Here is a 56,906-nt window from a genome sequence, read left to right as displayed (position 1 = left end):
CCTGGGGTTCGCATAATCGCTTTTAGGCTGTTTCGGGATGGGGCGGTACGGCGCGTAAAGTGTCCCGGGTGACGGAGCAAGCCCTTCTGCTGGTGCATGCCCACCCCGACGACGAGTCGATCGGGACCGGCGCGACGATGGCCCACTACGCGGCGACCGGCACTCACGTGACGCTCGTGACCTGCACGCTCGGCGAGGAGGGCGAGATCCACCTGCCCGAGCTGATCGGGCTCGCGGCGGACGCGGCCGACCAGCTCGGCGGCTACCGCGTCGGCGAGCTCAACGGCGCGTGCGCGGCGCTCGGCGTGACCGACAGGCGGTTCCTCGGCGGCGCCGGGCGCTACCGCGACTCCGGGATGATGGGCCTGGCCACCAACGCGCACCCGCGCGCGTTCTGGCAGGCCGATCTGGACATCGCTGCCGGTTTCCTTGTCGAGATCATGCGCGAGGTGCGCCCGCAGGTGGTGGTGACCTACGACGACAACGGCTTCTACGGGCACCCGGACCACATCCAGGCGCACCGGGTGACCATGCGCGCCTGCGAGCTGGCGCGGGCCGAGGGCTTCGGGCCGGACAAGGTCTACTTCCAGGCCATGCCGCGCAGCGTGCTCGCGGCCGGGATCGCCGAGTTCGGCCAGAGCACCGGCAACCCGTTCTCCGGCATCGAGGCGCCGGACGAGTTGCCGTTCGGCTCGTCCGATTCCGAGATCGCGGCGCGGATCGACGCCACCGACTCCGCGGACGCGAAGGTCGCGGCGATGAAGGCGCACGCAAGCCAGATCCCGCTCGACTCGTGGCTCTACTCGATCGCGGGGAACTTCGGCGGCGAGTTCATGGGCGTGGAGTTCTACACGCTTGCCGTGGGCGAGCGCGGGCCCGGCGACGGACCGCATGGCTGGGAGAGCTGCCTCTTCGCCGGGGTGAACGCGGAGAAGGAAGCGCTGTCCCGGTGAGCGCCCCGCCCCCCTCGCCGTACCCGCACAAGGTCCCGGCGCTGGAGATCGACCCGGAGTGGCTCGAGCCGCTGCCGGACGCGAAGGGCCTGACCGTCACCGACCTGGCGCTGCGGGTGACCGGCGGCGTGCTCGTGGTGCTGGCCGCGGCGGTGACCGCGGTGCTTGAGGTCTTCTTCACGCCGCTGCGGGTGGGCGGCTTCCTGATCGGTCTGTCCGCGCTCGCCGCAGTCGTGGCGAACGTGGCACTGGCCTGGTTCGCCTACCGTACGGTCGGCGCGAAGTGGGCTGTGGCGCTGCCGGCGCTCACCTGGTTCGCCGTGCTGATGGTGGCGGCGGGCAGCACGCCGGAGGGCGACATCCTGCTTGTCGACACCAACTGGGTCGGGCTCGCCACCATCTTCACCGGCTCGATGGCGTTCGCGATCGTCGCGTACCGGATGATTCTTCCCCCGCACCGCAGCTGAGCTGGGAAAACGTTACCGGTTCGTCATAACGCGCGGGCAGCATTGCCCGGGCTGCTCCCCAAGCACCCGAGGTGACGACCGTGACCGAGTTCGACGACGACGCGCCCACAGTGCGGTTCGCCCGCATAGCCGGCCACGCTCCCGGCCGGGATGTCCTGCCCCTCTACGACGAGGAGTACGACCTTCCGGACGCGCGGCCGGTGCGCCGCTGGCCGATGCTGCTCGCGGGCCCGCTGGTCGCGGCCGTGCTGGTCGGCGGCGGTGGGGTCGCCTGGGCCGGCCGTGGTGACGTGCCGCGCGGTACCAGCGTGCTCGGCGTCGACCTGGGCGGCCTGACCGCGGCGGAGGCGCACGAACGGCTCGGTGCGTCGCACCGGCTGACCGCGCCGTTCCTGATCTCGCTTGCCGGCCGGGAGATCGTCCGGACCGACCCGGCCGCGATCGGCCTGACAGTTGACGTCCCCGCGTCTGTCGAGGCCGCGAGCCGGGGCGGCCGGCTGATCGGTACGGAGGCGGTCGCGCCTGTCGTCACGGTCGACGAGCGGAAGCTCTACGACGTGCTGCAGGCCGCGGCCGTGCACGCCGGGCTGGCCACGCCCGGCGTCGCGCCGTCGATCAGGTTCGACGGCACCACGCCGGCGCCGGTCTACCCGGAGCCGGGCCGTGCCGTCGACGCGCGGGGTGCCGCCGCCGAGGTCGCCGCCGCCTGGGCCCGCAAGGACGTGCCGCACGTGGCGATCGTCGAGACCACGCCGGTCACCACGCGCGACGAGATCGACCGGCTGGTGGCGGAGGTGGCCGTGCCCGCGGTCGCCGCGAAGGTCCGGGTCTCCACCGACCGGGGCGGCTTCGACGTCACGCCCGAGGTGATCGCGCGGAGCCTGGTGTTCGTCGGCGACCCGCTCACGCCGCGCATCGACGAGAAGCGGCTGCGCGACGCGCTGGGCACCACACTGACCCGGCTGGAGACCACGGTCCGCGAGGCCTCGGTGAGCGCGGCCGACGGCTGGCCGCGGATCACCGAGAGCCGGACCGGCCGGACCGTGGACACGGCCGCGCTCGCCCGCGACCTGCTGGAAGCGCTGCCGGGTGCCGGACCGCGCACGGTCTCCGCCGCGTTCACCGAGACCCGGCCGGCGACGAGCACCGAGGACGTGCGGAAGCTCGGCATCACCGAGCAGCTGGCCGGGTTCACCACTCAGGGCCCGTCGGACGGACCGGCCGTGGATCCGCTGAGCGTGCTGCTCCGGCCCGGCGACACGTTCTCGCTGCACCGGACCGTGGGCCGGGACGCGCCGCCGCAGCTGGCCGCCACGCTGTTCCACGCCGCGTTCCTTGCCGGGCTCGCGGACGAGCAGCACCTGCCGCACGAGACCTACCAGGCGAACCTGCCGGCCGTGGCCGAGGCGACCGTCACGCACGACCAGGACCTGCGGTTCCGCAACGACACGCCATCGGGCGTGCTCATCGACGTGCGCGCCTACGGCAGCTCGATCACCGTGACGCTCTGGGGCACGCGCGTCCACGACTCGGTGCGCATCGACTACGGGCGCCGGACCGCTATCGTCGAGCCGCCGGTCAGCTACGAGGCGCCCGGCCCGGACTGCGAATTCGACGCCGGATCCCAAGGCTTCTCCCAAGAGGCGTGGCGTATCTTCCGCAAGGACGGCAAGGAATCGAAGCGCGAGACGTTCAGCTGGACCTATGCCCCGCAGCCTCGGATCATCTGCGGGACCAGGCCCTGACCGTCCGCGGGGGATGGGAGTGGAGCGATGAGGAACCGCTGGCTGCCGGTCGGCGTGCTCGCCGGTGTGCTGTTTCTGATCAACGTGATCGCCCGGCTGGTCGGGGAGTTCGCGTTCGAGAACGACGCGAGCGCGCAGGACAGGGTCTCGGCCGTCATGTTCGTCGCGATCGGCCTGGTCACGGCCGTGCTGGCGTTCCGCTGGGGACGCGGCCGCCCGCTGGACTCGTGGAGCACCGACCTGGCCGCGATCATCACGGCCGCGATGCTGCTGACAGTGCTTGTCGGCCCGTTCATCAACGGCGACACGCCGTTCACCAACGGCGCCGGATCGTTCTTCGCCCAGATCTGGCTCTACCTGGGCTTCACGATCGGCGGCGCGGTCCTCGGCTACCTGGTGCTGATGGTGCTGGGCTGGGACTACCGCTCGCAGTCGCTCAAGCGCTACGAGGAGAGCCGGCTGGCGTCGGCGCGCCCGGTCAAGACCCGCCGCAGCACCATCCGGCACTAAGCGAAGATCACAATCACGACGCGGCGGTACGGGTGAGGTACGTGTGATGCGTGCCGAACCCGAGCCGCCCGTACATCGCGACCGCCGCCGTGTTCTGCTCCTCCACCTGGAGGAACGCGCGACGCGCCCCCACCTCCTGCCCCCATCGCGCGGCGGCCCGGACCAGGTGTGAGCCGAGTCCCCGCCGCCTGTGCTCCGGAAGCACGTCGACGAGCGACACCCCGAGCCACTCGCCGTTGCCGGTCACTGTGGCGCGGGTGATCGCGATCGGCGTGCCCTCGTCGCCGTAGACCTCAAGGAACGCGGTCTCCGGCACGGCCGTCAGCAGTTGGCGGGCGACCGGCGGCGGCGTGCCCTTACGCGCGGCCGTCACCGCCAGCCAGTCGTCGGTGATCCGGTCCCGGTGCCGTACACCCGGAAGATCCTGTCGCTCCGGCGCGGCCTCAAGGATCGCGGTGACAGGTGCGGTCTGGAACAGCACAAGCGGCGCCACGGCCCAGCCGCGCGCGTCAAGCTCCGCGTTGACCGGCGCGGCCAGCGGCAGCGGCACGTTCATCCGGGGCGGCAGGTCGTGCGCGCGGTACCAGGCGTCGACCGCGTCGACCGCGGCCGGCAGCGGCCGGTCCGGATCGCCGATCGGCAGCGCGGAGTTGGCCCGCCCGGTCCACCCGCCCGCGGCCCGCAGCAGCCAGCCGCCCTGCGACTCCTGCACCGGCGCCGGCCAGGCCTCGTTCGCCGCCAGCTCGGCGGCGATCACGTCCGCCGCGGTGGGGCGCCGGGTGGGCGGTACCCGCTTGGCCCGGTGGACCTCGTCGAGGGGGACGCGGACCGTGCCACCGGAGGTCGCTATCGTGAGTTCGGTCTCGCTCAGCGCCACGAGTTCGCCGAGCGAGTCCGAGAAGAGCGTCCGACCACCGCGAGAACCGACAATTCGCCGCACTACGACGCGGTGTCCCACATCCTGCCTACGGAGCACGATCGACCCCCTCCCCGGCGAGATACTAGGCTCTTATGCGCCGTGGGTTGTAAAGCAAGCGGCGTTGCATTCGGAGGAGAGACCCGTGACCTACATCATCGCCGAGCCCTGCGTCGATGTGCTGGACAAGGCATGCATCGAGGAATGCCCGGTCGACTGCATCTACGAGGGCAACCGCATGCTCTACATCCACCCGGATGAGTGCGTGGACTGCGGTGCGTGCGAGCCGGTCTGCCCGGTCGAGGCGATCTTCTACGAGGACGATGTGCCGGAGCAGTGGAAGGACTACACCACCGCGAACTACCGGTTCTTCGAGGACCAGGGTTCGCCCGGCGGCGCCTCCAAGGTCGGCAAGATCGACAAGGACGACCCGTTCGTCGTCGGCCTCGCGCCGCGCGGCGAGGGACACTGAGCGCCCCGGCTATCCGGCCGGGCGGGCTCGCGGCGCGGCTGCCGGACTTTCCCTGGGACCAGCTGGTCCCGGCGAAGACCACGGCGGCCGCACACGCCGGCGGGCTCGTCGACCTGTCGATCGGCACGCCGGTCGACCCGGTTCCCGCGGTCGTGCGCGACGCACTGGCCGCGGGCTCGAACGCGCCCGGATACCCCCTCACCGCCGGCAGCCCGCGCCTGCGCGCCGCCATCGCCGACTGGTTCGCCGCCACCTGCGGCGCTGACCTGCCCGGCCTCGGCGTGCTGCCCACGATCGGCTCCAAGGAGCTGGTCGCCTGGCTGCCCACGCTTCTCGGCCTCGGCCCCGGCGACACAGTCGTCATCCCGGAGGTCGGCTACCCGACCTACGAGGTCGGCGTCCAGCTCGCCGGCGCCCGCGCGGTCCGCTCCGACTCGCTCACCGCGCTCGGCCCGGAACGCGTCCGCCTGATCTGGATCAACTCCCCGTCCAACCCGACCGGCCGGGTCCTCCCGCCCGCCCACCTGCGCAAGGTCGTCGACTGGGCTCGCGAACGCGGCGCGATCGTCGCCAGCGACGAGTGCTACCTGCCACTCGGCTGGGACGCCGAGCCCGTCTCCGTGCTGTCCCCCGAGGTCCGGGGCGACAGCTACGCGAGCGTGCTCGCCGTGCACTCGCTCTCCAAGCGCTCAAACCTGGCCGGCTACCGCGGCGGCTTCCTCGGCGGCGACCCCGGAATCGTCGCCGAGCTGCTGGCCGTCCGCAAACACGCCGGCATGATCGTCCCCGCCCCCGTCCAGGACGCGATGACCGCCGCCCTCAGCGACGAGCACCACGTCCGCGAGCAGCGCGCCCGCTACGCCGCCCGCCGCGAGTTGCTTCACGCCGCCCTCACCAAGGCCGGCTTCGCCATCTCCCACTCCGAGGCCGGCCTCTACCTCTGGGCCACCCGCGACGAGGACTGCTGGGACACCGTCACCTGGTTCGCCACCCGCGGCATCCTGGTCGCCCCGGGCGCCTTCTACGGCCCCGCCGGCGCCACCCACGTCCGCGTAGCCCTCACCGCCTCCGACGAACGCATAGCCGAGGCAATCTCCCGCCTCACCTAAAGCCTGCGACGGATCCCGACGGCCCGCGGCGCACACCCGTCCAACACCTCGGCTCGCCGGGATCCGTCACACACGCCCCAGCCTTCCCGCCCTGGCCGCGACGACGCCGGTCCGTCGCCACCAGGCCGCCTGCGGTGGGAGTCGGCTGCTGCCTGGCGGCTGGGCGGCAGGAACGGTCGCCGTCAGGCCGCTTGCGGGAAGCCCTGGGCCAGCACGAACCTCGCTGTCAGGCCGCCTGTGGAGGGAGTCAGGCGGCTGCACGCGCGAATGGTCGCTGCCAGGTCGCCTGTGGAGGGAGTCAGGCGGCCGCCCACGCGAATGGTCGCTGCCAGGTCGCCTGTGGAGGGAGTCAGGCGGCCGCCCACGCGAATGGTCGCTGCCAGGTCGCTCGCGGAGAAAGATCAAACACCCGGCACGCCGCGCAGTCGTCCCGGGCTGGACGGATCTGAACGCCGGACACCCCACGCCCGAAATTTCAGCCTACCGGGGTATTTCTCGGGACCGCGCGACACGGGCCGTCATGCACCGGCGTCCAACGGCAGGCGCCATCGAGCGCGACCAGGTCTCCTGGAACCAGTAAATGGAGCGCGCGGGCAGTAATTCAACATATATACCGATTTAATCTCGCATCACCTGCCGAGGCCTCCCGGCGACACCGGTCGTCGCTGGCGCTCCTCCCTGCCATGGCCGTGGGCGCACGAACAAGAGCAACCCCGGCAGCTGGGCCGTCGTCTCCATCGGCATCTGCGTGGCTGTCCCGGCGAGTCGGTACAGCCACGCCGAGGGCGGTCGATGGGCCGCTGTCAGGGGCGCATCTCGGTCGGTGCTGGAGTATCGAGCGGGCGGCCGTGACAGGGCCAGCGGAGTTTCTCGCGGCCACCGCGCAAATGCCATTCAGTTTATTTTGATCTTGAAATGGAACCGGTCACGGCCGCGGGCCTCTGGCCAGTGCGGATGCTCTCCTGCCCGGTCTGACGGGTGGGGCGCAGGCATAGGTGGGCGTTACTGAGCCTTCGGGCTCAAGGTCCATGTACGGCGAGACCATCGAGCCCGTCTGCCAGAAATGGATCTTCCACTATGCGGGAATCAAGATCCTTGTTTTGCTCACGGTACTTTGTACCGCCGGGAAAGGACCGTGAGCGAAACAAGGATCTTAACCGCCCTCGGCCACTCCGCCGGCCAGGTGGTTATGAGACGACATTTCCGGTGTCGGGGTGGGTTTCGTCCTTGGGTACGGAGCCTGCCGCTCCTGGTCTGCCCCGCGGGATGTACTGACCTTCCGGTCTCACGGTGAGCATCGTCGAGCTAGGCGGGCCATTGCTGACCTTTGTGGTCGAGGTCCGGTCCCATGGACCGGCCGGGCGCGTCGCGCCCGAACGTTCCGTGATTTGGCGGGCTGCGGCGGCGCTCACCCTGCCCCCCGAAAGGTCAGCAGCAAAGGCCAGGTCGGAAACCAAGATCAAAATAAGCTAGTGGCATTGGCCGCCGGCTCTCCTGTGCCGCCGGTCCTTCTGTGCCGCCGGCTCTCCTGTGCCGCCGGTCCTCCTGTGCCGCCGGTCCTCCTGTGCCGCCGGTCCTCCTGTGCCGCCGGTCCTCCTGTGCCGCCGGTCCTCCTGTGCCGCCGGCTGCAAAATTTCCGGCCGGCCGATGTCCGGATCCGCGCCGTGGGCGCGACGCAGGGAGGAAAGCAGCTCAGGAGCCGAACATACGGGAGCCAGTTCATGCAGTTCATGACCATGCTGAAGATGCGCGAGGACGCCGGACCTCCTCCGCCGGACTTCTACGATGCAATGGGCGCCTACATCGCCGGAATCGCCGCGAGCGGCAAGCTCATCACCACCGGCGGCCTCCTGCCCAGCGCCGCCGGGGCCGAGGTACGCGCCACCACCACCGGCGGAATTGTGGTCACCCACGGCCCGTTCACCGAGGCCACCGAACTGATCGGCGGCTACGCGGTCTTCGAGGTCGGCTCCCGCGACGAGGCAATCGCGATGGCCACCGAGTTCGTGCAACTGCACGTGGATAACTGGCCCGGCTGGGAAGGCGCCGCCGAGATCCGGCAGATCGTAGGGCCACCTCCGCTCTGACCGTGCCATGCGGCACCGCCGGGGTCCTCGCGGCTGACTGCCTTCCGGCCCCACGGGCTGCCTTCCGAGCCCACGGGCTGCCTTCCGGTCCTACGGGCTGCCTTCCGGCCTCGCGGGCTGCTTCTGGCCTCGTCGCGGGGTGCCCTCCCGGCCTCGGGGGCGCCTCCAGGCCTCGCGGGGCCGGGAGGCGCCTCCAGGCCTCGCGGGGCGCCTTGCCGGGATCGCGGGGCGGCTGCTGTGATCATCGGATGGGCAGCGTGGATGAGGTCATCGTCGGCACCTGGCGGGAGCAGTCCGCACGGCTCGTCGGTGGGCTGCTCCGCGTGACCCACGACCTCGACCTGGCCCAGGATTTCGCGCACGACGCCATGGTGGCGGCGCTCGAACAGTGGCCGCACGACGGCGTCCCGGACAACCCGGCCGCCTGGCTGATGGCCGTCGCCAAGCGCCGCGCCGCCGACCACTTCCGCCGCGCCGAGCGGCACGCCCGGGCGGAGACCCGGATCGCCCACGAGCTGCTGACGACACGACGGGAGGAGGAACTGATGCCCGACCCGGCCGGCCAGGTCGACATGGTCGACGACGACACCTTGCGTCTGATGCTCCTGACCTGTCATCCGGCGTTGACCGCCGAGTCACAGGTCGCCCTGACGCTCCGCCTGGTCGGCGGCCTGACCTCGCGGGAGATCGCCAGGGCGTTCCTCGTGCCGGAGGACACGGTCGTCCGGCGCATCACCCGCGCGAAGACCACGCTGGCCCGCGCGAAGACCACGCTGGCCCGCGCGTCCGCCGCCGTTGACCACCTGCCGTTCGACCTGCCCGGCCCGGCCGAGCGCCGCCGGCGGCTGCCCGCCGTGATGAACGTCGTCTACCTGATCTTCACCGAGGGCTACGCCGCGACCGCGGGCGAGGACTGGATGCGCCCGGCGCTGTGTGACGAGGCCCTCCGCCTCGGCCGGCTGGTGACGACCGTCTTTCCGGACGAGCCGGAGGCGTTCGGGCTGCTGGCGCTGATGTGGTTGCAGGTGTCCCGGCTCGATGCGCGCACCGACTCGACCGGCGCCGCAGTGCTGCTGGAGCGGCAGGACCGGCGCCGCTTCGATAGTTTCGCCATTTACCGGGGGACGGAGGCGCTCGGGCGCGCGATGTCCGCCGGTTCGCCCGGCCCGTACACGCTGCAGGCTGCCATCGCGGCCTGTCACGCCCGTGCCGCGAGCGTGCGGGACACGGACTGGGCCACGATCGCCGGCCTGTACGACGCGCTCGCCCACCTCACGCGCTCACCGATCGTGCTGCTCAACCGTGCTGTCGCGCACGGCATGCACGACGGGCCGGACGCCGGGCTGCGGCTTGTGGACGAGCTGGCCGTGGCCTTGCGCGGCCATCATCTCCTGCACAGCGTGCGTGCCGGGTTCCTGTCCCGGCTCGGGCGTCGCGCGGAGGCCCGCGAGGAGTTCCGGCACGCGGCCGGCCTCGCCACGAACGCCCGGGAACGGGACCTGCTGCTCGGCCGCGCCGAGGAGCCCTGACCACCGAGAAAACCAGGAGCGCACCATGTCATTCCAGGCCTACCTCGACGCGATCGAGGTCAAGACCGGCAGGACGCCCGCCGACCTCCTCGCCGTGGCCCGCGAGCGCGGTTACGGCGGCGACACCCGTACCGGCGAGATCGTGCAGTGGCTCAAGGACGACTTCGAGTTGGGCCGGGGGCATGCGATGGCCCTGGTCCACGTGATCAAGAACGGGCCGGGGATCAGCGACAAGCACGTCGGCAGCACCGGTACGCACCGCGACGCCAGCGCCGTGCTGTTCCTGAACGGCCTGGCGCACCCCGAGCGGAACGCTATTTGAAGCGGTTGGTGACGGACCGGCGGTTCTTGCCGGGTGCCGAGTCGAGCAGCGCGCGCTGGATGAGCGCCTGTTCCCTGCGGTGCCGGCCGGCCGCGTCGCAGAGCGTGAGGACGTAGCCGCGGACCAGGCGGTCCGCGCGGAGGTCGCGGCAGCTGACGTCGAGGACGATGCGGCTGCCGTCCTCGCGCAGGAGGCTCCACTCCTCGCGGACGCCGTCCTCCCGGCCGGAGCCGCGGGCGAGTTCGAACGTGCGGTTGACCTGTGGGCGGTCGTCCGGCTGGATCAGGTCGGCGAGCGTGCCGAAGACCTGGGGCCGTACGCCGAGGACTGCGGCAAGCGAGGGGGAGAAGTAGCGGATGCGGTCGGCCTCGTCGACGATCAGGACCACGTCGCTCGTGTTCTGGACGACTGCGGAGACGTACTGGTCGGACTCGCGGCGGGTGACCTCGTCGGTGAGCAGTATGCGTTCGAGCGCGAGCGTGGCCTGGACCGCGACGACCTCGATGCTGTCCTGCAGCGACTCCAGCAGCTGGGTGTCGGCGGAGACGAAGAGCGCGCCGACCCTGGGCGGGCCGACCGCGGAGTCGTCGAGCACGAGTGGGCAGACGAGCGTGCCGGGCAGGCCGCCGAGCTGCTCGGCGAGCGCGGGGTGCAGCGCGTGCGTCTTCAGCAGGCGGGTGCGCCGGGCGGCGGCCGGGGTCGGCACCGGGTACGGCGTGGGCATGCCCGGCCCCCACACGCTGCTCGCCCGGTTCACGCTCAGCACGATCTTGTGTTCGGCGTCTTTGAGCAGTGCGCCGAGCGCGGCCCGGATCGCGGTGTCCACCTCGTCCGGTCCGGCGGCGGCGACAAGCGCGCCGCAGATCTCCCGGAGGTGGCGTTCGCGGGTCAGCAGGCGCCGGTGCTTCTCGACCGCGTCGAAAAGCCGGGCGAAGACCGCGCCGTAGATGACCGTGGCGATCGCGGCGATCATCAGGCCGTCCGGCACGTCGTCGCGCAGCGTCTCGACAAGCAGCACGCCCGGTGGTACCAGCACGGCCAGGCCGAGCAGCACCTTCCACGCGAGCCGCAGGTCGCCGGGCTCGGCCGCGGGTGGGGAGCTGAGCCGGGACATCGACGGGTGTAGTGCGGCCTGGCCCCAGGCGATGTAGAAGACCAGGTAGGCGAGTTCGAACGGGCTGCCGTCGGGCCAGCCGTCGTACTGGACCTCCAGGATCAGCCAGGTGACGTCGCCGACGAGCAGACCGCTCGCGCCGACCGCGAGGAGCGTCACCGACGCGCTGAGCCTGGTGTTTATGGTCAGGCCGACGGTGGCCAGCAGCAGGAGGAGGCAGCCGAGCGAGTGGGTGGCGGCGCCTGTGGTGTCCACGTCGCCGCGGCGCATCGCCGGGCTGATGATCAGGACCCAGGCGAGCAGCGCGGCGGACGCGCCGAGCGTGGTCCAGTCCAGCATCCGGGACCTGTCGCGGACCAGCGCGCTCGGCCGGGTCAGCTGGATCAGGCCGATCACCACAAGCGGGAACATCGTCAGATAGGCCACCTCGGACACGAGCAGCGGGATGCCGTGCCGGTGCTGCCCGTAGAACGTGTCGCCGATCGCCATCACTGCCACTGTCGCGCCCAGGAACCACCAGGGTGAGCGGCGCAGCGGCCCGTTCACCCGCACGCCGGCCACGATCGCGGTGACAGTGGTGAGCCCGATCAGGGCGAAGACCACGGAGTCCGGGATCGGGGAGAAGACGGCGACCCCGAGCACGGCCATCACCGCGGCGTGCGTTGCCATCAGGCGGCGGGTCACTTGGTTGTCTACCTCCGGGTCCGGGCTTGTGTCGGATTCTGGTCTACCAGCCGAACAGGGTGAGCGCATATCGTCCGCCCGCATCATCGATCAGGGCAAGAGCACTCACCCTCCGTCGATTTCAGGACAGCGGCACGATCAGGTCCGCCCGGCCCTTCGTGGCGGCGATCAACTCCGCGTTCGCCTGGTCGCTGCCGAGCGACCGGTCCCGCGCCTCCGCCTCGTCCCGGCCGTAGGCCATGTGCCGCGCGATGAGCCGCCGCAGCCGTTCCGGCTCGTCCAGGTCGAGGTACCAGGCCTCGTCCAGCAGCCCGCGCACGCCGCCCCACACGCCGTCCGGCATCAGCAGGTAGTTGCCCTCGGTGATGACCAGGCGGGTCTCCGGCGGCACCGGGATCGCGCCCGCGATCGGGTCCTCGATCTCACGGCGGAAGACCGGCGCGTACACGATGTCGTCCGTCTCGGCCCGGATCCGGCGCAGCAGCGCGGCGTACCCGGCGGCGTCGAACGTGTCCGGCGCGCCCTTGCGCGCGTGCCGCCCGATCCGGCGCAGCTCCGCGTCCGCCAGATGAAAACCATCCATGGGTACGACTGTGACGGCCGCTCCCGCACTGGTCAGGGCGGTGGCGAGGCGGTCCGCGACCGTCGACTTCCCGGCGCCGGGTGGGCCGGCGATGCCAAGGATGCGCCGGTGCGCGCCGCTCGCCAGGCGGGTCGCACGGTCCACGAGATCGGTCCATTTCATGGGGTCAAGCATAAAAACGGCTCCCCGCGTCGCTCGCGCGGCGCGGGGAGCCGAAGGCGTACTCCAAGCGACTACCGGTTCCCGGACTCGGGAGCGTGGGTAGCTAACAGAGCGTGGGCAACAGTACGCATCGCTGGGAATTTTATCTCGCAGAACCGGATTTCGCCGCAGAATCTTCAGGCGGAATCCGCAACGGGAAGACGAAATCCCGTGCCGACGATGATGAAGCGGTAGACAGCGGTGCGGCAGGCGGCGGAGACCGCGAGCGGCACGTAGACCGGAATCGTCCCCACATCGAGGCTCTCGCGCGGCGCCAGCGTGACGGGCAGTGCCGGCGGCCCGGTGTGCGGCCCGACCACGATGTCCGAGGCGGTCGCCTCGCAGTCCGGCCGGGACACCTCCCCGACCCGCCCGGTAAGCGCCTCGATCCGGATCCGGACGTCGTGCGGATTGGTAAGTCGTACGCGCAGCGGCGTGGTGCTGCCCGGCCCCGGCGAGTCGACCGGTTCGCTGCGCAGCCGGAATTCGAACGGCTGGTCCTGGACGTTCGCCGCGAGCGCCAGCCGCTGCTCGGCGGTCGGCCTGCCCGCCCGCATCGACAAACCGCCGAGCAGGGCGGCAGTCGCCAGGGCCGCCACCGACATCGCTACCCAGCGCCAGCGGTACATGGTCCGCACGTGCGCTCACCTCCGAGATGTCACCGGTAGGGGCGGCCGGGTGTCTCCCCAGCCCACCGCCCGCCCCTACCGGTAGCTCATGAACCCGGCGCGCCTGGTGGCCGCCGCGTGTCCCGCCTCGTCGCGCGGCCTGCCGGACGACACCTGTTTGCGATGCGTCGGCGGTGCCTGCGCGCGGGCGGGAACTGGTGCACGGTGTGTCCTTCGTTGTGGCGGCCCGCCGGGCGACGGTGCTGATCGCGGCGCCCGGCGGGCCCATGAGGGTGGCTTTCGCGCCGCAGTGGCGCTGACGAAGAATCTGCCCGATATCGCGGGCGCAGGTAATCCGTTGTCCGTGCGGGAAGATTGAGCGCTCAAACGTGTCGCACGGCTGTCCGGGCTACCCCGTTCGGGTGCTGCCCGGCGTCGATGTGCGGTGAAAGGCGGCCCGGTCGCGGGCTCGATCCCGAGTGGGCAGAGATCTCGGTCCAACGCCTTCAACGGCGCGCCGCCGGCCCGGTGACGGGTGCACGGTGTCTGCTGACCGACAGCGCGGAAGCCCCATTAAGGACATTTGCCGCCAATGCGGTCGGCATGGAAGTCGATGTATCCCCGACCGTTGACGTGGCCGTAGCGTGTCTGCAACATTTGGCGCAGCGCTCTGCAAAATCTGTACAACACGCCGCCGGATACCAGACTGATCTTCGGAATCGCGGCGCAGCACTACCAACTCCCACCCGAAATTTCGGGAAAAGTCGCCCTTCTCCACCGAAGGACCGCCATGAGGAAACGCCTGGCCACGTTTGTGGCCGCCGCCGTCACGCTCACCTCCACAGTCCTGTTCGTACCGTCCGGCCCCGCCTCGGCCGCGCCCGTCAACCTGGCGCAGGGCAGGACCTTCACCGCCAGCAGCAGTAACGCCGCCTACACCGCCGCCAACGCGGGTGACGGCGATCCGGCGACCTACTGGGAGAGCGCCAACGGCGCGTGGCCACAGTGGATCCAGGTCGACCTGGGAGCCGCCTCCGCCGTGACGAGCGCGGTGCTCCGGCTGCCGGCCGGCTGGGAGACCCGCACCCAGACGATCGCGGTGCAGGACGGCGCGACCGGCGGCACGATCGCCGGCGCGACCGGGTACACGTTCAACCCGGGCAGCGGGAACACGGTCACCATTCCGCTTACCGCGACCGTCCGCTACCTGCGGCTGAGCATCTCCGCGAACACCGCGTGGCCGGCCGGCCAGCTGTCCACCGTGGAGGTCTGGGGCGAGCAGACGCAGAACCCGCCGCAGGACCCGAACCTCGCGCTCGGCAAGACGGCCACTGCGAGCAGCAGCAACGCCCTCTACCCGGCCGGGAACGTGACCGACGGGAACGTTGCCACCTACTGGGAGAGCACGTCCGGCGGGTACCCGGCCACGCTTACCGTGTCGCTCGGCGCGAACGCGTCGGTCACCTCGGTCGCGGTCTCGCTCAACCCGGACGCGGCCTGGGGCGCGCGCACCCAGAACATCGAGGTCCTCGGCCGCGCGCAGAACGCCACCGGCTTCACCACGCTGGCCGGCGCCGCGAACCGGACGTTCAACCCGGCGTCCGGCAACACCGTGTCCATCCCGGTGAGCGCCACCGTCGCGGAGGTGCAGCTGCGGATCACCTCAAACACCGGCGCACCCGGTGCGCAGGTCGCTGAGCTGCAGGTCTTCGGCACCGCCGCGCCGAACCCGGACCTCACGGTCACCGGGCTCACGTTCGCGCCGTCCGCGCCGGTCGAGACGGACACGGTCACCGCCTCCGCAGTGGTCCGCAACGCCGGCACCGCCGCGAGCGCGGCGACAACTGTCCGGTTCTACGTGGGTACGACGCTCGCCGGCACCGCCTCGGTCGGCGCGCTCGCGGCCGGCGCCACCGCCACCGTCACCGCGTCGCTCGGCGCCCGCCCGGCCGGCACCCACCAGGTCACCGCGCGCGTCGACGAGGCGAACACCGTCGTCGAGCTGAACGAGCAGAACAACACGCTTGCCGGCACGCTCACCGTGAGCGCGGTGCCCAGCTCCGACCTGGTCGCGACCACCGCCTGGTCGCCGAGCAACCCGGCGCCGGGCAGCACCGTCACGTTCACCGTGGCGATCCGCAACCAGGGCACGATCGCGTCCGCCTCCGGTGCGCACGCGATCACGCTGACACTGCTCGACCAGTCGGGCGCGGTCGTCCGTACCCTCAGCGGCTCGTTCAACGGCACGATCGCCGCCGGCGGCGTCACGGCGCCGGTGTCGCTCGGGACCTGGGCCGCGGCCAACGGCCGGTACACGGTCCGCGTGGTGCTCGCGGACGACGCCAACGAGGTGGCGGTCAAGCGGGCGAACAACACCGCGGAGACGCCGCTGTTCGTCGGCCGGGGCGCGAACATGCCCTACGAGATGTACGAGGCCGAGGACGGTGCCACCGGCGGCGGCGCGGCAGTGGTCGGCCCGAACCGCACTGTCGGCGACCTGGCCGGCGAGGCGTCCGGCCGGCGCGCGGTCACGCTGAACAGCACCGGCTCCTACGTCCAGTGGACCACCCGGGCCAGCACGAACACGCTTGTCACCCGCTTCTCCATCCCGGACGCACCCGGGGGTGGCGGCACCACGTCCACGCTCAACATCTACGTCAACAACACGTTCCTCAAGGCGGTCACGCTTACCTCCCGGTACGCGTGGCTCTACGGCGACGAGGCCGGCCCGAACAACAACCCGTCGTCCGGCGCGCCGCGGCACATCTACGACGAGGCCAACGTGCTGCTCGGCACCACGGTCCCGGCCGGCGCCACGATCAAGCTGCAGAAGGACGCGGCGAACGGCGGCACGTTCGCAATCGACTTCGTCAACCTGGAGCAGGTCACGGCCACGGCCAACCCGGACCCGGCCCGGTACGCCGTGCCGTCCGGCTTCACCCACCAGGCGGTGCAGGACGCGCTGGACCGGGCCCGGCAGGACGCGAACCTGATCGGCGTCTACCTGCCGTCCGGCGACTACCAGACCTCGTCGAAGTTCCAGGTCTACGGCAAGTCGGTCCGGGTGGTCGGCGCGGGCCCGTGGTTCACCCGCTTCCAGGCGCCGGCCGGCCAGGAGAACACGGACATCGGTTTCCGCTCCGAGGCGAGCGCGAACGGGTCCACGTTCGCCGGATTCGGGTACTTCGGCAACTACACGTCCCGCATCGACGGCCCCGGCAAGGTGTTCGACTTCGCCAACCTGGCGAACCAGACCATCGACAACATCTGGGCCGAGCACATGATCTGCCTCTACTGGGGCGCCAACACGGACAACATGGTGATCAAGAACTCGCGGATCCGGAACACGTTCGCGGACGGCGTCAACATGACCAACGGCAGCACCGGCAACCTGGTGTCGAACAACGACGCGCGCGCCACAGGCGACGACAGCTTCGCGCTGTTCTCCGCGATCGACGCGGGCGGCGCGGACGAGAAGGACAACGTCTTCGAGAACCTGACAAGCACGCTCACCTGGCGGGCTGCTGGTCTGGCGGTCTACGGCGGCTACGCCAACACGTTCCGCAACATCTACATCGCGGACACGCTCGTCTACTCGGGCATCACGATCAGCTCGCTCGACTTCGGGTACCCGATGAACGGCTTCGGCGCGGACCCGCCCACCCGCTTCGAGAACATCTCGATCGTGCGGGCCGGCGGCCACTTCTGGGGACAGCAGACGTTCCCCGCGATCTGGATCTTCTCCGCCTCGAAGGTCTTCCAGGGCATCCGGGTCTCCGACGTCGACATCGTCGACCCGACCTACAGCGGCATCATGTTCCAGACGCAGTACATCGGTGGCCAGCCGGTGAACCCGATCACCGACACCGTCTTCACAAACGTCTCGATCACCGGCGCGCGGAAGAGCGGCGACGCGTTCGACGCGAAGTCCGGCTTCGCCGTCTGGGCCAATGAACTGCCCGAGCCCAACCAGGGCCCGGCGGTCGGCGCGGTCACCTTCAACAACCTGCGCCTGTCCAACAACTACCAGGACATCCGCAACACCACCCCACTGCGGATCACGATCAACCCCTAGAGCATCCGGGGGTACGGGACGCGCTCCCGTACCCCCGGATGTCTTCATGTCTTTGTCGCCGCAACTGGATCTCGGTCTCCAGGTCCACCTCGCGCGGCGCCGCTCTCCTCGACCCCGGTCACCGGCCCGCGGCGGAGGAGGGGGTTACGGGTCGGCGCGGTGGCGGCCGGGGAATTCGAAGACGTCTGTGGGCTCGTCGGTCCACTGGGTGGCGGTGGTGACCTCGCGGACCAGCGGCGCGGTGCCGGTGAGCGGCACGTAGACCTGGGCGTCGACCGCCTCGGCGAGCATCAGCGCGACGGCGAAGCTCGTGGGCCGGGCGTCGGGGTCGCGGGATATGCACTGGTCACAGAGGGTGGCGACCTCGTCGGGGAGACCGGGGATCGGCGGGAGCGGGGTGGGCTCGACGCCCGGGGGAATGGCGTTCGGCGGTACGCCGGGGAGGCGGGACGGCTCCCAGGGGAGCGTGCGGGCCAGGCAGAGGTAGAGCAGGACGCCGAGCGCGTAGACGTCCGCGGCCGGGGTGGCGGGCGTGACGCCGTCCGCTTCGAGGCGCTCGGGGGCGACGAACGCCGGGGTGCCGACGATGGTGCCGTCCACTGCGGAGTCCGGCTCGCCGGCTATCGCGGCGATGCCGAAGTCGAGCACCTTGACCCCGGCGGGCGTGAGGATGATGTTCGCGGGCTTGACGTCGCGGTGCACGATGCCGTTCGCGTGCGCGGCGGCCAGCGCGGCCGCGACCTCGGCGCAGACCCGTACCGCGATGTGCCAGTCGAGCGGGCCGGCGCGCAGGTGGTCGGCGAGCGTCTCGCCCTCGACGAGCTCCATCACGATGTACGGCGCGGGCGTGCCGGGCAGCATCGTCGACATGCCGAAGTCGTGCACGCTCGCGACGTTCGGGTGGGTGAGCCGGGCGGCGGACCGGGCCTCGGTGCGCACCTGCTCCACCACGGAATCCGCCGAGTCGATCAGGTGTGGCGCGATCAGCTTGACCGCGACCGGGCGATCGAGCACGTCGTCGTGCCCTCGCCACACTTCGGACATTCCGCCCACGCCGATGCGTTGTTCAAGGCGGTAGCGCTCGCCGAGAACGCGCATCGGGACTCCTTCAGAGAAAAGATAACCCTTGATCAGCTACCCGTTCGGGCCGTGGGCAAACCCGCCGGGAGGGGCGGTTGTGCACGTTCCATCATTCGCGACACGGAGAGGACGACCAGGCCGGCGACGGAGAGAACCGCGCCGACCCAGGCGGTGGAGAGGTATCCGTACCCGGCCGCGATCACCATGCCACCGAGCCAGGCGCCGGCCGCGTTGGCGAGATTGAGCGCGGAGTGGTTGGAGCTGGCCGCGAGCGCTGGTGCGTCCGGTGACACCGCCATCAGGCGCATGGTGAGCGCGGTGCCGATCACCTGGCAGGCCACGCCGATCAGGAAGATCAGGAAGACCGCGGCCGGGATGTACTGGGCGGTCGTCGCGAACAGCACCAGCACGGCCAGCATGCCGACCATTCCGCCGAGAAGCGTGCCCATGATGGACAGATCGGCGAGCCGGCCGCCGAGAAGCGTGCCGACGGTCATGCCGACGCCGAAGACCGCGAGCACCCACGGGACCCCGCCGGCCGACAGCCCGCTGACCTCGGTGAGCGTGGGGGAGACGTAGCTGTAGACGGCGAACATGCCGCCGAACCCGACGATGCCCGTGACGAGCGCGAACCAGACCTGCGGGCGGCGGAACGCGCCAAGCTCGGTCTTGATCGTGGCGTGCGCGGCGGCCGGGACCAGCGGCACCAGCAGGTGCACGGCCACGATGGTGAGCAGGCCGATCGCGGCGATCATGCCGTACGCGGCCCGCCAGTGCACGTGCTGGCCGACCGCCGTCGCGACCGGCACGCCCACGATGTTGGAGACGGTCAGGCCCATCATCACGCCGGCTACGGCACGACCGCGGCGCTCCGGCGAGACCAGGCGCGCGGCGACAACCGATGCGATGCCGAAGTAGGCGCCGTGCGGCAGGCCCGCGATGAACCGGGCCAGGAAGACAAGCGGCGCGTTCGGCGCGATCGCGGACAGGCCGTTGCCGACCAGGAACGCGACCATCAGGCCGAGCAGCAGGAGCTTGCGGTCCAGCCGGGCGGTGAGCGCGGTGATCAGCGGGGCGCCGACGACCACGCCGAGCGCGTACGCGCTGATGCCGTACCCCATGGTGGGGATCGAGACGCCGAGCGAACCGGCCATCTCCGGCAGCAGCCCCATCGCCGCGAACTCGCTGGTCCCGATGCCGAAGCCGCCAAGCGCCACAGCGGTCAGCGCGATGCCGACGCGACCGGTCCTGATCTCCCCGCTCATACCGCGGATCGTGTCAGGCGGCTCGTTGCATTCATAGGACGACCGACACAGCGGGTGGTGCGATGCGTTTAGCGATCCCGCGCCGGGGGGTATCGATCCCGCCGCACGGATGTGCACCGAAACCCCCTCGGAGGCTCTCTCATGTCGGTTCCTGCCGTTCTCTACGTCATCGCCGTGATCCTGCTGGTCCTGGCCGCGCTGCCGATCGGCACCCGCGGCGTCTCGCTGGCGCTGCTCGGTGCCGCGTCCGCGCTGCTGGCCTACTCCTGGCCGACCATCACCGGCGCATAGCCCCTTCAGCCCGGCCAGTGGTGGGCGAGGAGTGAGTAGAACCGGGGCTGATCCCAGTAGGCGCCATGCGCCGCAGGGAACGGCACACCCGCGTCGACCTCCTCGTCCACCGCTCCCGGGAAGACCCGCGCCGCACAGAACGCCAGCCGGTCGGACCTGTCGTAGACGTTCAGCCACGGCGTCGACGTCACGGTGGGTAGCCCGTCCCGCAGATACAGGTACGGTGCCGGCGAACCGGTGGTGACGAGCAGCCTCACCGAATCCGGCCGGTCCGGCCCGGTGAGCAGGTCGACCGCCGCCACCCCGGCCGGGCCGTGCCCGAGCAGCACCACAGGCGACTCCGCCCGTGCCACCTCGGCCGCGATCAGCTCGCGGGCCGCCAGGTCCGGTCGCCTGAAGCAGGCCGGTTCCATAGTCCCCGCGCGCCGCCGTACCAGGTTCCGGGCCGCCAGCCGCTCGGCAAGCGGGCGCGTCACGCGCCGGACCATCGTGTCCGCGAAGCCCGCGGCCAACTCCGGAGTCGGCTCCAGCGCGGCGACCAAGCGCACGGCCAGCGCGTCCCGGCTGCGGCCGTCCCGGGCGATCGGCGCGTCCGGCGCCGTGCTCAGCGCGGTCGCCACGATCGCGCGCGCGACAGCGCTGCACAGCTCCGGATCGGCCGCGTCACCGACCGCGAGCGACGCGTCCGCGGTCTCCGGCGCGTCCCGGACCGCGGTGATCGCCCGGTCCAGCGTGGCGCGGTCCAGTTCGGCGAGGTCCGGCAGCGACAGCGACAGCGTGTCCAGCCGCTTGTCGAGCGCGTCCGGGCTGGACGGGCCCGGGTCGAACAGCTCCGCAAGCATGCGCAGTTCCACAAGCGGGTCCGCCTCCAGCAGGTCCCACTCGACCGCGGTGATCTCGGCCTCCGTGGGTGACTGAGCGACCGCCTCCAGGCCGGTGGCGCCCGGCGGCGGCAGCACGGGTGAGACGTCGGGCTCGGGGGCGCCGGCCGCGATGCCGTGCACGCGGACGTCCCGCAGCCGGGGCTCGGCGGCGATCCCGTCCCGCAGCCGCGACAGCCGTCCCGTGTGGTGTACGACGATCAGCGTTCCGGACATGGTTCGCCCCCTGGGACTTAACGGATGTATCCGTATATTCGAGGCGTCCAGCGGCCGATAGTCACTAGTCCTACCTGCTGAATCCCCCGTTGGGATGCGGGACAGGCGTCCGAAATGGCCGATCACCTGAGGGCGGGCCGAAGATCGGCTACACCTGGCTCCGCGGGGGACGGGAAAAGTCGCACGGGTGTGCCAGACTGCGGCCGACGATTCCTGTGGGAGGAAAGACAGCATGACCGACCTTCAGCGGCTCCAGGCCACCCAGCAGTTCCACGTCCGGCAGCGCGTGCGCCTCATGGTCAATCAGTACGAGGTTCGCGCCGTGCAGCCGGACGGCTCCGAGGGCGAGCTGATCGCCTTCGCGCAGCAGAAGCGGTTGGCGTTCAAGGAGCAGGTCACGCTCTACACGGACGACAGCAAGCAGGTCCCGGTGCTCGGCTTCAAGGCCCGCCAGGTCCTCGACCTCGGTGCGACCTACGACGTGACCGACCCGTCCGGCGCCCCGATCGGCCTGTTCCGCAAGGACTTCAAGGCGTCGCTGCTGCGCTCGACCTGGATCGTGGAGCAGCCGAGCGTCGGTGCCGTCCGCGGTCAGGAGCGCAGCCAGGCCGTCGCGATCCTGCGTCGCTTCGTCGACTCGCTCTCCTGGCTGCCGTACCACTTCGACTTCGTGACGCCGTCCGGCGAGGTCGTCTTCTCCGTGGTCAAGCAGTGGGGCTTCCGCGACAAGTACGTCGTCTCGGTGCCGAACCCGTACATCGACCGCCGCCTGGTCATCGCCATGGCCGTCGCGCTCGACGCGCTGCAGAGCCGCTGACCGGCGGTCAGTCCGACGTGAGCCGGTGCAGGTCGGCGAAGACGCGGTTGTTCAGGTCGTAAGCGACAAGCACCTCCTCGATCAGCCGATCCTGCACCGCCCGGTCCCAGGGCGCCGCGTCGAGCAGCGCCCGGTACCGGGTCTTGAACTCGGCCGGGTCACCGAGCGCGTCGAAGCGGTAGAAGCGCACGCCGTCCACGTCGAGGTCGTACCCGGCACGGATGGCGTCGCCGATGTAGAAGCCGCCGGACAGATCCCCGAGATACCGCGTGTAGTGGTGCGCCACGAACCCGGCCGGGTCGCCGAAGCAGGTCGCGGTCATCCGCGCGACGTAATCGCGGGTGCCGGGCGTCGCCTCGATCCGGTCCCGCCACCCCGCGCCGAGCAGAAACTCCAGGTCCGCGGCGAGCGACGGCAACCGGGTCAACTCCGGCGCGGCGAACGGCCCGGCCACCGGGTCGGCCCGCATCACCTCCGCGGCCGACTCCAGCACCTCATAGAGGAAGTAGTGCTGCGCCACAAGCAGCGCATATCCCTCGCGGTCCAGCTCGCCGGCGGTCAGCGCGGCCAGATATCCGGCGCCCTCGGCCGAGCGGTGCGCCCGCCCGGTCTCCTTGCGCAGCCGGAGCGAGAAGTCCTGGTCGGTGTGCGTCGCGGTCATGCTGGCGCTCCTGCTGAGTGGGCTTGCCTTCTGGTCGTCGCTTCGCTCCTCCGGGCTCGGCGCCACTCCCGGCGACGACGGGCGCGCTTCAGACGAAGAGCGTGTCTGAAGCGCGCCCATCGTCTCTGGTCGCCCGCGCCTCACGTGGGCGGTGCCGTTTGTGGGGGGACCGGAGAAACTGCAGCACAGACGTGGGGCCCGGGGGCGGGGGGTGGGGGTGGGGGGCTTTGGCGTGATCAGGTTAGGTGTTCGGAGGCGACTTTTTCAAGGACTGACTCGTCGCCGGCGTACCAGCTTTCGGCGCGGGGCCAGTGGGTGATCACGTCGGTGAAACCGAGGTCGGCGGCGCGGCCGTGCGCGTCGGCGAACGCGTCGACGCTGCTCATCGAGAAGACCGGGGCGGCGTCCAGCGTCAGGTAGCGGTCCACCGAGGCGCGCTCCCGGCCCGCCGCGTCAAGCGCGTCGTCCAGCCGCCCGGACAGCACCTCCACCGTCTTCCACCAGGCGTTCTGCTGCGCCACCAGCTCCGCGCCGGATGGCGGGGTCAGCGACGCGCCGGGTTCGCCGCCGGTGGTCACCCAGCCCTGCGCGTGCTTCGCGACCAGCTTCAGGCCGCGTGGGCCGTTCGCCGCCATGATCAGCGGGACCCGGGGGGCCTGCACGCAGCCGGGTAGGTTCCGCGCGTCGACTGCCGTGTAGTGCGTGCCGCGCCACGTCACATGGTCCTCGCGGAGCAGCAGGTCGAGCAGTTCGACGAACTCCGCATACCTGTCGAACCGGGTCTTCGGCGTCAGCTCCGGCCCGCCGAGCACTGTCGCGTCGAAGTTGGTGCCGCCCGTGCCGGCGCCCACGCCGAGCAGCAGCCGGCCGGCGCTGATGTCGTCAAGCGCGGTGATCTCCCGGGCGAACGGGACGGGGTGCCGGAAGTTCGGCGACGCGACAAGCGTGCCCAGCTTCATCCGCGACGTGACCAGCGCGGCCGCGGTGAGCGTCGGCACCGCGTCGAACCACGGGCCGTCAACGAGCGTGCGCCAGCCGATGTGGTCGTAGGTCCAGGCGTGGGCGAAACCCATCTCCTCGGCCCGGCGCCAGCGACGCTCCGACTCCCGCCACGGCTGGTCCTGCAGGATCACGATTCCGATGCGCATGATCGTCACGCTACCCAAGCGCACCGGGGCCGGACATGCAGGAGACCCGGCACCGAACCGGTTGCCGGGTCTCCTGACGAAATGCGGGGGCGGAGCTCTCGTCGTACCCCCGCAAGCTTGTGACCTTCTCAGTCGGCCGCGAGGTGACCGCGCAGCTTGACAAGCGCCTTCGCCAGCAGGCGGGACACGTGCATCTGGCTGACACCGATCTGGTCCGCGATCTGCGACTGCGTCAGGTTTCCGTAGAAGCGCAGCGTCAGTATTTTCTGCTCACGCTCGTCGAGCGCGGCCATCGCCGGGCCGAGCGCGACGCGCAGCTCGGTCAGCTCGTACTCGTGGTCCTCGGAGCCGAGCGTGTCGCCCAGCTCCATGCCGCCCTCCTCGGTGACCGGCGTGGAGAGCGAGGTCGCGGTGTACGCCCGAGCGCCCTCCAGCCCTTCCAGCACCTCCTCCTCGGTGACGCTGAGGTGGGCCGCGATGTCCGCGACCGTGGGGGAGCGGCCGAGGCCCTGGGAGAGCGTCGAGTTCGCCTCGGAGATGGCGAGGCGCATCTCCTGCAGGCGGCGTGGCACCCGGACCGACCAGGTGCGGTCGCGGAAGTGGCGCTTGATCTCGCCGATGATCGTGGGGATCGCGTAACCCGCGAAGTCCACGCCGAACGACGGGTCGAACCGGTCGACCGCCTTGATCAGGCCGATCATCGCGGTCTGGACCAGGTCGTCCATCGCCTCGCCGCGGCCGGAGAAGCGGAGCGCGAGGTGGCGCGCGAGCGGCACCCAGGCCTCGATCGTCCGCTGCCGGAGAGCCGGTCGCGACGGGTGGGTTTCGGGAAGCGCGGCGAGGGCATTAATGAGTTCGGCGCCTTCGGCTGCGGCGGCCTCGTGGGTGCGGTCGATCCGAGTCGACGCCTGCGCCCCGGTTGCTGCAACGGTCATGGTGTCCTCCCTCTTCAGGGTCTCGACACTAACCTAAAGACCTGGCCGCTGGTAGCCGAAAGGATGAGGTGTCCCAGCGTTTCGGCCCTTTTGCCTGCGCGCTGTGCTACTTCCCTGGGTTTCCAATACGGATATGTCGGGCTTATTCGAAGCGCAGAGTGATCATGCGCTCGCTTTTCGGTGAGCGCTGTGGTAGCGATCTCAGCCGGTACGGTCGTCGATCAGCGCGCGGAGCCGGAGCGCGGCGTCCTTGGCGAACCTGACGTACGACTTGCCCCGGTAATCCAGCTGCTCCGAGTACCGCCGGTTCTGCAGCGGCTCCAGGAACTCGAGCACGGTGCCGAGTGGTTCACGCAGGTCGTGCACAGTCGCCTCGGCCGCGTCCGCAAGCTTCCGGTTCGTGTCCCGCAGGTCGGACAGTTCACGGCCGAGACCGTCCGCCTTCGTGTTGCCGTCGGCAACGTCCCGTTCCAGGCGGGCGACGTCCCGCTCCAGGCCGGCGATGCGGTCCCGGAGCCCTTCGGAGACCACAGACTCCGCGCGCATCTCCGCACGGAGCAGCGATATGCGCGCACGCATCAGGTACAACCCGGCCGCGGCGGCGGCGAGCAGGATCAGCGCGACGACGAACGCGACGGTCACACCGAAGACGCTAGCGCCTGTCGCCCACCACCGCTGCGGCCGGGCCGGGAGTGAACGGTTCACGCCCGGCGCCCTCGCGCCGGGCGTACCGGAAAAATCAGTCGTTGGTGTGAAGCGCGCTGTTCAGCGCGATGCCTGTGCCCTTGCGCGGCTTCGCCTCAAGCGCGCCGGTAAGCGAGTTCCGCCAGAACAGCACGTTGTCCGTGCCGGAGAGGGTGACCGCCTTGACCGCCTCGCCGGACGGCAGCAGCACCTTCGAACCGGCCGTGACATACGTTCCGGCCTCGACCACGCAGTCGTCGCCGAGCGAGATGCCGACGCCCGCGTTCGCCCCGATCAGGCAGCGCTCACCGATCCGGATCCGCTCCTTGCCGCCGCCGGAGAGCGTGCCCATGATCGAGGCGCCGCCGCCGACGTCCGAGCCCTCGCCGACCACCACGCTCGCCGAGATCCGGCCCTCGACCATCGAGTTGCCGAGCGTGCCCGCGTTGAAGTTCACGAAGCCCTCGTGCATGACGGTGGTGCCGGACGCCAGGTGCGCGCCGAGCCGGACCCGGTCCGCGTCAGCGATCCGCACGCCGGACGGGACCACGTAATCGATCATCCGGGGGAACTTGTCCACGCCGAAGACGGTCAGGTGCCGCCCGGCCGCGCGCTCGATGATCTGCAGCTCGGAGATGCGGTCACCCGGGCACGGCCCGGCAGAGGTCCAGGCCACGTTCGCAAGCAGGCCGAAGATGCCGTCCAGATTCACCGAATTCGGCGTGACCAGGCGGTGCGACAGCAGGTGCAGGCGCAGGTACACGTCGTGCGTGTCCTTCGGCGGGTCGGCCAGCGAGCCGATCACCGTCGACACCGCCACGGTACGCAGACCCGGCAGCGCCCGGTCGCCGAGCACGCCGGCCGGGAGGCCGAGCAGCGCCGCGCCGTCCTCGTCCGCAAGCGGCGAGCGGGCCGGTGCGTCGCCCGGCGGGGTGCCGAGGCCGAGCTTGCCGGCCGGGTACCAGGTGTCGAGCACCTGCCCCTCGGCCGTGATGGTCGCGAGGCCGAAACCCCAGGCGGGACTAGCAGACACGTCACTCACACCCGAGAAGGTACCGTGCCACCCATGGCGAACCCGCTGACCCCCGACGCGCTGGCCGACCCGGTGGCGCTCACCCGCGCCCTGGTCGACATCGAGTCCGTCTCCCGGAACGAGAAGGAGATCGCCGACTGCATCGAGCTGGTGCTTGCCGACGCGCCGCACCTCACCGTGCAGCGGCATCAGAACACGCTCATGGCCCGCACCGACCTCGGCCGGGAGCAGCGGGTGGTGCTGGCCGGGCACCTGGACACGGTGCCGCTCAACGACAACTTCCCGTCCCGCATGGTCGACGACCTGATCTACGGCTGCGGGACCGCCGACATGAAGTCCGGCACCGCGCTCGCGCTTCACCTCGCTGTGACACTGCCCGACCCGCGGTACGACGTGACGTACTTCTTCTACGAGGCCGAGGAGATCGACTCCGCGTACAACGGGCTCAACCTGGTCGCCCAGACCCACCCGGAGTGGCTTGCCGCGGACTTCGCGATCCTTCTCGAACCCACCTACGGCGTGGTCGAGGCCGGCTGCCAGGGCACCATGCGCGCGGTCGTCCGCACCACCGGCAGGCGGGCGCACTCGGCCCGCTCCTGGCGCGGTGTCAACGCGATCCACGCGGCCGGCGAGGTGCTGCGCCGCCTCCAGGAATACCCCGCCCGGTCGGTCACCATCGACGACTGCACGTACCGGGAGGGCCTGAACGCGGTCCGGATCCTCGGCGGCGTCGCGGGCAACGTGATCCCGGACAGGTGCGAGGTCGAGGTCAACTACCGGTTCGCGCCGGACCGGTCGATCGAGCAGGCCGAGGCCCACCTGCGCGAGGTCTTCACCGGGTACGACGTGGAGATCACCGACGCGGCCCCGGCGGCGCTGCCCGGCCTGACCGCGGCGCCGGCCCGCGAGTTCCTTGCCGCGGTCGGCGAACGCCCGGCCGCGAAACTGGGCTGGACCGACGTGGCCCGCTTCGCCGCGCTCGGCATCCCGGCGCTGAACTTCGGCCCCGGCGACCCGAACCTGGCGCACACCCAGGACGAGCACGTCGAGATCGGCCGGATCCGGGACGGCGCCGCGACGCTGCACCGCTGGCTGGCCTCCTGAAACGTGCTCAGGGCCCCGCTGGAGAGCGGGGCCCTGAGTCTTACGCTGCGCAGTCCTGCTTGGACTTCTCCTCGGACGTCTCGTCCGCGGCCGCGGCCATGGCCTCGTCGTCAAGCAGAGCCATTCGTCGTTCGGCGACCACATCCTGGATGCGCCGTTGCATCTGCCGCCGGTGCCGGATCATCTCGTTTCTGTTGAGCACGGTTACTCCTCCCCCCGAGGTGGCCCGGCACATGCCGGGCGCCGTGCTGCCTATATGTGAATTAAAGACGTCCGTACCTTAAGAAAGGTTGCGGGCACCCTTAGTTTCTGTCGAATTTTCCCGTGTTCCCCTCGGTCAGGGTCGGCCGGACGGTCAGAAAGACACCGGTCCGTTGCATTACGGTGATCGCATGAGGGGATTGTCATGAGCGGCCGGGTACGACTGACACCTGAGCGACACCGGGGACCGGTCACGCTGCGGCGCGACGCGATCGAGCCGTCCACCGCGGATCAGAAGCTGCTCGACTCCCGCCAGCGCGCGGACTGGAAGACCCGGGACGCGTGGCGGGCCCTGCGCATCCTCTCCGAGTTCGTGGAGGGTTTCGACAGCCTCGCCGACCTGCCACCCGCGGTGAGCGTCTTCGGTTCCGCCCGCAGCAAGCCGGACAGCGCCGAGTGCGCGCTCGCCGAGCGGGTCGGCGCCGCGCTGGCCGGCGCCGGCTACGCGGTGATCACCGGCGGCGGCCCCGGCGTGATGGAGGCCGCGAACAAGGGGGCAAGCGAGGCCGGCGGGCTCTCCATCGGCCTCGGCATCGAGCTGCCGTTCGAGCAGGGCCTCAACGAGTGGGTCGACATCGGCATCGACTTCCGCTACTTCTTCGCCCGCAAGACCATGTTCGTGAAGTACGCCCAGGCGTTCATCGTGCTGCCCGGCGGCTTCGGCACGCTCGACGAGCTGTTCGAGGCGCTCACGCTCGTCCAGACCGGCAAGGTCACCCGCTTCCCGGTGGTGCTGATGGGCACCGCGTACTGGCAGGGCCTGATCGACTGGCTGCGCGGCACGATGGCCGTCGACGGCAAGATCGGCCCCGGCGACCTGGACCTGATCTGCCTCACCGACGACGTCGAGGAGGCGGTCCGCTACATCGTCGAGGCGGACACCGCGCTCGCCGCCGAACAGGCCGCCACCCGCGACCTCAAGCGCGACGTGCAGGAGTCCTGATGGCCGCGATATGCGTCTTCTGCGCCTCCGGCACCGCGATAGACAAGCGCTGGCTTGACCTCGCCACCGAGACCGGCCGGCAGATCGGCGCGCGCGGTCACACGCTTGTCAGCGGCGGCGGCCGCGTCGGCATGATGGGCGCGGTCGCGGAGGGTGCCCGCGCCGCCGGCGCCCACACGCTCGGCATCATCCCGCAGTCCCTGGTCGACATGGAGGTCGCGGACACCGCAAGCGACGAGCTTGCGGTCACGGACGGCATGCTCTCCCGCAAAGCCCTCATGATCGAGAAGTCGGACGCGTTCCTCACACTCCCAGGCGGCCTCGGCACCCTCGACGAACTCTTCGAGGTCTGGACCACCGGCTCCCTCGCCATCCACCGCAAGCCGATGGTCCTGGTGAACACCGACGGCTTCTACGACGGCCTCCTCACCTGGCTCCGGACCCTCACCGACACCCACTTCATCCGCCCGCAGGCCCTCGCCGACCTCCTGATCGTCGAATCCCTCGACGCCGCCTTCACCGCCCTGACCCCCAAACTCCCCTGAAACCCCTCGTGGGTACGCTCCGCGCCTGCCTTCGCGCGGTCGGCCTTCGCGCGGTCGGCATACCCGGTCAGAGCAGGCGATATGTGGTGTGTCGGTGGGGCGTGATGAGATAGCGCGATGACAGTGGCGCCCCGGCGAACGTATCGGCTGGTGCGACGGCCGGTGGCCGCCGCTCCGCCGTTGCTGCCGGACGCCGTCCACGACCGGATCGTCGCCCACACCGACGGCCCGCTGCTGGTGATCGGCGGCCCCGGCACCGGCAAGACCACCACGCTCGCCGAGGCCGTGGCCGCCCGCGTCGAGTCCGGCGTCGACCCGGAGCGGATCCTGGTCCTGACGTTCGGCCGCCGCGCCGCCACGTCACTCCGGGAGCGGATCGAGACCCGGGTCGCCGGCCTCGCCGACCGCGAGGTGATCCACCAGCCCACAGTGCGCACCTTCCACGCCTACGCCTACAGCCTCCTCCGCCGCGCCGCAGCCGAACGCGGCGAACCCTCCCCCCGCCTCCTCACCGGCCCCGAGCAGGACCTCGTCATCCGCGAGCTGCTGGAGGTCGTCGGCGACCCGGAGAGCGCCCCCGCGACCGCCCCGAGCCAGGGCGCGCGCCGCCACGGGCGCCCCGAGGACCCCGCGCAGACCGGCGACCTCGACGAGCCCGCCCGTCCCACCCCGCCCGGGACGCCGCACGCCGCCGCAGCCGCAGCCGCAGCCGCAGCCGGGGACGATGCCGAGCCGGAGGCGACCGGCGACGATCCCTACGGCTGGCCGGCCGGACTGCGTCCCGCGCTGCGGACCAGGGCATTCGCCACCCAGCTGCGAGACCTGATGCTGCGCGCGGTCGAGCGCGGTGTCGGCCCGGCCGACCTCACCCGGCTCGGCGAGCGCCTCGGCCGCGACGACTGGCCGGCCGCCGCCCGGTTCCTCCGGGAATACGCCGCCGTCCTCGCGCTGCGCGACACCACCGGCCGGTCCGCGGCCGCCTACGACGCGGCCGAGCTGGTCCGCGCCGCGATGACGCTGCTCCTGGACGATCCCGGCCTGCTTGACTCCGAGCGCCGCCGGATCGCCCACGTCTACGTCGACGAACTCGCCGACACCGACCCGGCCCAGGTCGCGCTGCTCGACCTGGTGGCCGGCGGCGGCACACCACTCGTCGCGTTCGCCGACCCCGACTCCTCGGTCTACGCCTTCCGCGGCGCCGACCCGTCGATCGTGGCCACCTTCCCGGCCCGTTTCCGCACGGCGTCCGGCGCCCCCGCCGCGACCGTCACCCGCACCATCTCCTACCGCGCGTCTCTCGACCTGCTGGCCGCGGTCAAGCGCGTGGCCCGCCGTCTCCGCGGCCCCGTCGCCCACCGCAACCTCACCCCACCCGTCCTCCCTGAGCCCCCCACCAGCACCGACACCGCCGCCCTGGCCGGCCCGGCCGCTCCCGGCGACGAAGACGGCAGCGGCACGGAACGGACGGCCGACGTTGCCGATCTGGCCACGGACACCGTCGTCCCCTCCGGCGAACTGGCCGCATCCGGCGAACTGGCCGCATCCGGCGAACTGGCCGCATCCGGCGAACTGGCCGCATCCGGCCCGTCCAGGTCCGCCGGCGGGCCCGGCGTCGGCGTGGGCTGGATGGTCGAGGCCGCGAATCCAGCGGCGAGCACCGGTGCTGCCGCCGCGCCTGGCGATGCTGGGAGCAGCGAGGACTGGACGGCGGAGATCGACAGCCCCGCCGATCGCGCCGAAGCCGCCGTCACGTCAGGCTTGACCAACGAAGACATTGAGGCCAGCTGGACCACGGGGACCTTTGAGGCCGGCAGCGACGAGCCTGACAGCGACAAAACCGGCAGCGACGAGCCTGACAGCGACAAAACCGGCAGCGACAAGCCCGAAAGCGACGACCCCGCGAGCGTGGCGGAGAGCGCAGCGCTGCGGGTGCGGACGTTCAGATCGGCTGTGGCGGAGTCGGCGTATATCGCGCATGCGCTGCGCGAGGCGCATCTGCTGCACGATGTGCCCTGGTCGCGGATGGCGGTGATCGTGCGGTCGACGCTGCTGCAGTTGCCGCCGTTGCAGCGGGCGCTTCACGGGGCCGGGGTGCCGACCGTCACCTACGCCGAAGATCTGCCGCTGCACCTGCAGCCCGCGGTCGCCCCCCTGCTCCTCCTGCTGCGTTGCGCGCTGGAGCCGGCCGCGCTTGACGAGGCCGCCGCGGTGACGCTGCTGCACTCGCCGCTCGGTGGCGCTGATCCGCTTGCCGAGCGGCGGCTCCGGCAAGGGTTGCGCGCGCTGGCGCTGGAGCGCAAGGACCGCCGCTCGGCGGGCGAGCTGATTGTCGCGGTGCTTCACGATCCCACGCCGATCGCGGAGGTGGACCGCCGCTGGGCGCGCCCGGCGAAGACCGTTGCGGCGCTGCTGGAGACGGTCCGGACGGTCGCGGCCGACCCGCAGAGCACTGTCGAGGATGTGCTCTGGGCTCTGTGGCGGGCCTCCGGTCTGGGGGAGCGGTGGTACGCGGCCGGCGTCCGCGGCGCGCCCCCACGCGCGGGTGAGACCGGTCATGTCGAGCGGGCGCGGGCCGACGCTGCCGACCGGGATCTCGACGCGGTGCTTGTGCTCTTCGACGCGGCGGCCCGGTTCGCGGACCGGCTGCCGGGCGCGCGCACCGAGGTGTTCCTGGATCACGTGCTCGGCCAGGATCTGCCCGCGGACTCGATCGCGCCCTCGGCGGATCGGGGCGACGCGGTCCGGTTGCTCACCGCGCACGCGGCGAAGGGCCTGGAGTGGGACGTGGTGGCGATCGCCGGGGTGCAGGAGGGCGTCTGGCCGGATCTGCGGCTGCGCGGCAGCCTGCTCGGCTCGGAGCGTCTTGTCGACCTGTTGTCCGGCCGGACCGCGCCGGAGGCGGCCGCGCTGGCCGGGCAGACGTCCGCGCTGTTGGACGAGGAGCGGCGGCTGTTCTTCGTGGCCGTGTCCCGCGCGCGGGAGCGGCTGCTGGTCACGGCCGTGGAGTCGGCCTCGGTGGGTGGCGCGGACGGCGAGGAGCAGCCAAGTCGCTTCCTGCACGAAATCGGCAGCGCTGACGACGTACCCACGGAGGATTTTGATCTTCAATCGCCGCGGCTGCCGAGGGCTTTGACGCTTGCTGCGCTGGTCGCGGAGTTGCGGACCGCGGTGACCGATCCGCGGGCGAGCGCCGGTAAGCGGAAGGCGGCGGCCGGGGAGTTGGCCCGGCTGGCGGCGGCGCAGGTGCCGGGCGCGCATCCGGACGAGTGGTGGGGCTTGCGCTCGCTCTCCGACGACCGGCCGCTGATCGACGACGGCTCGCCGGTACGGGTGACGCCGTCCACGATGGAGGGCGCACTGCGATGCAGCCTGCGCTGGCTGCTGGAACGGCACGGCGGCAACCCACCGGCCGGCCCGGCGCAGGGGATTGGCAACCTGGTGCACGCGGCCGCGATGCTTGCCGAGGACGCGAACGCGGACCGGGAGCGGCTGATCGAGTACGTGGCCGGCCGCTTCCCGATGATCGAGCTGGCCGCGCGCTGGCTGGCCGGCCCGGAACAGACCCGGGCCGAGGGCATGGTCGACAAGCTGCTGCGCTGGCTGGCCGCGAACCCGCGCCGGCTGCTGGCGATCGAGCACGAGTTCGCGGTGCGGCTGGACGACGGCACCCGGCGGCCGATCGACCTGGTCGGCCGGGTGGACCGGCTGGAGATCGACGATGCGGGCCGGCTGGTCGTGGTGGACCTGAAGACCGGCAGGTCGACCGCGGTGACCACTGCGGACGTGGCCGAGCACCCGCAGCTGGCCGGCTACCAGGCGGCGGTGGAGGCGGGCGGGTTCGCGGACTTCGGCGCGGAGCCGGGTGGGGCCGCGCTGGTGCAGCTGGGCACGGACACCAAGGCCGCGCGCGAGCAGAGCCAGGCCGCGCTTGCCGACAGCCCGGATCCGGGCTGGGCCGGTGAGCTGGTCCGGCGCACCGCGGAGACGATGGCCGCGTCCACGTTCTCCGCGGTGGTGAACAAGAAGTGCCGGACGTGTCCGGTGCAGACCGCCTGCCCGGTCTCCGGCCGCGGCCGGCAGGTCGTGGAGCCACCGAAGAGGAGATCGTGACCGAACAGCCCGCCCTCTTCAGCACCGCCGGGCAGACGCCCAGGAGACGCGTGGACTCCGGCCCGCGGTTCACTCCGCAGGAGCTGGCCCGGCTGCTGCGCCTGCATGCGCCCACGCCGGAGCAGGCCGCGATCATCTCCGCGCCGGTCGAGCCGCTGCTTGTGGTCGCGGGTGCCGGGTCCGGCAAGACCGAGACGATGGCCGCGCGGGTGGTGTGGCTTGTGGCGAACGGGTACGCCCGCCCGGAGCAGATTCTCGGCCTGACGTTCACCCGCAAGGCCGCGGGCGAGCTGGCGCACCGGGTCCGGACCCGGCTCGGCCAGCTGGTCCGGCGGCTGGGCCGGGAGGTGACGGGCGAGCCGACAGTGGCGACGTACCACTCGTACGCGGCCCGGGTGGTGACCGAGCACGGCCTGCGCGGCGGGTACGAGCCGTCCACCCGGCTGCTCACCGAGGCGTCCCGCTGGCAGCTTGTGGACATGCTGGTCCGCAACTTCCCCGGCGATCTGGGCACTGTCGGCCGGGCGCCGAGCACGATCACGGACGCGGTGCTGGCGCTCTCCGGCGAGCTGGCCGAGCACCTGGTCACCACGGACGAGCTGGCCGGCTGGACCGGGCGGTTCATCGGCGAGGTGCGCAGCCTGCCGGGTACGGCGAGCCGGCCGGTCCGCGACGTGCTCGCCCGCCAGCAGGCGCGGCTGGGCGTGCTGCCGCTGGTGCGGGCGTATGAGCAGCGCAAGGTCGAGCTTGAGGCGATGGATTTCGGCGATCAGATGGCCCGGGCCGCACGGGTGGCCCGTGACCATCCGGAGGTCGGCCGGGTGGAGCGGGACCGGTTCCGGGTGGTGCTGCTCGACGAGTACCAGGACACCAGCCACGCCCAGGTGGTGATGCTTCGCGCGTTGTTCGGCGACGGCCACCCGGTGACAGCGGTCGGCGACCCGTGCCAGTCGATCTACGGCTGGCGCGGCGCGAGCGCGGGCACTCTGGACCGGTTCCCAGCTGATTTTGCCCATAAGTCCGGGCGCAGTGCGCAGGTGCGGGCGCTGACCCGATCCTGGCGGAACCGCCCGGAGATCCTCCAGGTCGCCAACACGCTCTCGCTGCCCCTGCGCAGCGCCGGCGCGCGGGTGGCGGCGCTCAAACCCTCCCCGGGCGCGGACGATCCGCTCGGCGGCCACACGGTCCGCGCCGCGCTGCTGTCCACCCACGACGCCGAGGCCGACTGGATCGCCGACTCGATCGTCACCGCCTGGCGGGCGGCGAACGGGGACGAGGACGCCGCCCCCGAGGAGATCCCGGTCGAGAAGCGTCCCACCACCGCCGTACTGGTCCGGCTGCGCAGTCAGATCCCGCTGATCGAGGACGCGCTGCGCGCCCGCGGCGTACCCGTGGAGGTGGTGGGTTTGGGGGGTCTGCTCGACACGCCCGAGGTCCGCGACGTCGTCTGCACGCTGCGGGTGCTGGCCGACCCGACGGACGGCGCGTCGGCGTTGCGGCTGCTCACCGGCGCGCGGTGGCGGATCGGCCCGCGCGACCTGGTGGCGCTGCACCGCCGCGCCCAGAACCTCGCGCGCGAGCGGGCCAGCGGCGCGGACGACGACGACAACCCGGTGATCGACCCGCTGGACGAGGCCACGCTGATCGAGGCGCTCGCCGACCTGGGTCTGCCGCAGCAATTCTCCGCGGAGGGTTACCACCGCCTGCACGCGTACGCGGGCGAGCTGGCCCTGCTCCGCGACCGCCTGGACCAGCCGCTGCCGGACCTGGTCGCGGACGTGGAGCGGACGATCGGCCTGGATGTGGAGGTCGCGGTGCGCGCGTCCGCGGCCGGGGACGCCGGGCTGGCCCGCGCGCACCTGGATGCGCTCGGCGACGTGGCCGCCCGGTTCGCGGGCGAGGCGGACGGCGGCACGCTCTCCGGTTTCCTGGCGTTCCTGGCCGCGGCCGAGGAGGAGGAGCGCGGTCTCGCGCCCGGCCAGGTCGACGTGGTCGAGGGCGCGGTGCAGATCCTCACCGCGCACGCGGCGAAGGGCCTTGAGTGGGACGTGGTTGCGGTCGCCGGCCTGACCAAGGACGTCTGGCCCGGCCCGGTCCGCGGCTCCGACCACTATCTCGCGGGCCTCGGCGTGCTGCCGTTCCCGCTGCGCGGCGACCGGGACGGGCTGCCGCAACTCGACCTGTCCGAGGCGGAGACGCAGCGGGACGCGACAGGCGCGCTTGAGGAGTTCGCCCAGCTGTGGAAGGAGCACGACGAGCGGGAGGAGCGGCGGCTCGCCTACGTCGCGGTGACCCGCCCGCGCCGGCTGCTGCTCTGCTCCGGTTACTGGTGGGGGGACCGGGTGGTCAAGCCGCGCGGCCCGTCGGTCTTCCTGCAGGAGATCCGCGACACCTGCGCGGCCGGCCACGGGGACATTCCGGTCTGGGAGCCGCCCCCCGAGCCGGGCGTGGCAAACCCAGGAGCAGAGTCGACGGTACGGGCGGAGTGGCCTGCCGATCCGCTCGGCGCCCGTCGTCCCGCGCTTGAGGAGGCGGCCGACCTGGTGCGCGAGCTGCTTGCCGCGGCGCCGGTCGAGCACTCGGGCGTGCACGCGGAGCCGGAGCCGCACGGGGCCGGCGAGGAACCGGCGGAGCACCCGGCCGGGGTGCAGGTCAGCCCGCTTGAAGAGGCACTCGGTGCGCCACCTGCTCCGTCCGCGCCGCCCGCCTCCACCGAGGAGGACCCGGCCGACGAGGCGGAGATCGCCGCCTGGCGCCGGGAGGCCGACCTGCTGCTGGCCGAGCGCGCCGAGCACGCGCGCCGCGACGGCCCGCTCGAGGTCGCGCTGCCCGCCCATCTCTCGGTGTCGCAGCTGGTCCTGTTGCGGCGGGACCCGCAGGCGCTGGCCCGCTCGCTGCGCCGCCCGATGCCGGCCGCGCCCGCGCCGCACGCCCGCCGTGGCACCGCGTTCCACGCCTGGCTTGAGCAGCGGTTCGGCGCGGATCGGCTGCTTGACCTGGACGAGCTGCCCGGCGCCGCGGACGAGGACGCGGCCGGCGACGCGGAGTTGGCGGACCTGCAGGCACGCTTCCTGGCCGGCGAGTGGGCGGACCGGACGCCTGTCGAGGTGGAGGTGCCGTTCGCGACGGTGATCGGCGGCGTGGTGGTGCGCGGGCGGATGGACGCGGTCTTCCCCGCGCTCGGCGGCAGGTACGACGTGGTCGACTGGAAGACCGGCGCGCGGCCGGAGGGGGAGGCGGCGCAGGCGGCCGCGGTGCAGCTGGCCGCGTACCGGCTGGCCTGGGCCGCGCTTGCAGGTGTCGCGGTGGAGGAGGTGCGGGCCGCGTTCTACTACGTGCGCGACGACGTCACGGTCCGGCCCGCGGATCTGCTCGACCGGGCCGCGCTTGCGGAACTGGTCACCTCCGTCCCGTACCCGGAGGAAAGATTGTGAATTGAATTGCGGTCCGATCCGCCGGGTCCGTCGTAGCTACCTGTGAGAAGGGCCGGACGGCCAGGTGCGCGCGATGTTCGGTTGAGGGGGAAGGTCCGATGGGCGACTGTGCCCGGCCCCTTGACACGACATGCTATGCGCTGGACGAGACGTTGAGACATGTCGACTCGTCGTCGGAAACGCAAACGGGGGTTCTGCGGTGAGCAACCGAAAGGGCGGAATACGGGAGATCACGCTGGTCTTCACGTTGGCGCTGCTGGGGGTGGGGCTGGCGATGCTTGCCGCGTTCACTCCCTGGTACGAGTCCGCGCACGCGGAGAGCACGATCGTCGACGTCCACATTCCCCTCTTCGACCCGCCCGACATGGCGGCCCAGGGGAAGTAGCGGTCAGACCGTCGCCTGGCGGGACTTGGCAAGCAGGTCGGACAGCGTGGCCGTGTCGACGACCTCCTCGATCGCCTCGTGCACGGCCAGCCAGACGTCGGTCAGACCGGCCGCGACACCGTGGTAGTCGGCGGCGTCCGCGGGCAGCCCGCGGACCATTGTCAGGGAGCCGCTCACCGCCCGCAGCACGTCGCCGACCGTGATCTCGTCCGCGGGGCGGGCGAGCGCGTACCCGCCCTCGACGCCTCGGTGGCTGTGCAGCAGCCCGGCCCGGCGCAGGTCAAGCAGGATGCCCTGGAGGAAGCTGAGCGGGATGTCCTGCGTGGTGGCAAGCGTGGCGGCCTTGACCAGCTCACGCGTGTCTTTGCGATCCGAGTCCGCGATGGCAAGCATCGCGCGGACGGCGTAGTCGCTGCGCGCCGAGACGTACATGTGCGGTCTCCTTCAGTTGTTGCGGTCGAGCAGGCCCCAGCGGCGGCGGATGGCCCGGTCGGCCGCGCCGAACGCCGCGTCCGCGAGCAGGCCGGCCACCAGGATCGTGATCATGATCGAGATGAGCCGCTCGGTGTCGCTCAGTTCGCGGGAGTACTGCAGCTGCGCGCCGATCGAGGTTTTGGACGCGATCACCACAAGCAGCTCACCGGCCATCAGGCTGCGCCAGGCGAACGCCCAGCCCTGCTTCAGGCCGGCGACGATTGCCGGCAGCGCGGCGGGCGCGATCACGTACCGGTACAGGTTGAACCCGCGCGCGCCGATGTTGATCCCGGCCCGGCGCAGCAGCGGCGGGACGTAGTCGACGCCGTGAAGCACGCCGTTCGCTACCGAGGGTGCGGCGCCGAGCACCACCACGAAGAAGATCGCCTGCTCGCTGAGCTGGAAGAGCAGGATCGCCAGCGGGAACCAGGCGATCGACGGCATGGTCTGCAGCGCGGTGATCATCGAGCCGAGCGCGGCCCGGAGGATCTTGCTGCTGGCGACCGCGAGCCCGAGGATCAGGCCGGCCGCGACCGCTGCCGCGAAGCCGACGCCGGCCCGGCGCGCGGTGGTGGCGAGACCTGACCAGAACGCCTCGGACCTGACGTACTCCCAGAGGTCGGGGAAGACGATCGCCGGGCCGGGAAGCGCCCACGAGTCCTTCCAGCCGGACCAGACCACTACCTGCCAGATCAGGATCGCCAGCGCGATCGCGGTGAGCTTCGGCCAGGTCTGGAACCAGAGCTTGCGGGCTCTCGACGGCTCCTTCTCCCGGCCGGCGATCTCCAGCGCGTCCAGCCCGGAGATCGCGTCGGTCTTCTCACCCTTGGAGACGAGCGTGTCACTGGCCATGGCGGATGACCTCCTTGCGGAGCCGATCGGTGACGTCGGCGGCGATCGCGGCCACCTCGGGCGCGTCGATGCGCCGTGGACGGGGCGCGTCCACAGTGGTCTCGTGGATGATCCGGCCGGGCCGGCTGGAGAGCACCACGATGCGGTCGGCGAGCCGGGCCGCCTCCCGGACGTTGTGCGTGACGAACAGCACGGTCAGCTCGCGCTCCAGGTAGATGCGCTCCAGCTCGTCGTGCAGGATGTCCCGGGTCATCGCGTCGAGCGCGCCGAACGGCTCGTCCATCAGCAGCACCGGCGTGTCGAGCGCGAGCGTGCGGGCCAGCGCGACCCGCTGCCGCATGCCGCCGGAAAGCTGGTGCGGCCGGTGCCCGCCGAACTCGCCGAGGTGCACGGTGCGCAGCAGCTCGGCGACCCGGTCCCGGCGCTGCTGCTTGGTGAGCCCGCGCAGCTTGAGCGGAAGCTCCACGTTCGCGCCGACGCTCAGCCAGGGGAAGAGCGCGGACTCCTGGAACATCAGGCCCGGCCGGGCGTTGCCGGCGACAGCGATCTCGCCGCTGGTCTGCCGGTCCAGCCCGGCGACCAGGTTGAGAAGCGTGCTCTTGCCACAACCGGACGCGCCGACCAGGCAGACGAACTCGCCGGGCTTGACGGTCAGGTCGAGTCCGTCAAGCGCGAGAACGGCTTCGTTACCGCGGCCGTAGACCTTGGTGACCCCGGAGAGCGCGACCGCGGCGGTCGCGCTCTCCTTCAGCGGGGTGGCGGCCGTCATGACGTCCGCGGAGTGCGGCGGAGTGGCCGGCATGACGGAGCGCCGCTCTGGCTCTTTGCGCACCTCAGCAGAGTCGTCATGGCTGCGCGACCTCGGGCTCGCCCGCGGCCTTGAGGGCCTCGTTCAGGTAGGACAGGTCGTAGAGGCCGTTCAGGTCCACCGGCTGGGTCAGCCCGACCTCGACCGCGTGATCCAGGCCGGTCTTCAGCGAGGACGGGATCGGGTCGTTCGTGAACTCGATCGTCTTCCAGGCCTGTTGGATCAGCGCCAGGTCCAGCGGCTTACCGGTGATCTTGCCGATGTGGTCGGAGATCGCCTGCTGCGACTCGGCCTCGTTCTTGTGCAGGTAGTCGTTCGACGCCACCTGGCCCGCGACAAGCGCCTTCACCACGTCCGGGTGGGCCTTGAGGAACTTGGTGCTGACGATCAGGTTGGTGATCACGAACTTGTTGTCAGGCCACAGGTCGCGCTCGTCGATGAGCACCTTGCCGCCGTCGTTGACAAGCCGGGACACGAACGGCTCCGGCACCCAGGCGCCCTGGATCGCGCCGCTGTGGAACGTCTCCACCGTCTGCGCGTTCTCCTGGGGCACCACCGAGACGTCGCCGCCGCCCTCCTTGGTGGCGGTGAGGCCCTGTTCCTTCAGCCAGTAGCGGAACGCCACGTCCTGCGTGTTGCCCAGCTGCGGCGTGGCGATCTTCTTGCCCTTGAGGTCCGCGACCGAGTTGATCTCCGGCTTGACCACGAGCGCGACGCCGCCGGACGCGGAGCCGGAGATCACCCGGACCGCCTCGCCCTTCGACTTGGAGTGCGCGTTCACCGTCGGGTTCGGCCCGATGTAGGTGGCGTCGATCGCGTCCGAGAACAGCGCCTCGATCGCGGCCGGTCCGGCGTTGAAGGTCTTGGTCTCAAGGGTGACGTTCGTACCGAGCTTGTCCTTGAAGATGTTCTTCTCGACGCCCACCACGGCGGAGGCGTGCGTGATGTTCGGGAAGTAGCCGAGCCGCAGCGTGACCGGGCCGCCGGCCTCACCGCCGGCCTCGTCGGAGCCGCCGCAGGCGGCAAGCGCGCCCACGGTGGCCGTGGCGAGTGCCACGGCGGCGGCCAGGGTTCGCAGCCGAAGAGAGCTCATCGAGATCCAATCCAGATATTGCCTACTTGTTTGATAGGAACAATCGATTCAGTAGTGGTTCCCGGTCAAGGGGATGCCCGGATAGTGAGACAACGGTTACTCGCGGGCGGGCGCGCTCGCGGCCGTTTCCGCCGGAAGGCGCTACTGTCGGCAGGGTGGCCCGGAGATCCAACAAAATAGCCGCGACCCGGTACCAGGTGGAGCGCCTGACGCTCGCCAACGGACTGCGCGTCGTCCTGGCACCCGACCGCAGCGCCCCCGTGGTCGGAGTCGCCGTCGTCTACGACGTGGGCATCCGCTCCGAGCCGGAGGGACGCACCGGCTTCGCCCACCTCTTCGAGCACCTCATGTTCCAGGGCTCGGCGAACCTGGAGAAGCTTGCGCACTTCCGGCACGTGCAGGGGTCCGGCGGCACCTTCAACGGCTCGACCCACCTCGACTACACCGACTACTTCGAGGTGCTGCCGAGCAACGCGCTCGAGCGTGCGCTCTTCCTCGAGGCGGACCGGATGCGCGGCCCCCGGCTCACCGAGGAGAACCTGCGCAACCAGGTCGACGTGGTCAAGGAGGAGATCCGCGTCAACGTGCTGAACCAGCCGTACGGCGGGTTCCCCTGGCTGACGCTGCCGCCCGTCATGTTCGACACGTTCGCGAACGCGCACGACGGCTACGGCTCGTTCACCGACCTGGAGAGCGCCACCGTCCCGGACGCGGCGGAGTTCTTCGAGAAGTACTACGCGTCCGGAAACGCGGTCCTCTCCGTGGCCGGCGACTTCGACGTGGCCGAGGCGACCGCGCTGATCGAGCGCCACTTCGGCAGCGTGCCCGCGCGGCCCGCCCCGGTCCGGCCCGGCTTCGACGAGCCCGACCTGACCGAGGAGCGCCGGACGTCGTACACGGACCGGCTCGCGCCGCTCCCCGCCGTGGCCGCGGCCTGGCGGGTACCGGACCCGATCACCGACTTCGCCGGGTACCTGCCCTACGTGGTGCTCGCCGAGGTGCTCACCGACGGTGACGCATCCCGCCTGGTCGAGCGGCTTGTGCTGAAGGACCGGTCGGTCACCAGCATCGGCGGCTACCTGGGCCTGATGGGCGAACCGTACGAGGTGCGCGACCCCACCGCGCTGCTGCTCCAGGCGCACCTGCCCCCGGGCGGCAACGTGGACAAGCTGCTCGGCACGGTCGACGAGGAGCTGGACCGGCTGGCCGAGGACGGGCTGACCGCGGGCGAGCTGGCCCGCACCCAGGCCCGGATGGCCACCCACCTGCTCCGGGACACTGACGCGGTGCTCAGCCGTACCCTCCGGATGGCCGTTCTTGAACAACAGCGCGGCGAGCCGGGCCTGATCAACGAGCTGCCCGCGCTGCTCGGCGGGGTCACCGAGGAGCAGATCCGCGCCGCGGCCGCCACCCTCCGGCCGCAGCGCCGGGCCACCATCGAGGTCATTCCGGGAGCGGCACGGTGAGCCCCAGCACAAAAGCCAGGTCAAAGGCATCAGCGGGTACGCCGATCGTCACCGAACTGCCCCCGCTCGGGCCCACGACGAAGCTCCAACTGCCCACGCAGGCCGAACGGACGCTGCCGAACGGCCTGACCGTGATCGCGATCCGCAGGCCGTCCGTGCCGCTTGTCGAGGTGCGGCTGCGCCTGCCGTTCGGCAAGGCGCACCCGGCCCGCGCGGCCATGCTCGCCTCCACAGTGCTCTCCGGCACCGACACGATGACCTCCGTCGAGATCGCGGCCGAGCTGCAGACCGTCGGCGGCGCCCTGAGCGCGCTCGTCGACCCGGACCGGCTGCTGCTGGCCGGCAACGGGCTGACCGCCGGCCTGGAGCGGATCCTTGAGATCCTCGCCGAGGTGCTGACCGCGGCCCGCTACCCGGCCGAGGAGGTGGCCACCGAGCGCGCGCGCCTTGTCGACTACATCCAGGTCGCGCAGAGCCAGCCGCAGCACGTGGCCCGCACCGCGCTGCTCAAGCGCGTCTACGGCCGGCATCCGTACGCGATCCAGACCCCGGAGCCGGAGCAGGTCACCGCCGTACGCCCGGCACAGCTGCGCACGCTTCACTCGGAGCGGATCCGGCCGGCCGGCGCCACGCTTGTGCTCGTCGGCGACCTGCAGCCGGCCAAGGCGATCGACACCGCGGAGGAGATCCTCGGCGGCTGGGCGATCGGCGGCGAGACGGCCACGGCCAAGTGGGAGCTGCCGCCGGTGCCCGCGCTGGTCCCCGGGCCGCTGTCGCTGATCCACCGCCCGGAGTCGGTGCAGTCCTCGATCCGGATGGCGCTGCCCGGCGTGTCCCGGACCCACCCGGACCATGCCGCGCTGCAACTTGCCAACCTGATCTTCGGCGGCTACTTCTCGTCCCGCTGGGTGGAGAACATCCGCGAGGACAAGGGCTACACGTACGGCCCGAACTCCGCGATCGAGCACCTGGTCGCCGGCTCCTCCCTCACCGTCGCCGCGGACGTGGCGACCGAGGTCACCGGCCCGGCCATGCTTGAAACGCTCTACGAGCTGGGCCGGATCGCCAGCCTCCCGCCCAAGGACGACGAGCTGGAGCAGGCCCGGCAGTACGCGCTCGGCACGCTCCGGCTCGGCGTCGCCACCCAGGCGGGGCTGGCCGGGCTGGCCACCACCTACGCGGGCGCCGGGCTGCGGCTCGACCACCTGGCCGAACACTCGGCCCGGCTCGCGGCAGTCACCAAGGACGAGGTCGCCGCTGCGGCCGCCACCTACCTCGCGCCGGCCCGCGCGGTCACGGTCGTGCTCGGTGACGCCGAGAAGATTGAGGCCCCGCTCGCCACCCTCACCCCGATCGAGAAAGCACAACCGTGACGCACGAACGCCCGGGCCCGCCGCTGGCACGTACCACGCTGGACCGCTCCGCACACCGGCGACGCGACGCCGAATGGCTGGCCACCGCCTGGGAGCGGGCCCGGGTGCTTGTGCTCGACACCCGCTCCGGCGGGCGCACGCTGATCTCCGACGACGACGGCCGGCTGGTGCTCTTCGCGCCGGAGACCGCGCCCGTGGTCGAGCCCGAGGCCCGGATGTTCCTCGGCGAGGAGCCGGACGGCGGGCCGGTCTTCGCGATCGACGCGCCGCTGCCCACTGTGGAGGGCACCCGCGCGGTCAACCTGCGCGACGTCGGCCACCAGCTCGACGACCGGGACGCCGGCCTGATGACCACCGCGCTGGCGCTTGCGAACTGGCACGCCGCGCACACGTTCTCGCCGGCCAGCGGCAACGCCACAAGCACGCACGAGGCCGGGTGGAGCCGGGTCGACGACGGCGGGAAGCAGGTCTGGCCGCGTACCGACCCCGCCATGATCGTGCTCGTGCACGACGGCGTGGCCGGCCCGGACGGCCGCTGCCTGCTCGGCAACAACGCTGCCTGGGCCGGCGGCGCCGACCTCCGCCGCTTCTCCTGCCTGGCCGGATATGTCGAGCCCGGCGAATCCGCCGAGGCCGCAGTGATCCGCGAGGTCGCCGAGGAGGTCGGCCTCCCGCTCGGCCCGATCACCTACGTCGCCAGCCAGCCGTGGCCGTTCCCCGCCTCGCTGATGCTTGGCTTCAGCGCGATCGCCGACCCGGCGCTGCCGGTGACCGTCGACCCGGAGGAGATCGTCGAGGCCCGCTGGTTCACTCGCCGCGAGATCGGCACCATCCTGGACGGCGGCGAGGTCCTCACCCACGACGGCGTCAAGGTCGGCCTCCCGATGGGCGCATCGATCGCGCACTACCTGATCGCCCAGTGGCTGGGCGCCTAGGCACAGCCCGGCATCCCACGTCGATACAGCGCCTGGGCCCTGATCCCGGCGCTCGATCGCACGTCGTTTCGCAGGGTGCCGCGCCCGCGGGAGCATGGGGGGGCGGCACCCGCAAAGCGTGAATCGCCGAGCAGTCGGCAGGCTTGGCTCTTCGGCCTTCGAGGTCCGATGGCGATGGGCAGCACGGACAGGCGCGTAACGCCCCGTGACTGTGGGATCAGGCGTCCGGGACCGGCTGGAGGTCGCGGGACTGCCAGGACTTCGGGTCGCCGACGCGGATGATCTTCACGCGCTGGCGGCCGGAGCGCACCGCGCCCATTGCGGAGAGTGCGCGCGCCAGATCCAGCGCTGCGGCCCTGTCCTGCGCCAGCACGGTCTGGCGCCGCGGTTCGGGCGTGGTCCGCTCGTCCCGCACCGACCTGCCGTCCGCCCACACCGTCTCCATCGCGGGTGACTCCACCGGCCGGATATCGGTGCGGACGATCAGATAGCGCATGATCCACTCCCAATCTCGGCCGGTGACGCTCGGTGGTTGCTTTCGCACTTCCCACCACAGTGGAAGTTGCATGCGTCCACCTGGGACATGTTTATGGCAGGTCTTCGAAGCCGACAAGCGTGAGGATTCCCTCGGCGCGCGGAGCCACTCTAAAGAGTGAAGGACGATCACTCCGAGTAAGCGGCTGATGCGGCTGGGCGGGTGGAGCGCTCTCCGCGACGGGCATCCGTGCGGAACCAGTCTGCGCCGCGGTGAAGTGCCGCGCGGGGCCGCCGGGCGTCGCCGGGTGCCGCCGGGCGCTTCCATGGCGAGGGACGGCCTGTGTCGTGTCCGACAAATCAATCTATAGCTGCCGATTTGTGGGACAACATGCGGCGTAATGCCGTAATTCGCGCGGACAAGTAGCCCGGTGACGGAGCATTCCGTTCATGCGAGAAATGTTGATTGATCGGCTACTGAGGCGCCGCGGTCAGGGTTTGAGTTCGGCACTCCACGCCCGAAATTTCGCCATATAAATCCCTCCGAGGTACGCCCGCCCCGACCGCGAAAGGCCAGTGACCCGGCCGGCCGGAAAGCGTCAGGAGAAATGCTGGTCCGGGGAGCGCCGCTGGGTTGGCGCATGACTGTTGAGAAGCAGTTTGTCGGACATCTCGGTGAGCCACTCCATCGACTCCTCGGGGGAGAGTGCGGCATCCCGGAGCCACTCGTAGACCGTGGCGTAGTGCCGCACCTCGTCCGTCTCGTTGACGAACATGTCGCGCTCCAGCGCCTCGACCGCGACCGTCTCCGGGTCCTGCGGATCGGCGAACCGGTAGATCGAGAAGCTGGTATGCGCCAGGTACCAGTTGCCGACCGTGGCGGTGCGCGGAAGCACCCGGATCGTCACGTTCGGCAGCGCACCGATCCGGCGGAGGTGGCCGGCCTGCCCGCGCAGGATGTCGGGCGGCCCGCCGCGGCCGAAGAGTGCGGTCTCCTCGAGCACGGCGTCGTAGCGGGGCGCGTCCATCCGGCGGGTAAGCAGCGCCTGCCGGGCGATCCGCGCGTTGATCTGGTTCTCCAGGCTCTCCGGGCCACGGCCGTCCGGCGTGGGGCCGGCGAGCGGGCGCGCGGAGATGAGGCGCAACCGGGCGTACTCCGGCGTCTGCACCAGGCCGGGGACGAACATAGGCGCGTACTCCCGGATGTCGACGCACCCGGCCTCCAACTCGGCCCAGTCGCGCTGCTGCGGAGTCATCACCGGGTACGCCCGGAGCCAGGCGCGCGTGTTGCCGGCGTCGCGGGTGATCGCGATCAGCTCGTCGCGCGACGTCCCGGACACCTCGTAGAGGTCGAGCAGGTCCAGCACGTCACCGAGATCGGGGCGACTGCGCCCGTTCTCCAGGCGGGAGAGCTTGGACGCGGAGGCCCAGCCGATCCGCTCGATGACCTGGTCACCGGTGAGGCCGGCGGTTTCGCGAAGTCGGCGCAGCTCGTGGCCGAGCCGGCGTCGCCGGACTATCGGGCTCGGCGCAGGAGACACCGAAACCTCCACACACTTATCGGGGAGCATCAACGTTTCGCCGTCGTCCATTATGAACCGCTTCATCGCCGGTGTGGGCCCGTAAGAGTCGCGTGTTGGTCAAATACCAGGACGCAGACCAATAGAAATATGGACCTTGTAACCCAAACCAACAGCCGCCGATCGCAAATGATCACGATCGGCGCCCGTATATTGCCGACGGCTTAAGCGGCGAGCACACCCGTACCCGGATGATCGGCGGGTTGGTGAGTGCCGGGGTGGCGACGTGCAGGTTGCATCCCTCGGTGAGATTGACGTTCGTGCCTATCCTGCAAGGATGACCGGACAGCTGCACGTGGACTGGGAGTCGATGCGGACCGCTGCCACGGCGTTGGGTCAGATCTCCGACGCGTTCGGGGACCGGGTGGACGCGTTCATCGCCACCATGGAGGGTTTCGGCCAGCCGTGGGGGACGGACGACATCGGCATGCTGATCGGTACGGCCCACGAGGCGGTGCTTGACGCGGCGGTGGACTGCTTCGACAGCGGCATCGAGACGTTCCAGGCCTACGCCGCCAACCTGAACGCGATGGCCGACGGATACGAGGCCACCGAGTCCGGAAGCACCGAGTCGTTCACCGCGATCGGCTCCACGATGCCGCAGACCGGCTGGTGAACGCGTGGGTCTACAGCTTCCCGGTGAGTTGATCTGGTTGCTCGGCGAGCTGGGCTACACCTGGCCGGAGGCGGACGAGGAGAAGCTCTTCGAGATGGCCGGAGAGTGGATCGCCTTCAGCGGTACGGTCCAGCAGGCGATCGTGGACGGCACGGCGGCGGCGCAGCAGGTCTGGTCGGCGAATACCGGCGCGGACGTGGCAGCCTTCCAGCGCGTCTGGGGTGAGGAGGACGCCCCGGCGGCGACCCTCGGTACGGCCGCGGAGTCCAGCACGATCGTCGGTGCCGGGATGTATGCCGCGGCGGGCATCGTGCTGGCGCTGAAAATCAACGTGATCATCCAGCTCACCCTGCTGGCGATCCAGATCGCGCAGGCCATCGCCACGGCGCCGCCGACCTTCGGCGCCTCGCTGCTGGAGATCCCGATCCTCAAGATGATCACCGGACTGGTCCTCGACGAGATCATCAACCAGGCGGTGGAGGCGTTGCTCAATGGCTAGGCGCCGGGGCAGCGGAGGCTCGGGCAACAGCGGCGGATCACCGGGCGGCGGCGGGCGCCGGCAGGGCGCCCCGCCGGGCACCCACCGGGGCACACCAGGCGCGCGGATCATCTCCAAAATCATCTCCAAGGGCTTCCCGAGCAGCCGCCCGCCCGGTGGTAACCCACGCGCCCCGGCGCCCGGCGGCCGCCGTGGCGCCCCGCAGGAGCATCCGACCCGGATCAAGCGGCAGAAGCAGGACGAGCACCTCCCCGGCACCGCCGCGTACCGCAACCGGAAGGCACAGGGCAGGCAGGGCTCCTCGTGGGCCGGCGACGAGCGGTTCGCCAACCAGCACACCTACGAGGCGTGGTACCGGGGCACGCCCAACCCCGCCCGTCCGGAACAGCGGGACTACGACTTCGGATACCCGGTGGGGCACAACCAGCGTGGTCAACCGCAGACCAGGGTCCGGGTCCACATGGACCAGGATGGTGAGATCCACGGACACCCGAGATAGCGAGACGAGAGCATGGCAGCGGACGAGATTCTGCGGCAGATCGAGCGGGCCTACGGCTCGTTGAGCGCGCCGACGTGGTTCACCATCGTGGAGCGGAAGGAGAGCGAGCCGTTCCGCGACCTGATCGCCGGGATCGGCGCGCACTGCGAGGTGGCCGACACCACTGACGAGGACGACGACGTCGCCTACATCTACGCGCTGACCCGGGGTGAGGAGATGTGGGCGCTGGCGCTGTCCTGCGTGGCGCCCTACGCCGTCTTCGCCCGGAGCAACCCCGCGGACAATGTCTGGCACGAGATCCTGACCGCCGGCTCCGGCGGCCTTGACGATTTCGAGCGGCGCGTGGTCGACGCGGTGAGGCGGGAGGGGATCCGGCTGCTCAGCCAGGCGGAACTGGAACACCCGGTGCCGCTCAGGCTTGACGGCGTACCGCAGGAGCACGTCCGGGTCTACCAGGCGTTGATCACGCCCGGCGAGATCCTGCCCTGGGACACCGTGACGCTGCGCCGACTGGGCCTGATCTAGGACGTGCCGGCCGCGAGCCCGCGACACGCGGAGGGTGCCCCCGCGCACCGCAGGCTCGGACGGCTGCGGCTAAGCGACCGGCGCCGTACCCGCGAGGGCTTCCTTGACCTGTTTGATCGTCGGGTTGGTCATGACGATCTCAGTGCCACCGGCCGGGGGAACGATGCGGATCGTGGGCACGGTCTGGTTGCCGCCGTTGACGCCCATGACGAACTCGGCCGCTTCCGCGTCTGCCTCGATGTCCACCACCTCGTAGCCGATGCCCTCGCGGTCAAGCTGGGACTTGAGGCGGTGGCAGTAGCCGCACCAGCTCGTCGAGTACATGGTCAACATGGCAGGTTCTCTCCCTTGGGCAGACTGTGGTGACCCGATCATCGTCCTCAACCAACGAGGGTGTGCGGATAATCCCTGGCCCGGCGAGCGGTTCCCGCCCCGGGGATGACCTAGGCTCGAACGCCGTGGGTGACAGCGTCATAGCCGGGCTCGACCCGGACCAGCTCCGGGCGGTGACCGCCCCCGCGGGCGCGGTCTGCATCCTGGCCGGCGCCGGCACCGGCAAGACCCGGGCCGTCACCCACCGGATCGCGCATCGCGTGGTCTCCGGTGAGATCGTCGGCCGGCACGTGCTTGCGGTCACGTTCACCGCGCGCGCGGCCGCGGAGATGCGTGCCCGGCTGGTCGCGCTCGGCGTGCCCGGTGTGCAGGCCCGGACGTTCCATGCGGCCGCGCTCCGGCAGCTGCGTTACTTCGCGCCCCGGATTCTTGACGGCCGGCAGATGCCGCAGTTGTTGGAGAGCAAGGCGCGGCTTGTCACGCTCGCGGCCGGGCGTGCGAACGTCCGCGCGGACCGGCTCGCTGCCCGGGACCTGGCCGGCGAGATCGAGTGGGCCAAGTCGTCGCTTATCGAGCCGGGGGACTATCCGGCCGCCGCGGTGAAGGCCGTGCGCGAGCCCCCGATGGCGCCGGAGCGGGTCGCGGCCGTCTTCGTCGAGTACGAGAAGATCAAGCGCGCGCAGGGTGTGATCGACTTCGAGGACATGTTGCGCGCCGCGGTCTGGGGCATCGAGGAGCATCCGGACGTGGCCGAGGAGATCCGGTCGCAGTACCGGCACTTCGTGGTCGACGAGTACCAGGACGTGAACCCGCTGCAGCAGCGGCTGCTAGACGCCTGGCTCGGCGGCCGGGACGACGTGACAGTTGTCGGCGACGCGAGCCAGACCATCTACTCGTTCACCGGCGCCACCTCGTCCTACCTGATCGACTTCGCGCGCCGGTTCCGTGGCGCGACAGTGGTCCGGCTGACCCGCGACTACCGGTCCACGCCGCAGGTGGTCGGCCTGGCGAACACGGTGATCCAGGCGGCGCGGGGTGCGGAGGCGCGGCTGCGGCTGGAGCTGGTCGGGCAGCGCGCGCCCGGGCCCGAGCCGGAGCAGCGGATCTTCGCGGACGAGCCGGACGAGGCGGCCGCGGTGGCCCGGCGCTGCGTCGAGCTGATCAGGTCGGGTGTGCCGGCCCGGGAGATCGCCGTGCTGTTCCGGACGAACGCGCAGTCGGCCGCGTACGAGGCGGCGTTCACCGAGGCGCACGTGCCGTACGTGATCCAGGGCGCCGAGCGGTTCTTCGAGCGCCCGGAGATCCGGCAGGCCATGGTCGCGCTCCGGGCCGCCACCCGGTCCACGCCGTCCGGTACGCCGCTGCGTGCCGCAGTGGTCGAGGCGCTCGCGGCCACCGGCTGGTCCCCGGACGCGCCCCCGCCCGGCGGCGCGGCCCGCGAGCGGTGGGAGGCGCTGGCCGCGCTGACGCAGCTGGCCACTGACTTCGCGGCGGTCCCGGACATCGTGCCGATCGGCGAGGGGGCGGCCGTGCAGCGGGACGCCACGCTCGGCGGCTTCAATGAGGAGCTGGCCCGGCGCGCGGCCCAGCAGCACGCGCCGGCGCTTGAGGGCGTCACGCTCGCCTCGCTGCACTCCGCGAAGGGCCTGGAGTGGGACGCGGTGTTCCTGGTCGGACTTGCCGAGGGGACGCTGCCCACCACGTACGCGCGCACGACGGAAGCGCTTGAGGAGGAGCGCCGGCTGCTCTACGTGGGCGTGACCCGGGCCCGGCAGTGGCTGTGGCTGTCCTACGCGCAGAGCCGGTCGCCCGGTGGCCGCCCGCGCCGCCCGTGCCGGTTCCTGCCCGGCTTCGAGCGGCCGGCGGCGCGGACCCACAGCCTGCAGAAGGAGCAGAGTCAGAAACCTGACCGGCGCCGGGTGCCGATCGCGTCCTGCCGGATCTGCGGGGCCACGCTGCTGGCCGGGGCGGACCGCAAACTGGGCCGCTGCCCGAGCTGCCCAAGCGACCTCGACGAGGAGCTGTACGAGCGCCTTGCCGACTGGCGCGCGCGGGTTGCCGCCGGTCAGAAAGTCCCTGCCTACGTGGTGTTCACGGACGCGACGCTCGTGGCCCTGGCCGAGCGGCGCCCGAGCCGCCCGGAGCAGCTGTTCGAGATCGGTGGCATCGGACCCCGCAAGCATCGCCTGTACGCCGAGCCGGTGGTGGCCTTGATCGGGGGCGCGACGGTCGACGAAGTCACCGGCAAAAAAACTTCTGAGAACTCGGATTAAATCGTTTGCCTCTCCGCGTAGGAGGGGCATAGCCTCAGATCACACCTCACCGAGCGCGGGCTTTTTTGCTGCTCGGAGGGGTTGGAAACCGTATTCGTCAACGGCTAGCGGAGAGAGAAGGTGACCCCCGTGGAGATCTACACGATGCTGCAGATCCCATCGATGTCCCCTGCCCTCCTGCTGTCCGTCGACGGCCCGGTCCGGCCCGCATCCGCGGCGCGCACGCATGTGCCGTCGTGGCGCAACCGGCCGACCGTGTCCGTGGTGCCGCAGGTGGATCAGGTCCGCACCCAGGCCGAACTGGTGCAAGACCCGCCGATGGCATCTGACGCGATTCGGGTCCAGGAGACCGGTGTCTCTCTGGTCAGCAGCAGCAATGTGTCCCTCGTGAGCCTCAGTGGCTCTGCGGGACGCAAGGGGATCACGGGCAACAAGGGCGAGACCGTCGGCATGAAGCGAGCCTTCGGCGGTGCCCGCGGTGTTCCACCTCGAGGAAGGCCGGTCTGACTCCACAGACCAACCGGCTCACCTCGAGGCCGCGGAACCCGCTTACCGGGATCCGCGGCCTTCGTCATTTTCGAAGCCCGCACACCGGGTTCGGAAAGACTCCGACCCCCGTACCACGTCGGAACGCGATCTACGAGATCGAAGCGAGAGAGAGGTGACCGGGCATGAGTCTGGCCCTTGCCGTGCTCGACACGAACGTCGAGCTGGAGGCAAACCTGCCCTGCCGGAAGTTCGACCCTGACCTGTGGTTCTCGGACGTTCCCGCCGAGCTCGAGCTGGCGAAGTCGCTCTGCGGGGACTGCCCGCTGCGCGCTGCCTGCCTGAGCGGCGCGGTGGACCGTGCCGAGCCCTGGGGCGTCTGGGGCGGCGAGATCTTCGAGCGTGGCGCGGTCGTTCCGCGCAAGCGGCCCCGTGGCCGTCCGCGCAAGGAGGACGCCGCGCGTGACGCGGAGCTCCGTACCGAGGTCGAGGCGCGGATGGCGGCCAACGAGTCGGCCGAGACCCGCAGCAACGTCCGGCTGGCGGCCTGACATGCACCCGATCAGCATCGACGCCGGTCACCGACCGGCTCAGACCCTCGAGATGAAACCCGAATCTCCCACTGCACTGACTCTGAATGAGGCCGACAAGATGCAACTACTTCACGAAGCGCTGTCGAGGGTACGAATGCGACAGCCTCAGGCCGCACTCCGGAGCGCTGAGGCACCTCGATCCGCCCGTCGCGTCGCGATGGAGGCCCGTCAGCGGGCCGCTCGCGAAATGCGCGGATAACACCACACCGTCGGTATTCGCCTGATGCCCCCGGCCCACTGGGCCGGGGGCTTCCTCATGTGCCGAAGCCGGGCAGCCACTCCTCGACGATGCCGCGGTAGTGCGCCCGTGCCTCCAGCTGGGAGAGCACGCCGATCGAGCCCATCGTCACGCGGTGCAGCAGCAGGTACGACGGCGGAAGGTTGAGGTGCCGGCCCAGCTGGTACGCCGGGGACTTGGGGCTGCTCAACCGGACCGCCTCCCCGCGCAGCCACGCGCGGGTGAACTGGAACTCCTCCTGCGCGACAGGCGCCAGCATCGGCATCAGGAAGTCGAGCAGCGCCTTCCCGTCCAGCTTGTCGTCGTCGGCGCGGACGAAGCCCTCGGTGATCAACCCGGCCTGTACGCCGGCCGCGTCACCGGCCAGCGCGAGCGTGAGCAGCCGGCCGATCGGCTCGGGCAGGCCGCCGGGGAGCCGGGCCACCGCGCCGAAGTCGATCACGCCGAGCCGGCCGTCCGGCAGGATCCGGAAGTTGCCCGGGTGCGGGTCGGCATGCAGCAGTCCGCAGCGCTGCGGCGCGGAGAAGTGCAGCACCGCCATCAGCCGGCCGGCCTCGTCGCGCTCCTCCTGGGTGCCCCCGGAGATGACCGCGGAGAGCGGGGTGCCGTCGATCCACTCGGTGACCAGCAGGCGCGGGGTAGCGCGGATCACCTCGGGAACGTAGATGTCCGGATCTCCCGCGTACCCCGCGTGGAAGGTCTTCTGGGTCTCGGCCTCCAGCTCGTAGTCCAGTTCCTCGACGATGCGCTCGCGCAGCTCCGCGATCAGCGGCTTCACGTCGATGCCGGGCTGGATGGCGCGGAACATGCCGGCCATTCGGGACAGCTGCTTCAGGTCGGCGACGAGTGCGTCGCCGGCACCCGGGTACTGGATCTTCACGGCGACAGTGCGGTCCGGCACGCGCTTGCGACCCCGGCCGGGTGGTGGCGAACGCCACACCGCGCGGTGGACCTGGCCGATGCTGGCCGCGGCGGCGGGCACGTCCTCGAACTCGGCGAAGAGAGCCCGCCAGTCCTCGCCCAGCTCGGCCGCGAGCACCTTGTGCACGCTTGCGGCGGGCAGCGGGGGAGCGGCCTCCTGCAGCTTGGTCAACGCCTGCCGGTACGGCCCGGCGAGTTCGTCCGGCAGCGCGGCCTCGAACACCGAGAGCGCCTGCCCGAACTTCATCGCACCGCCCTTGAGCTGCCCGAGCACGCTGAACAGCTGCTCGGCGGTGCGTTGCTGAATCTCCGCGGAGATGACGTCGGACGCTATGCCGGTGACGCGCTTCCCCAGCCCCAGCACTGTCCGGCCGGCGAAGCCGAGCGGCAGACTGGCGAGCTTGGCAGTGCGAGCGGCCGCCCGTCGGGGGATATCGGTCACCAGATCATTGTGCCTGGGGAACTGTGAAGGTGTCGGGCTGGAAGCGAGGAGAACGGCGATGCCGCCGCCCACAGTCGCAGACCGGGTGTTGCGTCCAGCGCCGCCGGCGGACCCGGGACGGCCCGTCCACCTCCACCGCCGCGCCGATCGTCTCCGGGACACCGCCGTCGAGGTAGGCCAGCACCTGCTCGGCCGCGATCGCGGCGGCGGCCAGCACTGTCGCGGCGCCGCCGGTCGCGCCCTCGGCGCCCGGCCGCGGGAGCAGTTGCGCGGCGAGCGCGGGCCAGGCCGGGTCACGGTCCCGGCGGTGCAGGTCGAGGCAGTGCAGGCAGGGCACGCCGGAGGCCGGGACCAGCGGGCCGACCACCATGGTGCCGTCCCGCGCGCCGACAAGCAGGTGGGCCTGGCGGCGCTGGGCGAATCCGGCGGCGATCACCGGTGCCGGCCGATCCAGCCCGAGCTGGATCACGATCGCAGCCCGGCCGCGTGGCACCGGGCTGGTCCGCACGTCCGGCGCGACGCGGTGGACCGCGGCGGCCACCGCACCTGCCCGTTCGCCATCGGGGCCGGCGAGCGCGCCGCCGGCCCGGTCGGACGGCAGCACCGGACCGGACAGCTCGAGGTGAATCCGGCCGACGCCGGCCTGGGCCAGCGCGACCGCGATCGGCCCGGCCGCCGGACCCGGCCCGGTGATGGTGATGTCTGACGCGTACCGCCGGCGCAGCACCCGGGCCGGGTTGTCCACAGCCCCGGGATCACCCAGCGCGATCGACGCGGCCTCGCCGGCCAGCCGGGCGCGGGCGTTCTCGGGCATGCGGGCCGGGAGGAAGTGGTGCGCGCCGAGCAGGAGGCCGGCCGTGTGCAGCGCGTGCAGGAGACCTGTTGCCTCCGCGTCGTCGACGCCGAGCCGGCGGGCGTGCTGCAGGATCGTGCTCTCCGACCTGGTGCCGTCGACCAGGTCGAGCAGCTCACCGGCGGTGCCGGCGGCCAGCTGGAGGATCACGGCACGGCGCCGGTCCAGGCCGAGTTGGAGCGTGTGCCGGTCGCGCCAGACCCGGGCCAGGCCGGGGATCAGCATGGGGCGGTACAGCGTGCTCATGGGTGACACTGTGTCACCGATGCGGCGTCGGGCCCCGGGTTATCCACAGGGCGGCACGGCTTTGCACCGTGTTATCCACAGAATGAGGCGGGTTATCCACAGGGTGCGTGGACTGTCGCAATGACTCAACGTGGTGGAGTCGTCGCGGTAACGGTTGTTTCCCGGAAAGCCGAGGGGGCGGCTGCGGCCGCCCCCTGTCAAGCGTGCTGCGTTACTCCTTCGGAGCCTTGCCGAGGATGCGGTTCATGGTCGTACCGCAGACCGGGCACTTGCCCTTGGCCATGTTCATCCCCGTCTTGGAGACCTCGACGGAGCCCTCGAAGTCCCGCTTCTCCTTGCACTTCACGCAGTACCCGTTGTATGTCTGGGTCTTGGTGGCCACGGTGCCCTCCTCGTTTCAGTGACCGGCGTGCCGCGCCCCGGTGTTCCGGCGCGGCGGGTGTTCGGCGCCGGCTGTTCGACGCGACCGCTGCCGTGCGGGTCGCGGTCATCGCGAACCACTACCCAGCAGCGGCCGTTTCCATGTCCGGTGCGTACGTCGAGGTGGAGTCTGCCCGTCGTATTGCCCCGTTTTGGGCAGGTTCGTGCGGACACGCCGGAGAAGCTTTCCCCGCCATCCACCTTGATGATCAAAAAAGCCCACCCCCGTGCTCAACCACCGAAACCGCCGGGTAGTCTCGCTGCCGCCGCAACTTTTTTTCGGACACCAACCCCAAAGCAGGACTTTTTGGGCGCGGTTCACCCGGTTGGCTCTTGCGAACCCCTGGTCACTAGGGATTAGCGTGCCGATGTGAACGGAACCCGAGGCTCCGCGGGCCGGTGATGACTACCACGCGGAAGCCCGTCGTCGAGGTGCGGCGCAGTCAGCGTCGGCGCCGGACGGTGTCCGCCTATCGGGACGGCGAACGCGTCGTCGTTCTCATCCCCGACCAGTTCTCCCGCGCCGAGGAGACCGAGTGGGTCGACAGGATGCTCGCCCGCCTCGCCGCCCGTGAAGAGCGCCTCCTCCGTACCGACGCCGAGCTGCTCGCCCGCGCCCGCCGGCTGATCGCCCGCTACCTCGACGACTGCCGCGACGTGGTCGTGCCGGAAAGCGTCCGCTGGGTCACCAACCAGAACGGCCGCTGGGGCTCCTGCACCCCCGCCGACCGCACCATCCGCATCTCCCACCGCATCCAGGAGATGCCCGAGTGGGTCATCGATTACGTGCTCCTGCACGAGCTCGTCCACCTCCTCATCCCCAGCCACAACGCCCTTTTCTGGGACCTGGTCGGCCGCTACCCCCGCACCGAACGCGCCCGCGGCTACCTGGAGGGCATCTCCGCCGCCACCGGCATGGTCATGGACGATTAACCCCACCCGCCCGACCTGAGGCCCCGCCCACCCCGGCCCGCGGCCGCTCGCCTCATACCTTCACTGGGTCCGTCGAGCCCTGCCGGATGACGCCGCTCAATGCGTGAGATCCGATCTTCCGGACAGGCTTCGCGGTCACATTCCCCTTCGCATTGGGGCGTTCAGGTCCCGGAGCCGCGCTTCGTGCTCGGGCGTTCCCGGGGCTTCGTGCTCGGGTGCTCCCGGGGGCTTCTCGCTCGGGCGCTCTCGGGGGCTTTGCGCTCGGGTGCTCCCGGGGGCCTCGTGCTCGGGTGCTCCCGAGTGCTTCGCGCTCAGGTGCTCCCGAGGGCTTCGCGCTTGGGTGTGGCACGCGTTCATTTCGCATTCGGGGGCTTAGCACGCAAATTTCGCGATATAGGTGCCTCTAGGAAACTCGGTCTGACCCCGAAAAATCCAAAATCCATTTTCCCGCTTCCGCCGGGGTCCTGCCCGCACGCTCCCGCGGGCACCGGTTCCGCGTACCAAGGCCTAGAGCCCTGCGGGTCGGCTCTTTTTGTGCCTTTGTGCAGTAAGTGCGTGCACTCGGCGCGTCAGGGGAGTCGCGGTGTCTGTGCAACGCGTCCTCAGCATGATCAGCGGGTGCGCGCCGGCGGCGGTGGGACCTCAATAACGTGAAATGTCGGGTGGGATCGATGGTGATGCCCGGTCAGGTGAGGCGTGTGCACGTCATTCGGCCAGGATGAAGGGCACAACCCCCACAAGACCCTTGTAAAAACCGGCCGGTGGGCAAATTTGGATGGGGGGGGGACGGTTGGGGGGCGGGTGGG

General features: G+C 71.0%; 52 protein-coding genes. 29 read left to right on the top strand and 23 right to left on the bottom strand.

From position 1 onward, the window contains the following. Window positions 1-68: 68 nt before the first annotated feature. From mshB to ACIA8K_RS28105, 4 genes are all read left to right on the top strand, one after another. Entirely contained in the window at window positions 69-953 is an 885-nt protein-coding gene (mshB, locus tag ACIA8K_RS28120; RefSeq protein ID WP_396064455.1) for an N-acetyl-1-D-myo-inositol-2-amino-2-deoxy-alpha-D-glucopyranoside deacetylase, read from the top strand. Next, entirely contained in the window at window positions 950-1,420 is a 471-nt protein-coding gene (locus ACIA8K_RS28115; protein ID WP_396064453.1) for a hypothetical protein, read from the top strand. The genes mshB and ACIA8K_RS28115 overlap by 4 nt, the downstream gene beginning before the upstream one ends. An 80-nt stretch (window positions 1,421-1,500) precedes the next feature. Then, complete coding sequence (locus tag ACIA8K_RS28110) at window positions 1,501-3,165, top strand: VanW family protein (RefSeq protein WP_396064451.1); 1,665 nt, start codon at window positions 1,501-1,503, stop codon at window positions 3,163-3,165. A gap of 27 nt (window positions 3,166-3,192) precedes the next feature. Then, window positions 3,193-3,675, top strand: coding sequence for a hypothetical protein (locus ACIA8K_RS28105; RefSeq protein ID WP_396064449.1), 483 nt, complete (start codon window positions 3,193-3,195; stop codon window positions 3,673-3,675). Between the two features lie 13 nt (window positions 3,676-3,688). Here ACIA8K_RS28105 and ACIA8K_RS28100 read toward each other — a convergent pair whose 3' ends face one another. Then, window positions 3,689-4,651, bottom strand: a complete 963-nt coding sequence (locus tag ACIA8K_RS28100; RefSeq protein WP_396064447.1) for a GNAT family N-acetyltransferase — start codon at window positions 4,649-4,651, stop codon at window positions 3,689-3,691. Between the two features lie 85 nt (window positions 4,652-4,736). Between ACIA8K_RS28100 and fdxA the strand changes: the two genes are divergently transcribed. From fdxA to ACIA8K_RS28075, 5 genes are all read left to right on the top strand, one after another. After that, complete coding sequence (gene fdxA / locus ACIA8K_RS28095) at window positions 4,737-5,063, top strand: ferredoxin (RefSeq protein WP_396064445.1); 327 nt, start codon at window positions 4,737-4,739, stop codon at window positions 5,061-5,063. Window positions 5,064-5,074: 11 nt separating this feature from the next. After that, complete coding sequence (dapC, locus tag ACIA8K_RS28090) at window positions 5,075-6,172, top strand: succinyldiaminopimelate transaminase (protein ID WP_396064711.1); 1,098 nt, start codon at window positions 5,075-5,077, stop codon at window positions 6,170-6,172. A 1,721-nt stretch (window positions 6,173-7,893) separates the two neighbouring features. After that, on the top strand, window positions 7,894-8,259 hold the full coding sequence (locus ACIA8K_RS28085) for a YciI family protein (RefSeq protein ID WP_396064443.1): 366 nt from the start codon (window positions 7,894-7,896) through the stop codon (window positions 8,257-8,259). Between the two features lie 248 nt (window positions 8,260-8,507). Beyond that, entirely contained in the window at window positions 8,508-9,788 is a 1,281-nt protein-coding gene (locus ACIA8K_RS28080; protein ID WP_396064441.1) for an RNA polymerase sigma factor, read from the top strand. 25 nt (window positions 9,789-9,813) lie between these two features. Next, entirely contained in the window at window positions 9,814-10,110 is a 297-nt protein-coding gene (locus ACIA8K_RS28075) for a DUF4287 domain-containing protein (RefSeq protein WP_396064439.1), read from the top strand. Here ACIA8K_RS28075 and ACIA8K_RS28070 read toward each other — a convergent pair. The 3 genes from ACIA8K_RS28070 to ACIA8K_RS28060 all read right to left on the bottom strand — a co-directional run bounded on the left by ACIA8K_RS28070 (window position 10,103) and on the right by ACIA8K_RS28060 (window position 13,330). Further along, window positions 10,103-11,893, bottom strand: coding sequence for a PAS domain S-box protein (locus tag ACIA8K_RS28070; protein ID WP_396064436.1), 1,791 nt, complete (start codon window positions 11,891-11,893; stop codon window positions 10,103-10,105). The two genes, ACIA8K_RS28075 and ACIA8K_RS28070, sit on opposite strands and share 8 nt — an antisense overlap. 136 nt (window positions 11,894-12,029) lie before the next feature. After that, window positions 12,030-12,653 carry a nucleoside/nucleotide kinase family protein gene (locus ACIA8K_RS28065; protein ID WP_396064433.1) on the bottom strand — a complete coding sequence of 208 codons (624 nt, stop codon included), beginning with the start codon at window positions 12,651-12,653 and terminating at the stop codon, window positions 12,030-12,032. 176 nt (window positions 12,654-12,829) lie between these two features. After that, on the bottom strand, window positions 12,830-13,330 hold the full coding sequence (locus ACIA8K_RS28060; RefSeq protein ID WP_396064430.1) for a hypothetical protein: 501 nt from the start codon (window positions 13,328-13,330) through the stop codon (window positions 12,830-12,832). Between the two features lie 760 nt (window positions 13,331-14,090). Between ACIA8K_RS28060 and ACIA8K_RS28055 the strand changes: the two genes are divergently transcribed. After that, complete coding sequence (locus tag ACIA8K_RS28055; RefSeq protein WP_396064428.1) at window positions 14,091-17,375, top strand: CARDB domain-containing protein; 3,285 nt, start codon at window positions 14,091-14,093, stop codon at window positions 17,373-17,375. Window positions 17,376-17,519: 144 nt separating this feature from the next. Here the strand turns inward: ACIA8K_RS28055 and ACIA8K_RS28050 are convergent, their stop codons facing one another. Both ACIA8K_RS28050 and ACIA8K_RS28045 read right to left on the bottom strand, forming a co-directional pair. Next, window positions 17,520-18,473, bottom strand: a complete 954-nt coding sequence (locus tag ACIA8K_RS28050; protein ID WP_396064425.1) for a serine/threonine-protein kinase — start codon at window positions 18,471-18,473, stop codon at window positions 17,520-17,522. A gap of 32 nt (window positions 18,474-18,505) precedes the next feature. Then, window positions 18,506-19,720, bottom strand: coding sequence for an MFS transporter (locus tag ACIA8K_RS28045; protein WP_396064422.1), 1,215 nt, complete (start codon window positions 19,718-19,720; stop codon window positions 18,506-18,508). 141 nt (window positions 19,721-19,861) lie between these two features. Here ACIA8K_RS28045 and ACIA8K_RS28040 point away from each other — a divergent pair, with 141 nt between their 5' ends. Next, entirely contained in the window at window positions 19,862-20,011 is a 150-nt protein-coding gene (locus ACIA8K_RS28040) for a hypothetical protein (RefSeq protein ID WP_396064420.1), read from the top strand. Window positions 20,012-20,016: 5 nt separating this feature from the next. Here ACIA8K_RS28040 and ACIA8K_RS28035 read toward each other — a convergent pair whose 3' ends face one another. After that, entirely contained in the window at window positions 20,017-21,108 is a 1,092-nt protein-coding gene (locus tag ACIA8K_RS28035) for a hypothetical protein (protein WP_396064417.1), read from the bottom strand. Window positions 21,109-21,340: 232 nt separating this feature from the next. On the opposite strand from ACIA8K_RS28035, the gene ACIA8K_RS28030 reads away from it, so the two are divergent. Continuing rightward, window positions 21,341-21,925, top strand: a complete 585-nt coding sequence (locus ACIA8K_RS28030; RefSeq protein ID WP_396064415.1) for a hypothetical protein — start codon at window positions 21,341-21,343, stop codon at window positions 21,923-21,925. A gap of 7 nt (window positions 21,926-21,932) precedes the next feature. On the opposite strand, the gene ACIA8K_RS28025 is transcribed toward ACIA8K_RS28030, so the two are convergent. From ACIA8K_RS28025 to dapD, 5 genes are all read right to left on the bottom strand, one after another. Further along, entirely contained in the window at window positions 21,933-22,586 is a 654-nt protein-coding gene (locus ACIA8K_RS28025; protein ID WP_396064414.1) for a heme oxygenase (biliverdin-producing), read from the bottom strand. A gap of 236 nt (window positions 22,587-22,822) precedes the next feature. Continuing rightward, the gene (locus ACIA8K_RS28020) at window positions 22,823-23,734 is read right to left on the bottom strand and encodes an LLM class flavin-dependent oxidoreductase (RefSeq protein ID WP_396064412.1); all 912 of its coding nucleotides are present in this window, start codon (window positions 23,732-23,734) and stop codon (window positions 22,823-22,825) included. 128 nt (window positions 23,735-23,862) lie between these two features. Further along, the gene (locus ACIA8K_RS28015) at window positions 23,863-24,669 is read right to left on the bottom strand and encodes a SigB/SigF/SigG family RNA polymerase sigma factor (protein ID WP_396064410.1); all 807 of its coding nucleotides are present in this window, start codon (window positions 24,667-24,669) and stop codon (window positions 23,863-23,865) included. Between the two features lie 201 nt (window positions 24,670-24,870). Further along, entirely contained in the window at window positions 24,871-25,311 is a 441-nt protein-coding gene (locus ACIA8K_RS28010) for a hypothetical protein (protein ID WP_396064408.1), read from the bottom strand. Window positions 25,312-25,408: 97 nt separating this feature from the next. Continuing rightward, the gene (dapD, locus tag ACIA8K_RS28005; protein WP_396064709.1) at window positions 25,409-26,386 is read right to left on the bottom strand and encodes a 2,3,4,5-tetrahydropyridine-2,6-dicarboxylate N-succinyltransferase; all 978 of its coding nucleotides are present in this window, start codon (window positions 26,384-26,386) and stop codon (window positions 25,409-25,411) included. Window positions 26,387-26,419: 33 nt separating this feature from the next. Here dapD and dapE point away from each other — a divergent pair, with 33 nt between their 5' ends. Beyond that, the gene (gene dapE / locus ACIA8K_RS28000) at window positions 26,420-27,490 is read left to right on the top strand and encodes a succinyl-diaminopimelate desuccinylase (RefSeq protein ID WP_396064406.1); all 1,071 of its coding nucleotides are present in this window, start codon (window positions 26,420-26,422) and stop codon (window positions 27,488-27,490) included. Between the two features lie 40 nt (window positions 27,491-27,530). Here the strand turns inward: dapE and ACIA8K_RS27995 are convergent, their stop codons facing one another. Further along, complete coding sequence (locus tag ACIA8K_RS27995) at window positions 27,531-27,692, bottom strand: hypothetical protein (RefSeq protein WP_396064404.1); 162 nt, start codon at window positions 27,690-27,692, stop codon at window positions 27,531-27,533. A 204-nt stretch (window positions 27,693-27,896) separates the two neighbouring features. Here ACIA8K_RS27995 and ACIA8K_RS27990 point away from each other — a divergent pair, with 204 nt between their 5' ends. The 5 genes from ACIA8K_RS27990 (at window position 27,897) to ACIA8K_RS27970 (ending at window position 37,168) form a co-directional block, all read left to right on the top strand. After that, entirely contained in the window at window positions 27,897-28,694 is a 798-nt protein-coding gene (locus ACIA8K_RS27990) for a TIGR00730 family Rossman fold protein (protein ID WP_396064402.1), read from the top strand. After that, window positions 28,694-29,239, top strand: coding sequence for a TIGR00730 family Rossman fold protein (locus tag ACIA8K_RS27985; RefSeq protein WP_396064400.1), 546 nt, complete (start codon window positions 28,694-28,696; stop codon window positions 29,237-29,239). Before ACIA8K_RS27990 ends, ACIA8K_RS27985 begins: the two co-directional genes overlap by 1 nt. 150 nt (window positions 29,240-29,389) lie before the next feature. After that, window positions 29,390-33,349 (top strand): ATP-dependent helicase, encoded by a 3,960-nt coding sequence (locus ACIA8K_RS27980; protein ID WP_396064398.1) that lies wholly within the window; start codon window positions 29,390-29,392, stop codon window positions 33,347-33,349. Continuing rightward, the gene (locus ACIA8K_RS27975; RefSeq protein ID WP_396064396.1) at window positions 33,346-36,783 is read left to right on the top strand and encodes a UvrD-helicase domain-containing protein; all 3,438 of its coding nucleotides are present in this window, start codon (window positions 33,346-33,348) and stop codon (window positions 36,781-36,783) included. Before ACIA8K_RS27980 ends, ACIA8K_RS27975 begins: the two co-directional genes overlap by 4 nt. A 199-nt stretch (window positions 36,784-36,982) precedes the next feature. Beyond that, window positions 36,983-37,168, top strand: coding sequence for a hypothetical protein (locus ACIA8K_RS27970; protein ID WP_396064394.1), 186 nt, complete (start codon window positions 36,983-36,985; stop codon window positions 37,166-37,168). Between the two features lie 3 nt (window positions 37,169-37,171). On the opposite strand, the gene ACIA8K_RS27965 is transcribed toward ACIA8K_RS27970, so the two are convergent. The 4 genes from ACIA8K_RS27965 to ACIA8K_RS27950 all read right to left on the bottom strand — a co-directional run bounded on the left by ACIA8K_RS27965 (window position 37,172) and on the right by ACIA8K_RS27950 (window position 40,395). Then, a complete protein-coding gene (locus tag ACIA8K_RS27965; RefSeq protein WP_396064392.1) occupies window positions 37,172-37,600 on the bottom strand; it encodes an RrF2 family transcriptional regulator in 429 nt (142 codons plus the stop codon). A gap of 12 nt (window positions 37,601-37,612) precedes the next feature. After that, window positions 37,613-38,494 carry an ABC transporter permease gene (locus ACIA8K_RS27960; protein WP_396064390.1) on the bottom strand — a complete coding sequence of 294 codons (882 nt, stop codon included), beginning with the start codon at window positions 38,492-38,494 and terminating at the stop codon, window positions 37,613-37,615. Beyond that, window positions 38,484-39,263 (bottom strand): ABC transporter ATP-binding protein, encoded by a 780-nt coding sequence (locus ACIA8K_RS27955; protein ID WP_396064707.1) that lies wholly within the window; start codon window positions 39,261-39,263, stop codon window positions 38,484-38,486. The genes ACIA8K_RS27960 and ACIA8K_RS27955 overlap by 11 nt, the downstream gene beginning before the upstream one ends. A 76-nt stretch (window positions 39,264-39,339) precedes the next feature. After that, window positions 39,340-40,395: an ABC transporter substrate-binding protein gene (locus ACIA8K_RS27950; protein ID WP_396064388.1), complete on the bottom strand. Its 1,056-nt coding sequence runs from the start codon at window positions 40,393-40,395 to the stop codon at window positions 39,340-39,342. A 155-nt stretch (window positions 40,396-40,550) separates the two neighbouring features. Between ACIA8K_RS27950 and ACIA8K_RS27945 the strand changes: the two genes are divergently transcribed. Genes ACIA8K_RS27945 through nudC form a run of 3 tightly spaced genes read left to right on the top strand, consistent with a single transcriptional unit; the run spans window position 40,551 to window position 44,169 of the window. Beyond that, entirely contained in the window at window positions 40,551-41,861 is a 1,311-nt protein-coding gene (locus ACIA8K_RS27945) for a M16 family metallopeptidase (RefSeq protein WP_396064385.1), read from the top strand. Next, the gene (locus tag ACIA8K_RS27940; RefSeq protein ID WP_396064383.1) at window positions 41,858-43,234 is read left to right on the top strand and encodes a M16 family metallopeptidase; all 1,377 of its coding nucleotides are present in this window, start codon (window positions 41,858-41,860) and stop codon (window positions 43,232-43,234) included. Before ACIA8K_RS27945 ends, ACIA8K_RS27940 begins: the two co-directional genes overlap by 4 nt. Beyond that, window positions 43,231-44,169 (top strand): NAD(+) diphosphatase, encoded by a 939-nt coding sequence (nudC, locus tag ACIA8K_RS27935; protein ID WP_396064381.1) that lies wholly within the window; start codon window positions 43,231-43,233, stop codon window positions 44,167-44,169. Before ACIA8K_RS27940 ends, nudC begins: the two co-directional genes overlap by 4 nt. Window positions 44,170-44,386: 217 nt before the next feature. On the opposite strand, the gene ACIA8K_RS27930 is transcribed toward nudC, so the two are convergent. Both ACIA8K_RS27930 and ACIA8K_RS27925 read right to left on the bottom strand, forming a co-directional pair. Continuing rightward, entirely contained in the window at window positions 44,387-44,665 is a 279-nt protein-coding gene (locus ACIA8K_RS27930) for a hypothetical protein (protein WP_396064379.1), read from the bottom strand. A gap of 577 nt (window positions 44,666-45,242) precedes the next feature. Beyond that, window positions 45,243-46,184, bottom strand: coding sequence for a helix-turn-helix domain-containing protein (locus ACIA8K_RS27925; protein ID WP_396064377.1), 942 nt, complete (start codon window positions 46,182-46,184; stop codon window positions 45,243-45,245). Window positions 46,185-46,500: 316 nt separating this feature from the next. Between ACIA8K_RS27925 and ACIA8K_RS27920 the strand changes: the two genes are divergently transcribed. Genes ACIA8K_RS27920 through ACIA8K_RS27905 form a run of 4 tightly spaced genes read left to right on the top strand, consistent with a single transcriptional unit; the run spans window position 46,501 to window position 48,362 of the window. After that, complete coding sequence (locus tag ACIA8K_RS27920; protein ID WP_396064375.1) at window positions 46,501-46,839, top strand: hypothetical protein; 339 nt, start codon at window positions 46,501-46,503, stop codon at window positions 46,837-46,839. Between the two features lie 4 nt (window positions 46,840-46,843). Next, a complete protein-coding gene (locus tag ACIA8K_RS27915) occupies window positions 46,844-47,338 on the top strand; it encodes a hypothetical protein (RefSeq protein ID WP_396064372.1) in 495 nt (164 codons plus the stop codon). Further along, window positions 47,331-47,837, top strand: a complete 507-nt coding sequence (locus tag ACIA8K_RS27910; protein WP_396064370.1) for a hypothetical protein — start codon at window positions 47,331-47,333, stop codon at window positions 47,835-47,837. Before ACIA8K_RS27915 ends, ACIA8K_RS27910 begins: the two co-directional genes overlap by 8 nt. 12 nt (window positions 47,838-47,849) lie before the next feature. Then, the gene (locus ACIA8K_RS27905) at window positions 47,850-48,362 is read left to right on the top strand and encodes a hypothetical protein (protein ID WP_396064368.1); all 513 of its coding nucleotides are present in this window, start codon (window positions 47,850-47,852) and stop codon (window positions 48,360-48,362) included. Between the two features lie 69 nt (window positions 48,363-48,431). On the opposite strand, the gene ACIA8K_RS27900 is transcribed toward ACIA8K_RS27905, so the two are convergent. Beyond that, window positions 48,432-48,695 carry a mycoredoxin gene (locus ACIA8K_RS27900; protein WP_396064366.1) on the bottom strand — a complete coding sequence of 88 codons (264 nt, stop codon included), beginning with the start codon at window positions 48,693-48,695 and terminating at the stop codon, window positions 48,432-48,434. A 125-nt stretch (window positions 48,696-48,820) separates the two neighbouring features. On the opposite strand from ACIA8K_RS27900, the gene ACIA8K_RS27895 reads away from it, so the two are divergent. The 3 genes from ACIA8K_RS27895 to ACIA8K_RS27885 all read left to right on the top strand — a co-directional run bounded on the left by ACIA8K_RS27895 (window position 48,821) and on the right by ACIA8K_RS27885 (window position 52,005). Then, complete coding sequence (locus ACIA8K_RS27895; RefSeq protein WP_396064364.1) at window positions 48,821-50,968, top strand: ATP-dependent DNA helicase UvrD2; 2,148 nt, start codon at window positions 48,821-48,823, stop codon at window positions 50,966-50,968. Between the two features lie 129 nt (window positions 50,969-51,097). Then, window positions 51,098-51,475, top strand: a complete 378-nt coding sequence (locus tag ACIA8K_RS27890) for a hypothetical protein (RefSeq protein WP_396064362.1) — start codon at window positions 51,098-51,100, stop codon at window positions 51,473-51,475. A gap of 164 nt (window positions 51,476-51,639) precedes the next feature. Continuing rightward, on the top strand, window positions 51,640-52,005 hold the full coding sequence (locus ACIA8K_RS27885) for a WhiB family transcriptional regulator (protein WP_396064360.1): 366 nt from the start codon (window positions 51,640-51,642) through the stop codon (window positions 52,003-52,005). A 296-nt stretch (window positions 52,006-52,301) separates the two neighbouring features. On the opposite strand, the gene ACIA8K_RS27880 is transcribed toward ACIA8K_RS27885, so the two are convergent. From ACIA8K_RS27880 to ACIA8K_RS27870, 3 genes are all read right to left on the bottom strand, one after another. Then, window positions 52,302-53,648, bottom strand: a complete 1,347-nt coding sequence (locus ACIA8K_RS27880) for an ABC1 kinase family protein (RefSeq protein WP_396064358.1) — start codon at window positions 53,646-53,648, stop codon at window positions 52,302-52,304. A gap of 4 nt (window positions 53,649-53,652) precedes the next feature. Continuing rightward, the gene (locus ACIA8K_RS27875; protein WP_396064356.1) at window positions 53,653-54,747 is read right to left on the bottom strand and encodes a hypothetical protein; all 1,095 of its coding nucleotides are present in this window, start codon (window positions 54,745-54,747) and stop codon (window positions 53,653-53,655) included. Window positions 54,748-54,958: 211 nt separating this feature from the next. Further along, a complete protein-coding gene (locus tag ACIA8K_RS27870) occupies window positions 54,959-55,129 on the bottom strand; it encodes a DUF5679 domain-containing protein (RefSeq protein WP_396064354.1) in 171 nt (56 codons plus the stop codon). Window positions 55,130-55,569: 440 nt separating this feature from the next. On the opposite strand from ACIA8K_RS27870, the gene ACIA8K_RS27865 reads away from it, so the two are divergent. Beyond that, window positions 55,570-56,100: a M48 family metallopeptidase gene (locus ACIA8K_RS27865; protein ID WP_396064352.1), complete on the top strand. Its 531-nt coding sequence runs from the start codon at window positions 55,570-55,572 to the stop codon at window positions 56,098-56,100. The last annotated feature ends 806 nt before the right edge of the window (window positions 56,101-56,906 follow it).

The organism is Catenuloplanes sp. NPDC051500 (genome assembly GCF_044454585.1).
In the GTDB taxonomy this organism is placed as follows: Bacteria; Actinomycetota; Actinomycetes; order Mycobacteriales; family Micromonosporaceae; genus Catenuloplanes.
Note: the sequence above shows the minus strand (reverse complement) of the source record. Positions and strands in the feature narration are given on the sequence as shown.

Coding starts and splice junctions, on each gene's coding strand:
- ACIA8K_RS27960 (WP_396064390.1), bottom strand. CDS start 38,494: ATGGCCAGTGACACGCTCGTCTCCAAGGGTGAGAAGACCGACGCGATC.
- ACIA8K_RS28015 (WP_396064410.1), bottom strand. CDS start 24,669: ATGACCGTTGCAGCAACCGGGGCGCAGGCGTCGACTCGGATCGACCGC.
- ACIA8K_RS27930 (WP_396064379.1), bottom strand. CDS start 44,665: ATGCGCTATCTGATCGTCCGCACCGATATCCGGCCGGTGGAGTCACCC.
- ACIA8K_RS27920 (WP_396064375.1), top strand. CDS start 46,501: ATGACCGGACAGCTGCACGTGGACTGGGAGTCGATGCGGACCGCTGCC.
- ACIA8K_RS28065 (WP_396064433.1), bottom strand. CDS start 12,653: ATGAAATGGACCGATCTCGTGGACCGTGCGACCCGCCTGGCGAGCGGC.
- ACIA8K_RS28085 (WP_396064443.1), top strand. CDS start 7,894: ATGCAGTTCATGACCATGCTGAAGATGCGCGAGGACGCCGGACCTCCT.
- ACIA8K_RS28030 (WP_396064415.1), top strand. CDS start 21,341: ATGACCGACCTTCAGCGGCTCCAGGCCACCCAGCAGTTCCACGTCCGG.
- ACIA8K_RS27900 (WP_396064366.1), bottom strand. CDS start 48,695: ATGTTGACCATGTACTCGACGAGCTGGTGCGGCTACTGCCACCGCCTC.
- ACIA8K_RS27985 (WP_396064400.1), top strand. CDS start 28,694: ATGGCCGCGATATGCGTCTTCTGCGCCTCCGGCACCGCGATAGACAAG.
- ACIA8K_RS28075 (WP_396064439.1), top strand. CDS start 9,814: ATGTCATTCCAGGCCTACCTCGACGCGATCGAGGTCAAGACCGGCAGG.
- ACIA8K_RS28020 (WP_396064412.1), bottom strand. CDS start 23,734: ATGCGCATCGGAATCGTGATCCTGCAGGACCAGCCGTGGCGGGAGTCG.
- ACIA8K_RS28080 (WP_396064441.1), top strand. CDS start 8,508: ATGGGCAGCGTGGATGAGGTCATCGTCGGCACCTGGCGGGAGCAGTCC.
- ACIA8K_RS27875 (WP_396064356.1), bottom strand. CDS start 54,747: ATGAGCACGCTGTACCGCCCCATGCTGATCCCCGGCCTGGCCCGGGTC.
- ACIA8K_RS27910 (WP_396064370.1), top strand. CDS start 47,331: ATGGCTAGGCGCCGGGGCAGCGGAGGCTCGGGCAACAGCGGCGGATCA.
- ACIA8K_RS27865 (WP_396064352.1), top strand. CDS start 55,570: ATGACTACCACGCGGAAGCCCGTCGTCGAGGTGCGGCGCAGTCAGCGT.
- ACIA8K_RS28040 (WP_396064420.1), top strand. CDS start 19,862: ATGTCGGTTCCTGCCGTTCTCTACGTCATCGCCGTGATCCTGCTGGTC.
- ACIA8K_RS28070 (WP_396064436.1), bottom strand. CDS start 11,893: ATGGCAACGCACGCCGCGGTGATGGCCGTGCTCGGGGTCGCCGTCTTC.
- ACIA8K_RS28105 (WP_396064449.1), top strand. CDS start 3,193: ATGAGGAACCGCTGGCTGCCGGTCGGCGTGCTCGCCGGTGTGCTGTTT.
- ACIA8K_RS28050 (WP_396064425.1), bottom strand. CDS start 18,473: ATGCGCGTTCTCGGCGAGCGCTACCGCCTTGAACAACGCATCGGCGTG.
- dapE (WP_396064406.1), top strand. CDS start 26,420: ATGGCGAACCCGCTGACCCCCGACGCGCTGGCCGACCCGGTGGCGCTC.
- ACIA8K_RS28055 (WP_396064428.1), top strand. CDS start 14,091: ATGAGGAAACGCCTGGCCACGTTTGTGGCCGCCGCCGTCACGCTCACC.
- ACIA8K_RS27905 (WP_396064368.1), top strand. CDS start 47,850: ATGGCAGCGGACGAGATTCTGCGGCAGATCGAGCGGGCCTACGGCTCG.
- ACIA8K_RS27955 (WP_396064707.1), bottom strand. CDS start 39,263: ATGACGGCCGCCACCCCGCTGAAGGAGAGCGCGACCGCCGCGGTCGCG.
- ACIA8K_RS28045 (WP_396064422.1), bottom strand. CDS start 19,720: ATGAGCGGGGAGATCAGGACCGGTCGCGTCGGCATCGCGCTGACCGCT.
- ACIA8K_RS28025 (WP_396064414.1), bottom strand. CDS start 22,586: ATGACCGCGACGCACACCGACCAGGACTTCTCGCTCCGGCTGCGCAAG.
- ACIA8K_RS28035 (WP_396064417.1), bottom strand. CDS start 21,108: ATGTCCGGAACGCTGATCGTCGTACACCACACGGGACGGCTGTCGCGG.
- ACIA8K_RS27990 (WP_396064402.1), top strand. CDS start 27,897: ATGAGCGGCCGGGTACGACTGACACCTGAGCGACACCGGGGACCGGTC.
- ACIA8K_RS27950 (WP_396064388.1), bottom strand. CDS start 40,395: ATGAGCTCTCTTCGGCTGCGAACCCTGGCCGCCGCCGTGGCACTCGCC.
- ACIA8K_RS27885 (WP_396064360.1), top strand. CDS start 51,640: ATGAGTCTGGCCCTTGCCGTGCTCGACACGAACGTCGAGCTGGAGGCA.
- ACIA8K_RS27965 (WP_396064392.1), bottom strand. CDS start 37,600: ATGTACGTCTCGGCGCGCAGCGACTACGCCGTCCGCGCGATGCTTGCC.